Source organism: Cytobacillus firmus NBRC 15306, assembly GCF_001591465.1.
GTDB lineage: Bacteria > Bacillota > Bacilli > Bacillales > Cytobacillaceae > Cytobacillus > Cytobacillus firmus.
Genome location: NZ_BCUY01000011.1, coordinates 1 through 57671, shown reverse-complemented (window position 1 = coordinate 57671; position 57671 = coordinate 1). Strand labels below are relative to the sequence as shown.

Sequence of the window (57671 nt, the reverse complement as noted above, 5' to 3'; positions counted from 1 at the left end):
CCTGGAAAAAGACGGCTATGAAGTCGTAACCGAAGCGGATATAAAAAAATAATAGAAAGGGACCTCATCCGTTATAAATAGATAGCGAAATGAGGTCCTTCTTCAGTCAGAAGCATCTAAAAAAGGGGAGGATCGGATGAAGCCTTATCTTGAATTGGCGGTTGGATTTGCACGTACCGGTGTGACAGGGTATGGAGGAGGTCCCTCGACGATACCACTGATCGAATTTGAAGCAGTCAAGAAATATAAGTGGATGACGGAGGAGGAATTCGGAGAGACTCTGGCGCTAGCCAATACATTGCCCGGACCGATTGCAACAAAGATGGCTGCCTATATCGGCTATAAAGTCAAAGGCGGTTTGGGTGCCGCTGTAGCCATCCTTACTCATATACTTCCTTCCATTATTGCTATGTTAGCTTTGCTGGGCGTTTTATACTCTTTCCGCCAGTCCCCAATTGTCAGTGGAATGGTGCAGGGAGTGACACCAGTCATCGGTTTTATGCTGGCAGAGATGGCCTATCGTTTTTACCAGAAAGGCAGCCAGGGGTTAGGATTGCCAAAAAACCTCATATTGGCCGCAGTGTCATTAATTTTTGTTCAATTTTTGGAATGGCATCCCGGTATTTTAATTGCAATTGTCTTAAGTACTGCTTTTTATATTGCCCACCGGAAAGAACAGGCGAATAAAAAGGCAGCAGAAGAGTACATGCCAGTAAGGGAGAAAAGTTCATGATCTATTGGGATATCTTTTGGGCATTTTTTATAGCGAATTTATTGGGTTACGGAGGGGGACCCGCAACAATTCCCCTCATACAGATTGAAGTAGTCAATAACAATGGCTGGATGACACTCTCTGAATTTGGGGATGTTCTTGCCATAGCCAATGCGCTGCCGGGTCCCATAGCAACGAAAATGGCCGGATTTATCGGTTATGAACTAGGCGGAGTATTGGGTGCTGCGGTGGCTTTAGCCGCAACCATCCTGCCATCCGCTTTGGCAGTGATTGTGCTGTTTAAGTTTGTGAATTTATTTAAAGATTCTCCTAAAGTGAAATTAATGACCAAATCCGTACAGCCGGTCATTGCTGTCCTTCTTGCTGTCATGGCCTATCAGTTCTTTATGTCAGCCTTCGAGAAAAGCGGAATGCTGCACCTTATACTTCTTGCAGCCGTCAGCTATTTAACATTAATCAAATTCAAGGTTCATCCTTCTCTTGTTATATTCGGAGCTTTATTTTATGGAGGGATCTTTTTATCTTAAACAGGCGGTGAAACAATGGAAAAAATATGGGGGGAAAATAACTTAATATCTATACGCGAACATGCGTATTTGTATCTAAAAAAACTTATTTTAGAAGGAGAATACCAGGCAGGGGACAGACTGGTAGAAAGAGAACTTGCAGCCAAACTAAACATCAGCCGCACACCGATTCGAGAGGCGTTGTTCAGGCTGGAATCCCAGGGCTTCGTGAAAACAGTTCCCAGAAAAGGGGTTGTTATCTCCAATATCTCAGAGGATGAAGTACTGGAGGTCTTTACCATCCTTTCTTCTCTTGAGGTGCTGGCTGTAAAATTGGCGGCGCAAAGAATGGATTCAGACACACAAAAAGAACTGGATCTCAAAATCAGGGAACTGGTGGAACTGAGTGGACGGGATGAGGAACACTTCAATTCTGAACATATTCAAATGAACAGGCTGATTAATAAGGCATCCAAGAGCCCAAAGCTATATGAAATCCTATCAGGCTTGATTGACTTCATTCACATGGCCGCCAATATGGGATATGAAACACCCGGAAGAAGAAAGGACTCATTAAAGGAACATATTGGAATAATGAAAGCACTTCGCGATAAAGATGCCGAAATAGCGGAATACCTGATGAGGATTCATATTGAAAATTCAAAGAAGGCCTATATGGCCTATGTGAACCGAATTAAAAAGAGAGGGACTGTTAAAAACTAATAAATTAATTAAAGGTTTAGTATTGTCTGAATATTATAATTGTGGTATATTGTATACCAAGAACCAATAAACGAAATCACAGGGAGGAATTCAAACATGCCAAACATCCATTTTGTCAACAGCAGCAAAACTCTGGAAGTGCCTGAGGATTCTAATATATTAAGAATGTCGCTCCGATATGATGGTGATCTGCCAAATCGCTGCGGCGGCGGAATTTGCGGCACTTGTGTTTTTAAAACGGAAGAAGGGTCCGAATACCTGGACAACGTGAAAATCCAGGAAAGAAGAAAGCTGGGAGAAGAGTGGCTGGAAAAAGGCTACCGTTTAGGATGCCAGACTTTTGTAACAAACGGGGATGTCACCATTTCCTGGGATGATAAAGTGACAGATCAGGTAAAAAAGAGAAAGCCGGATAAATTGAAGCAAGCCGTTTCTACAGGAAAATGAGATTCTCTAGACTGCATTCTGTAATAGAGGAACTCAATTTCAGCCCGTTGCAGGTTACAAAATAAATTCCCAATAATATAGAAGAAGGTGAAATTATGTGGGTTTGCAGCACTCATTTAAAAGAAGCCATGCAAATATTAAAAACACCTCATATTCGAAAAGCTCCATATGAAATCAAATGCTCACTTTGTGAAAATCATGCTTTCGCTAAAGTCTATTATACTCACCGCTCATTTAAATTCACTAAACAACTTTATTCTTCATTAAAACAAAGTGTTTCCCAGGAGGCTTAGTAATGGAAGGGGTAAAAAAGGGAATTGAAGAAAGACTGGAAGAGCTGAATATCCAGCTCCCTGTATTGACTGATATCCGAATGCCTTTTGAACCGGGCGTTATCTCAGGAAAGATTGTCTATTTGTCCGGGCAAACACCCAGGGTAAATGGTCTTCAAAAGTATACTGGAATTGTCGGGGCAGGCATTTCAATCGAAGAAGCAAAGGATGCGGCACGAATTTGTACGCTGAATTTGCTGGCAGCCCTTAAAGGAATCATTGGAGATTTAAATAAAGTAAAAAGAATCATCAAAATGGATGGATATGTTGCCTCAACAAGTGACTTTAAATATCATCCTATCGTCATTAATGCAGCATCAGAACTGCTGCATGATATTTTCGGCAAGGAAAACGGACATGCCAGGAAAGCGGTGGGACTGGCTTCATTGCCAGGCGGTGCTCCTGTAGAAATTGAAATGATAGTTGAAATAGAATAAATTCCAGATAAGGGCTGCTCAAGTATTGAGCAGTTTTTTGTTTGATAAAGTAAAAAGGATTCTTTGCGTTTTTACCGAATTAATGTAGAAAAGACTAATGGGAGGAGTAATTGTAAATCAAAAATCCTTTTAAAGGAGGCTTTCATGAATAGATTTTCTGTCAATCTTTCAACCGTTTTTACAGAAGTTCCTTTTTTGGACCGCTTCAAAAAAGCCCGTGAAGCTGGTTTTGATCTTGTGGAATGCCAATTTCCATATGCTAATACAATAGAAGAAATAAGAAATGAGCTTAGGCGCAATGATTTATCCATGATTTTAATAAACCTGCCTCCCGGTAAATGGGAAGAAGGGGACAGGGGACTCGCTGCAGATCCCAATCGCATAGAAGAATTCAGAAATTCAGTTGAAATCGGGATCCGTTATGCGAAAGGCCTTGAGGTAAAGCAGATTCATTGCATGGCGGGGGTATACCACAGTAAGAATCAGAATGTTTTTAATGAAAATCTCTTTTTTGCGGGCAATGCTATGTCTGAACAAGGAATTAACTTATTAATTGAACCAATCAATCCATTCGACATACCTGGCTATTTCTTAAAAGATATCCAGCAGGCAGAAGAGATTATCAATAGTGTCGGTTTGCCGAATTTGAAGCTGCAATTCGACTTTTACCATATTGAAAGAATACATGGCCAAGCTCTTTCTTTTTTCCAAAAGTATGCTGAGCTGGTTTCGCATGTGCAGCTTGCCGACTGCCCAGGCAGACATGAGCCGGGGACGGGGGAAATGGACTATAAAGAGATCCTTCTCTATTTGCAGAAATACTATAAAGGCAATATTGGCCTTGAATATAATCCGCAAGGCAGAAGCGCTGAGAGCTTTGCCTGGCTGAAAGAGGTGACCTCATGAAGATCGGGTTTATAGGAACAGGCGTGATGGGCTCCAGAATGGCCCAGCGGCTATTAAGCCACGGTTTTCAAGTGGCAGTTCATAACCGGACATTCCCAAAAGTGCAGCCGCTCATTGAAAATGGAGCGAAATATGCGGAAACAATCAGTGAACTTTCCAGTCAATGTGATATTGTATGCACATGTCTTTCGATGCCTCAGGATGTGATGAACGTATATATCGGCAAAAATGGGATCATTGAGAATGCCCAGCCCGGAAAAATATGCATTGACTTTACTTCAGTAGGAGCTGATACGAGTAAAACTATTTTTGAACTGGCGGGTGGAAGGGAGATCAGCTATCTTGACTGCCCTGTCAGCGGCGGTCCCGAAGGAGCAGAAAGTGGGACTTTAACGCTTATGGCTGGCGGTGAGAAAATGGCTTTTCAGAAAGTTAAACCGGTACTCGATGTGCTCGGTGATACCATTGAATATCTGGGGCCTTCAGGGTCAGGCAGCATTGCTAAGCTGATTAATCAGTATCTTGTTGCAGTTCACTCCCTGGCTGCATCAGAGGCAATGGTCACCGGAGCATCTTACGGACTGGACTCTGAACAGCTCTTGAAAGTACTGAAGGCAAGCTATGGCGACAGCAGAATCCTTCGCAGGCATATGGAACAATACGTATTCGGACGTCTTTTTACACCAGGAGGGGCGGTGAAATATGTCCACAAGGATGTCCGGCTGGCCAATCAGCTTTTGCATGAAGCAGGCCTTAGTCAGTATACAGGGCAGATGGCTGAAAAAGCATTTCAAACAGCAGCAGAAAAGGGGCTCTGCGACCAGGATATGTCAGCGGTCATAAAGCCGCTGGAGGAAGAGACTGGCATAATTGTGAAGAGGAAGCAATAACAAATAAAATACAATAATAAAACTTACCTATAAACCATCTTCAAGCTTCTCTAAAGGACCTATTCCTATTAAAATATCAGTATTTTCTGCTATAATAAAAACCTGAAATAATAATAGAGAAACCGGGAGAGCAGCAATGAAGCGAAAAAAATGCAAAAAGCGTACAAAACGCAGTTCAAATATAGCCTTACTGTTATTTTTTATGGTTTTGATTTTCGTTTTATTCGACCAATTCAAGCAGCTTAATATAAAGGAAACTGCAGTTTCTTTACTGCCCAATATTGTATCTAGAGACGTCCAGAATTACACGCCTTTACTTGAAAAGGAATTGAAAGAGGTCAATCTAGAAGAATACACACTCGTTCTGGCCGCGATCATGCAGCAGGAAAGCAAAGGAAAGGGAGGGGACCCGATGCAGGCTTCTGAATCAGCAGGATTGCCCCCAAATTCCATCCGGGATCCGGAACAGAGCATTAAGCAGGGTGTTAAACACTTTCAGAAAGCATTAAATTATGGCACTCAAAAAAATGTAGACTTCCCTGCCGTTATCCAGGCTTATAATATGGGAATCGGATATATTGACTTTGTCGCTGAACAGGGCGGAAAACACAGTGAAGAAATCGCAAAGCAATTCTCGCTAAAGCAGGCTGAAAAGAATCCGGAAATTTATGATTGCGGGGGCGATAAGAATAATTTCCGCTATCCATATTGTTATGGTGATTTCACATATACCACGAAGGTAACAAAGAATATCGAGATTCTCACAGCAAGCGGCACGGGAAAAAACGGTGAATATAAATCAGTTTGGTAAAACCAAACATAATAATATTATTGTAAACTAAAGCCGCACCTTATAGTGCGGCTTGTTTTTTTAGAATATGCGTTTTTCCATATACATCCACAAACTCTAGAAAGTGACCTTTCAAATCGAATGCAAAAACCTCATACACAAAATCTGATTTGAAAATAGCTTTGCCATCTGCAAGGGTAAAAGGTTTTATTTGATATTTATATAGTGCCCCATATTTCTTTGGCATGGTCACAAACAATTTATTGTTTTCCCAATGGACTGATGAATATAGTTCATTGGATGTGTATTCACCAATCAGAATTCTCCAGGGAATGTGCCCTGCTGCTGGCGCAAAACTTTCCGGCATGCGAACCTCCTTATTTAAAATGATTTGGGATATATCCTCACAGATTTTGTCCGCTGGAGTGATGTTAATATTACTCAACACGATAATGGTCAGACCCTCTTTAAAGTTCATCAACAGTTCATTTGTAAAGCCATTAATGTCTCCGGAGTGTCTGGCTGTCTCCTGATCGCCGCTAATAAACCAGCCATAGCCATATCCCCCATAGCTGGCTGTGAACATTTTTGAGGTCATGCTTTTGTTTAGCAGTACACCATTCCGCAAAACTTCTGTCCACTTGTATAAATCCTCAGCAGTGCTGTACATCCCATATGCTCCTTGAGGGATGCTCATATCGATATACTCTGCGTTAATTACCTCTTCCCAGACCGAATGACCGCTGGCCAAGTCCTTTAAAATCTTGCGGCCATCATCGATTCCTGTATTTTTTAGTTGAAGTGGTTTAAAAATATTCTCCAGGAGGAATTGTTCATATGGTAAACCTGAAACGTTTTCAATTAAAGCAGTCAGGAGCAGATATCCTGCATTGCTGTATTGCATGTCTGTACCGGGCTTAAATTGCAGCGGTCTGATTTTAATCCAATCGACAGATTGTTTCAGGCTGGTAGGAAGGCGCATATATTTCTCCCAGTATTCAGAAGAGAAGGTGAAATCAGCCACACCCGAAGAATGGCTTAATAAATGGTGGATGGTCACACCGGCTTCAGAAGGGAAATTGTTAATATAGGCATTAATTTTATCCGAAAGATTCAGTCGCCCTTGCTGGTGGAGCAGCAGGACAGCCGCGGCGGTAAATGACTTTGTTAAAGAACCGATTCGGAATTTGGTATCTGACGTGTTATCAATGGCATATTGATAGCTTGATAGTCCATATCCTTTATTCAGAATGACTTCTCCTTTATTTGCTGCAAGTACAGATCCATTAAAATAATTGCCCTCTGCAAGGATGTTCATATACTCATTAATTTGCTGTTTCTTGTCCATGAAAATATCCGCCTTTATGTATAATTGATTAGCTTTCTTCATATATATTGGCTGTTGTCTGATTTTTCTCCTTCCCTGGAGAATTATAGATTTATAAGTTTTTATATAAAAAGTGAAACCAAATCGTATCTCATTCGTCTATATAGACGTGCAGCATTTATAAATTGTGCAAAAGTCAGCTAAGATCGTCATTAAAGAGCAGTTTATCTGGACATGCTTGACATTTCTTATAATGCGAGTATAGTTATATTCTTGTGCAGTGCTTTTTTGCCTGTTCATAGATTATTAATATATATCAGGTAAACTAATAATTAGGCTGATTGCCACCTTTAAATTTTTAAATTACTAGTAAAATATGTTACAATAATGTGCTAGAAGGCAGGTGTATGATTTTGAATACTTTACTTCATAAAAGTCAGGATATATTGAATAAATATATAGGCTTTTTCTTTTTAGCAGTATTTCTGCTCTGGATGAAAACGTATATTACTCAAATTACACAATTTAACCTGGGCATTGAAAGTGCCTTGCAGCAGTTTCTTTTATTCATTAACCCGCTTGGGTCTTCATTGCTTTTTTTAGGTGTTGCATTCTTTTTTAAGGGCAGAAGAAAATATATCGCCTTGATGGTTATGTATTTCCTGCTATCGTTCCTGCTATTTGCGAATGCAGTGTATTATCGTTTCTTTAATGACTTTATTACATTGCCGACCTTGACGCAGACACAGAATTTTGGTGACGTCAGCGGAAGCATCAGCTCATTATTACAGCCGACTGATATCTTTTTCTTCCTTGATTTCATCGTGCTTGCCGGCTTGCTTATTTTTAAAGCCGTAAAAATCGAAATAAAGGATATGACGCGCCGCAGATCAGCAGCTTTAATTTATGCTTCTCTGGCCATTTCCTTTGCTAACCTGGGATTGGCTGAAACAGACCGCCCGGAGCTTTTGACAAGAGGTTTTGACCGCAACTATATTGTTAAGTATTTAGGCATGTACAATTATACGATTTATGATGCAGTACAAAGCACGAAGGCATCCGCGCAAAGAGTTATGGCGGATAGCAGTGATACAACAGAAGTCATCAATTTTACGAAATCGAATTATGCTGAACCGAATCCGAAGTACTTCGGAAAAGCGGAAGGCATGAATGTGATCTACCTTCATCTGGAATCCATTCAGACATTCTTAATGAACTATGAACTGCACGGTGAAGAGGTAACACCATTCCTGAACTCACTGATTGAAGAAGAAAATACAACGTATTTTGATAACTTCTTCCATCAGACTGCACAAGGGAAAACAGCAGATGCTGAGTTTATCCTTGAAAACTCCCTATATGGATTGCCGCAGGGCTCTGCTTTTACCACTAAGGGCATGAATACGTACAATGCTGCGCCTGCAATTCTGAAAGATAAAGGATATACATCTGCAGTCTTCCACGGTAACTCAGGCAGCTTCTGGAACCGTAATGAAATTTATAAATCATTTGGATATGACAACTTTTTTGATGCAGATTACTATGATTTAAAACCTGAAAACATGGCTGATTACGGTCTAATGGATAAACCGTTCTTCGAACAATCCATGCCGTACCTGAAGTCGCTAAAACAGCCGTTCTATTCTAAGTTTATTACCGTATCTCATCACTATCCGTATCATATGGATCAGGAACTGGCGACAATTGAGCCTCATACAACTGGGGATAAATCAGTGGATAATTACTTCCAGACAGCCCGTTATGCTGATGAAGCGCTTAAACAGTTCTTTGAACAGCTTAAAGCTTCCGGCCTGTATGAGAACTCAGTAATTGTCATGTATGGTGACCATTATGGTATTTCCAAGAATCATAATAAAGCAATGGAACAAGTGCTTGGCAAGGAAATTTCAGCGTTCGATAATGCCGGTCTGCAGCGTGTGCCTCTGTTCATCCGCGTACCTGGCATGGGAGGCGGAGTAAATCATGAATTTGGCGGACAGATTGACCTGATGCCGACATTGATGCACTTGCTTGGCATTGATACTAAACAGTATCTGCAATTCGGTACTGACTTATTATCAGAAAATCATGATGACCTTGTGCCGTTCCGTAATGGAGATTTCATGAGTCCTTCCATTTCATCTGTTGACGGCAAGTTCTATGACTCAACAACTGGTGAACTGCTGGAGGAAAGCCGTTTTGAGGAAGCGAAAAAACTTCAGGAAAGTGCCGAGCAGAAATTGGCGCTATCAGATAAAGTTGTAAACGGAGATCTGCTCCGCTTCTACACCCCGGAAAACTTCGAACCGGTTGACCGTTCGAAATACGATTACAAAGCCGAAAGCAATGGAGTAAACAAGAAAAACGAAGTACCTGAAGAAACGGCTGAAGCAGATAAGCCATCAAATGAATAACTAGTAAAGGCTGCCTGGAATTTCCAGGCAGCCTTTTTAATTACAATTGGTAAAGTCCTTATAATGCCTTTTGTTCGCGGATGCTTTTTTTGGTATGTGCAGGCTTGTTATGCTGATGGTCCAGTTCGGAAAGATAGTATTCTGAGCTGAACGAGTTTTTCGGCTCCTCAAGCCAGAACAAACAGATGGAAAAGCTTACTAGAGCACCACCTGCAAGAATAAAAAAGAATGTTTGCGGTGAAACAAAGGTATATAGGGTTAAATATATCGTTGCGCCGACATTGCCATAAGCGCCTGCCATTCCGGCTATCTGGCCAGTTATCCGTTTCTTTATCATCGGTATGACCGCAAAGGTTGCTCCCTCTGCTCCCTGTATGAACATGGATGTCAAAATGGTCATGAGAACAGCAGCAGGGAGGGGCCAGCTGGAATCGATAAAGCCCATTCCAAGAAGGCCAGCAGAGATTCCTAGCATATATACAAGCATCACCCGTTTGCGATTTCCCATCCGATCTGAAAGGATCCCGCCAAGAGGCCGGGCTATGAGGTTAATAAAAGCAAATGAAGCTGCGATTAATCCTGCTGTCGATGGAGTCAGGGAAAAGGTCAGCTGAAAAAACATGGGCAGCATGGATACAATGGCAAGCTCTGCTCCAAAGTTTGCAAAGTATGTACTGTTCAATGCTGCCACATTTTTAAAATTATATTGATCTTCATCTGGTACTCCTGCTTTAAGGATTGGGATGTTCACTTCAAATATCTTATAAAGCTGTATGATGAAAGCTATGCCAATCAGGCTCCAAACAATATATAAAGTGCTTTCCGCAATAAATCCCAGATTTTCGATCCTCCATGCACTGATTGCCAGAGCACCTCCAAGCGGAATCGACCACAAGATCAGTCTGAACATATCCCCCCAAGTGCTGACTTCCATTGCCCCCGATTTTTTCGGTTTAATAAGGGACTTTCCCTCAGGAGTATCCTTAACTGCCCCATAATAGAAGATTCCATAAGCGAAACATATGACACCTGTCAGGGCTAAGGCATATCTCCAGCCATTTTCTCCGCCGAAAAGCGTGAGTCCGATAAAGGGCAGTACCATCGCTGCTGCTGCTGAGCCGAAATTTCCCCATCCTCCATATATACCTTCTGCATACCCTACATCTTTTGGCGGGAACCACTCTGAAACCATGCGTATGCCAATAACGAAGCTCGCTCCTATGCTGCCGAGAACTAAGCGGGAAATCATGAGCTGAAGCCAGTTATCTGCAAACGCAAAAACCAATGCAGGAACGGACATGACAATTAATAAAGAGGAATAGATAATTCGAGGTCCGAACCGATCCAAAAGATTGCCAATAATAATTCTGGCAGGAATGGTTAAGGCTACATTCAAAATTCCTAGCGCAGCCATATGCTCGGCAGTAAGCCAATTAATTTCACTCAGCATCGTCGTGGCTAAAGGTGCCATGTTGTACCAGGTAAAAAATGAAATAAAAAAGGCCATCCATGTTAAATGCAAAATCTTCATTCGCTCATCTTTAAATTTAAAAATGTCCGCTAACTTCAATTAAAATCCTCCTTCAATTACCTGAATATTTTAATATCATTGCATATAATTTAATTGAATGTAATTATCGTGTGAGGTTTTCTTACATATAACAAAAGTTCTATTATTAATCAAACCTTTTGATATCACCGAGATTAAACGCTTTCATACCAATGTAAATCAAGGTCAAAAGAAGGACTGGTGCCAATTGGAGAAGATAGGCCAAAAGATAGTAAAAATAAAAATCTTCAAAAAGTTATGTTAATTACCGTTTTCGTGTGATATTATCTAACATAACAAAAATGAAATGAGGAAAGGCGGGGAATAGCTTGGGGAGGGAGTATGATGGCTAAAGAAAAGCTAGTTGTCATTGGAAACGGGATGGCAGGCGTACGCTGTGTGGAGGAAATCATTCAGCATGATCCGGACAGATTTTCGATTTCGATATTCGGAAGTGAAAAGTATCTTAATTATAATCGCATCTTATTGTCTTCTGTCCTGCAGGGGAATTCTTCAATCGAACAGCTGACCATACGTCAATCAGACTGGTACGCCAGAAACCATATCAATGTCTTCACAAATGAAACCGTATTGGATATTGACACCGCCAGAAAAACAATTACCACTAACAAAAAAAGAATAGTTCCATATGACAAACTGATTATTGCGACCGGGTCAACACCTTTTGTCCCCTCACTGCCAGGCGTCAGCAAAGAAGGAATCCTGACGTTCCGTACGATAGAAGATTGCAGGCGGATTATGAATGAGTCAGAAAAGGGCAAAAAAGCTGCAGTTATTGGGGGAGGTTTGCTTGGGCTTGAAGCTGCTCAGGGCATGATCCAATGGGGTATGGACATTCACGTAGTTCATAGCGCTGAAAGAATTATGAATAAACAGCTGGATGATAAAGCGGCAAAACTCCTGCAAAACTCACTCGAAGCTCAAGGGATGAACTTTTTGCTGAATAGGAAAACGGAACGCTTTGAAGGAAGAGAACGAGTCGAAAAGCTTATTTTTACTGATGGATTGGAACTTATGGCAGATCTGGTCATTATTGCTGCAGGTGTGACTCCAAATAGTAAGCTGGCCAAATCCTCTGGATTAAAAACAAACCGGGGAATTCTTGTCAATGATTATATGCAGACAAGTAATTCTGCTATTTATGCCGTAGGGGAATGCGCTGAACATAGAGGAAGGATCTATGGGCTGGTAAAACCGCTGTATGAGCAGGGCAAAATACTCGCTGCACATATTTGTGGAAAGGATGTACCGCCATATCAGGGTTCAATTCTATCTTCAAAGCTGAAAATATCCGGAACAAATGTATTTTCTGCAGGCAATCTTTTTGAAAAAGGCTTTACTCAAGCCATGACACTTTACGATGAAGATGAAAAAACATATAAAAAAATAGTGTATAAACATAACAAAATTGCCGGATTTTTATTAGTAGGGGACCTAAATGGCCATGTGAGGTTAATGGACATGATGGAAAAAAAGCAGAAGTTTTCAGACGAGGAAAAGCTGCTTTTGCTGAATTCCGCCAAAGAAGAATACCCTATCAGCTCAATGGCTAAGAGCGGTATCATATGCAGCTGCAATAGTGTGACAAAAAAAGCAATTATTGAAGCTGTTTCAGCAAATGGGCTAGAAACTGCTGAAGAAGTGAAAAAATGCACCAAGGCTTCGGGTACATGCGGTGGCTGCAAACCTTTGGTAGAAGAGCTGCTTTCCTATATAAAGAGTGATGATTTCCATGAGGATATTGAACCCGGCACATTCTGTTCCTGTACAAATCTAAGTGAAGAAGAGGTAATAGAAGAAATTCAGCTTCGAGGGCTAGTAAGCATTAACGAAGTCTTTGCTGTTTTGGGATGGCGGAATCAAAATGGCTGCCGCTTTTGTGTGTCTGCTCTTCAATATATACTTCGAATGGCTGTTCCTGGTTATGAAGGAGATGGGCAATCGGTCTTCTATGAAGATACACACAATGCTGTTAAGGAAGAAGACGGCACCTTTACCATAATTCCTCAAATAAACGGAAGTGAAGTGTCTGGCGGCCTGTTAAGGAAGATAGGTGAGGCAGCCGAGCAATACAGCATACCTGAAATTGCTTTGAGCCATGATGGACGGATCCTATTAAAAGGGATTATACAAGAAAATCTGCCGGCCATTTGGGAGACCCTGAATACGAAATTAATCCCTATTCCCATTGATAATGCCGTTCGTGTTTTGCTGCTGGCTGGTTTCAAAGGCTGCGGCTGCACAAAAGACAGTTCAAGGAATATGGCTGTACAGCTTCAGGAAAAAACGGAATACTTGCTGTCGCCAAACAGGCTCAAGATTGGAATTGCGGCTTGCGTACATGGAAAAAATAGCATGGCCGGTCATGATATCGAGGTAAAGGTGCACGGGCAGGAATGGGAAATCCATATCGCCGGGACTGAAGGAAACCAATTAGGGGGTGAGCTTTTGGCCATTGCTTCAACTGTAGAGGAAACGGAAGAACTTTTATGCTCATTGGTTCAGTATTTCAGAGAATCTGCCAGATACCAGGAGACTTTGAAGGAATGGACAGATCGAATGGGGATTATTCACCTGCGAGAAGTGGTGTTCGACTTGGAGCTGAGAAGCATCTTGCTTCGCCGTCTTGAAAAAGATTCATCTGACAGACAGAGAAGATTGCACGTCGCAAAGCGGGAACCTGTCTTTATCAATGAAAGTATATAGAAAAGGCGGAAAGGAATGGACTATGACAGAACTGTTATTAAAATATTTCAGAACAAAGCAGCGTGAAGTTCAATCAGAAAGAATTTATGATACGCAATGTCCTTTCTGCAGTATGCAATGCAAAAAGCAGGTGATTGAACAGTCCGTCGTAACAAGGAAGAAATATCGGGTTCTTGGAAAAGAGAATCCTGCATCACACGGACGATTATGCATTAAAGGGATGAATGCCCACCAGCATGCCATGCATCCGGACCGCCTGCAATATCCGCTGCTTAAAGTGAATGGGAAGTTCGAACAAATTCCCTGGGATAAGGCAATGAGAATTATGAAGGAAAAATTTCAATCCATTCAGGCAATGCATGGATTCAATGCCTTATCCGCGTATGGAGGGGGTTCCTTAACGAATGAGACAGCGTACCTTTTGGGCAAATTTGCACGAGTGGCATTAAAAACGAAATATATTGATTATAATGGGCGGTTTTGCATGTCTTCAGCGGCAGCGGCTGCCAATCATGCTTTTGGCATAGACCGGGGAATGACGAATGGACTTAATGATATTCCGCTGGCTAAATGCATCATACTGGCCGGCTCCAATATAGCCGAATGCCAGCCAACACTTCTTCCTTATTTTGAAAAAGCGAAGGAAAACGGATCCTTTATTATCGTAATAGATCCACGGGAAACCGCGACAGCGAAAATGGCTGATTTGCATTTAAAACCGAGGCCTGGCACTGATTCAGCTTTGTCAAACGGGATATTACAGGTTTTGCTTGCAGAACAAGAGATTGATCTTTCTTTTATTAAGGAAAGAACGAACGGCTTTGCAGAGCTTAAGGCTTTTGTGGAAACGATTAAGCTGGAAGACATTGAGGAATTGACCGGAGTGCCATCCAGCCAAATTAGAAAAGCGGCTATCGTGTTTGGCAAAGCTGCAACCGGGATGGTTTTTACAGCAAGGGGCGTTGAACAGCATACGAATGGATACCAAACTGTAAGAAATCTTATAAATATTCTATTAGTTACAGGGAAGATTGGCAAGGCCGGCAGCGGATATGGGGCAATTACCGGTCAGGGAAATGGCCAGGGGGGACGGGAGCATGGCCTGAAAGCAGACCAGCTTCCAGGATACCGTTCCATTGAAAATCCGGAACACCGCCGCTATCTCGCACGTGTCTGGAATATAGACGAATCGGATTTGCCCGGCAAAGGCGTTTCTGCTTATGAAATGATGGAGAAAATCAGCCAGGGTGAAATAAGAGGAATGCTATTGATGGGCTCAAATCCAATTGTTTCTAATCCTAATGCAGAGTTTGTTAAAAACACATTGGAAAAACTCGATTTCCTTGTTGCGGCTGATCTATTTATCTCTGAAACAGCCGAATTGGCAGATCTGATTTTGCCGGTGAGTTCTTATTTGGAGAATGAGGGCACGATGACAAATCTGGAGGGGCGTGTCATGCATCGTCCCTGTGCCATGCCTAGCCCAGGATCAGTAAAACATGATTGGCAAATACTTTGTAAGATTTCCAGATTATTAGGGAAGGAAGAGTATTTTTCTTTTTCAGGTCCTGAAGAAATCTTCAATGAACTGAGAGAAGCCAGCAGAGGCGGTATTGCAGATTATTACGGAATTGATTATAAGCGCCTTAAAAATGGGGATGGGGTTCTGTGGCCTTGTCCAGATGCTGCCCATCCGGGAACAGAGAGGCTTTTTGATGACAGCTTTGCCCACGAAGACAAGAGAGCAGTCATGATTCCTGTACCCAGCAGGGCAGAAGCAGAAAAAGAGACACCCAATAGGAAATATCCCCTTTACCTTACAACAGGCAGAGTCGTTTCACATTATTTGACCGGAGTTCAGACAAGAAAGAGCGCTTCACTGGCAGCCAGAAATGTTGAATCTTTTGCCGAAATACACCCGGAAACTGCTAATCGATATGGCATTGAGAACAAGTCGCTTATCAAGATTGAATCAAAAAGAGGCAGTATTGTGGTTAGGAGCCATTTGACGGAGGCTATTAGGAAGGATACAGTTTTCGTCCCTTTTCACTGGGCTGAAAATCAAAATGTCAATCTCCTGGTATCGGATCAGCTCGATCCAGTTTGCCGTATGCCTGGTTTTAAAATAACAGCAGTGAACATAAGCCGTTTAGAATGACCATCAGCAGGACAGTGAATAATCCATAAAAAAATCAAATGACCGGGAGGCTTTTTAATGGAAAAAAAGAAATTGGTTCTTGTTGGAAATGGAATGGCAGGCGTCAGGACAATAGAAGAAATTTTAAAAGCTGCTCCTGAGAAATTTGAGATTACTATATTCGGCAGCGAGCCTCATCCCAATTATAATCGTATTCTGCTATCAAAAGTTTTACAGGGGGATACAGATGTAAAAGATATAACACTGAATGATTGGGAGTGGTATAAAACAAATAACATTACTTTATATTCAGGAGAAACTGTGGTGAAGGCAGACCCTGACAGGAAAGTTGTCATCTCTGATAAGGGAAGAGCAGAGCCTTATGATGAACTTATTCTTGCAACAGGCTCTGTGCCATTCATTCTTCCTATACCCGGATCAGATAAGGAAGGGGTTACGGCTTTCAGGGATTTGGAGGATACCGATATAATGCTGCAGGCATCCAAAAAATATAAAAAGGCGGCGGTCATTGGCGGCGGGGTGCTTGGTTTGGAGGCTGCGAGAGGCTTGTTGAATTTAGGTATGGAAGTGTCAGTGATTCACATATCACCTTATTTGATGGAAAGGCAGCTGGACGAAACAGCTGGAAAGCTTTTGCAAAAAGAGCTAGAAAATCAAGGGATGAATTTCTTGCTTGAAAAGCAGACAGAGGCCCTCATTGGGAATGAACGCGTAGAAGGATTGATGTTCACTGACGGTACAATGCTTGAAGCAGATCTGGTAGTAATGGCAGCTGGCATTCGTCCAAATATAAAGCTTGCGCAAGAGAGCGGTTTACAGGTGAACCGGGGCATCGTGGTCAATGATTATCTTGAAACGAGCATTCCCCATATATATTCAGTCGGTGAATGCGCCGAGCATAAAGGAATTCCATATGGCCTGGTCGCCCCGCTCTATGAACAGGGAAAAGTGCTGGCCAAACATATCTGTGGAAAGGAAACAGATCCCTATAAAGGTTCCGTTCTCTCTACCCAGCTAAAAGTATCGGGGGTAGAAGTATTCTCCGCGGGAGATTTTTTGGAGGATCAAGAGAAAAAAGCATTAAAAATATTCGATGACCATGAAGGAGTTTATAAAAAAATCGTCTTTCTTGGAAATAAAATCGTTGGTGCCGTTCTGTTTGGCGAGAGCCAGGATGGAAATCGTCTGTTCTCAATGATTAAAAAGCAGGCCGACATTTCTGATACGGCAAAGGTTTCCCTATTGCAGCCGATCGGGAGTGAAGAAGGAGGAAGCCATGCTGCTGAAATGAATCATGAAGAAATTATTTGCGGATGCAACGGTGTTACCAAAGGAATGATCGTTGAAGCCATACAATCGGAAGGCTGCACAACAGTAGATCAAATAAAAGCATGCACAAGTGCTTCCCGTTCATGCGGCGGCTGTAAACCACTTGTAGCTGACCTGCTTCAGCATACTATTGGCGCGGATTTCGACGCGAGTGCTCAAGAGGAGGCAATTTGCAGCTGTACTTCATTTTCGAGGGATGAAGTGGTAGAAGAAATTCGATCGAAGGGACTAACCCATGTAAAAGAAGTAATGAGTGTCCTAGGCTGGGATTCAGAAGAAGGCTGTTCTAAATGTCGACCTGCCATCAATTATTATTTGGGAATGGTCAACCCAACCTGCTATGAAGATGAACGGGAATCTCGCTTTGTTAATGAAAGGATGCATGCCAATATCCAAAAAGATGGGACCTATTCGGTTGTTCCAAGAATGTACGGAGGAGTGACAAATTCGAATGATTTGCGCAAGATTGCCGATGTCGTTGATAAATTTGCAATCCCGCTGGTAAAAGTAACAGGGGGCCAAAGGATTGATTTATTCGGTGTAAAAAAAGAGGATTTGCCTAAAGTTTGGTCCGATTTGGATATGCCATCAGGGTATGCATATGGAAAATCGCTCCGCACTGTCAAAACATGTGTCGGGGAGCAATTCTGCCGCTTCGGAACACAGGATTCCATGGGCGTTGGGATAGCACTGGAAAAGAAATTTGAAGGACTTCAGACGCCGCATAAAGTGAAAATGGCAGTATCCGCCTGCCCGAGAAGCTGTGCTGAATCAGGATTCAAAGACATAGGCTTCATTGGCATTGATGGCGGATGGGAAATCTACGTTGGCGGCAATGGAGGCACCCGTGTAAGAGGGGGAGATTTACTTTATAAGGTAAAAACAGATGACGAATTAATGGAAGTCACAGGCGCTTACCTTCAATACTACAGAGAAACGGCTAATTATTTGGAACGTACCTCCGCGTGGGTGGAACGGGTGGGTTTGGCTCACGTCCAGTCTGTTCTGGATGATAATGAGAAGAGAAAAGAGTTAAATGCGCGAATGGATGAGGCCCTATCAGTTCACAAAGACCCATGGAAAGAGATAATTAATAATAATAAAACAAAAATGGAATTGTTTGAGAATCTCGTAAGAACATAAAAGGGGGAGTTTTGTTTGGTTAATAAAAGCATCATCAAATTCCTGGTTGGCTCCGTTCAAGATTTGCCCGAAAAATTGGGGAAAACAGTGAAGGCTGGCGGAAAAGAAATCGCTGTGTTCCGGTTATCAAATGGCAAAATCCGTGCAGTGGAAAACCGATGTCCACATAAAGGCGGAGTACTGACTGAGGGCTTAGTCAGCGGAGACTCCGTTTTTTGCCCCATGCATGATTGGAAAATCTGTCTGGAAGATGGCAAAGTTCACGCGCCAGATACCGGCTGTGTCCAGACTTTTAAAACAATACTTGAGAATGAGACAGTCTATCTTATAATAGAAGAATAATAAGATCAGGCTGGAGGTTTAAGAATGAAAAAGCTGGAAGGAAAGAAAATTGCTCTATTGGGGTCTAGAAAAATCGAAGAAATAACTAAAATTGTTGAAAACCTGGGAGGTGCCGCCATCAGCAGGCCGGCGCAGGGAACTTCCCTGCGTATAGATAAAAAATTGAAAGAACATATTGGGCTTATTACATCAGGCGAGTTTGATTGGATTATCTTTACAACTGGGATCGGAGTAGAGACCTTGTATAATACCGCTCAGGAAATGGGAATGGGAGAAGAATTTATTAAGGTTCTTCGAAATTGCCAAATTGCAGCAAGAGGGTATAAAACAGTTAATATGTTAAAAAAACTGGGTGTCACACCAGAGGTACGGGATGATGATGGAAGCACAGCAGGGCTTGTCAGAAGTCTCGGAGACTATTCACTGGAACACAAGAAGGTGGCTCTGCAGCTTCACGGTGATCCTGCACCAAAGCTGATTCAATGGCTTGATGAACAGAAAGCTCAATATGAAGAAATTCTTCCCTATATTCATAATCCGCCGGAAACGGAAGTAATGGAAAAACTTCTTTCAGAGCTGCTGGAAGGGGAATTGGATGCGGCAGTTTTTACCAGCACCCCGCAAGTGAGACATTTATTGGATTTTGCGCGTGAACAGGGTGCTGAAAACCAATTGAAAGAAGTTTTCTCGCAAAAAGTAATTGCGCTGGCAGTCGGAAAAGTTACAGCACAAGCGTTATTTGATGAAGGAATTGACAGGGTTATTTTTCCGGAACACGAAAGGATGGGGAGCGCAATTGTAGAACTGTCCAGCTATTATATTAAAAACTCCGGGGAATAAAAGGAAGCAAAGGGGTGGGATTTTGAAGCAAGGGAAAGTATATTTTGTTGGTGGAGGCACTGGGGATGAAGGCTTAATTACGGTTAAAGGGTTAGCAGCCATTCAGAAAGCTGATGTAATCTTATATGACCGCCTGATAAATCCAAAACTGCTGGAATCTGCGCCTTCTCATTGTGAGCTGATTTATTGCGGGAAGTTTCCGAAACAGCATTTGCTGAAACAGGAAATCATCAATGAGATTTTAATAGACAAAGCCATAAAGGGATATAATGTAATCCGGTTAAAAGGAGGTGACCCGGGGGTTTTTGGCCGGGTCGGGGAGGAAGCGGAAGCACTGGCGGAACAAGAAATCCCTTATGAAATTGTACCAGGGATTTCTTCAGGAGTTGCCGTGCCTTTATATGCAGGAATCCCTGTGACACATCGAGAATATGGGATTTCCTTTGCGCTGGTATCCGCCCATGATAAATCCAATGAAGGGAAGCCTGATATTGATTGGAGCGGATTAGTCTCAAGCGTGGACACGGTTGCCTTTTACATGGGAGTATCCAATATTTCTTATATTGCAGATAACCTTATCCTTCACGGAAAGCCGAAAGAAACTCCAGTGATCCTTATCCAATGGGGGACATTTGGCAGACAGAAAACACTGCAGGGTACACTAGGGGAAATTGCAGAAAAAGTAAAGGAAACAGGAATACAAAATCCGGCAATTACTTTAGTTGGCGGTATTGTTCCTTTAAGAGATAAATTAAAATGGTTTGAAAACAAGCCTCTTTACGGAAGGCAGATTCTTTTAGCACGTACAGGCACTGCAAGAAGCACTTTGGCAGCACAGCTGAAAGAACAGGGGGCAGATGTGATCGAGTTTCCGAAATGGACGAAAAAAGATGTTCCTTCAAATGATAAAATACTCAATCAACTTTTCACGTATAAACGCATTTTATTCACATCCCCGGAATGCACGAATGAGTTCATTGATTTATTGATTAATAGAAATATGGATATAAGAAATGTTCGGGCCGATTTATACTGTTTGTCCAAAAAATCATTGAAAGTCTTGAAGGAACGGGGATTAACAGGCCTGCTTGCAGCTGAAATGAACTTATGTGGACCGCTTCTGATAGTGGGGAATCGGAGTTTGAATGTGAAAAAAATCCCTTATATCGAGCCGGATGGAAATCATGATATTCTCCAAACCAGTGAAACAATCCTTGATGAATCTTTTATTCCTGTTGTTGGACATATGATAAGGGAGACAACTTTAGACACCATCATATTTCCCAGCAGTTCCTCTGTCGATGCCTTTATGAAGAGTGTGGGCTATTATGGCATAGAGCCAGATGACCTGATCAAAAAGCAAACAATCGTTTGTATGGGAAAGAGTTCAGGGCAGCAAATAAACACATACGGTTATACACCTGATTCTATCCTGTCAGAACCAAATGCGTTTGAATTAGTGAACGCTTTAATTCAGGAGAAAGTGCTGGAAAGCATAAAATGATAATAAAGCTTTCCCCTGATCCGGACACCTATTTAGGTGCCGGCTTTTATTTTATTGGAAAGTCTATATTTTTCAAAAAATTATTGAAAAGGCTTACACATCATGATAATATTACAGCGTAAACGTTTTCGTTACAAGGATAATTCAGTAACTTAAAGCAGGTGGGATATGTCCTATACCATCAAAGATGTTGCCAAAAAGGCAAATGTCTCTATTGCAACAGTCTCCAGGATTTTAAATGGCCAGGGAGGTTATTCGGAAAAAACAAAATCTAAAGTTCTTAAAGTGATTGAAGAACTGGGCTATCAGCCAAATGCAGTGGCAAGGGGATTAATTAATAAGAGAACCCATACGATTGGGGTGCTTTTCCCAAAGCTATCGAGCTCATTGGTTACCGATCTGCTGGATGGCATTGAAAAGGCTGCAAATGATAACGGTTCCAGTGTGATTGTCTGTCATACTGAATCAAATGGCGAAAAAACGATGAAGTATCTTCAGCTGCTTATTGAAAAAAGGGTAGACGGAATCATTTTCGCAAGTGAAATTTTAAAGGATGAATATTATCAATTTGTAGCCAAAACCAGCATGCCGATGATTCTGCTTTCGACAGAGTCCTATGCGTACCCGGTGCCTTTTGTAAAAGTTAACGATTTTCATGCAGCATATGCAGCTGCTAAGCATTTAATCGACAAGGGTCATACCAGAATTGGGATGATAAGCGGGAACAAGGATGATATCATCGCTGGGATTCCCAGGATTGAAGGATTTAAGAAAGCTTTGACCGATCATAACATACCGCTGGGGTCTGAAAATATTGTATTCAGCAGGGGATTTACATTTCCTGATGGTGTTGATGGCTTGAAAAATCTTATCAAACTGTTTCCGGATGTAACGGCAATATTTGCAGCAAGTGATGAAATGGCTATAGGTGCCTTATCAGCAGCTTATCAGATGGGAATAAGGGTCCCAGATGAAGTGTCTGTTATAGGATATGATAACTTGAATCTTGCTGAAATGTCCATTCCGCCGCTGACAACAGTAGGACAGCCTCTCGCAAAAATGGGTGAAACGGCTGCAGAAATGCTTTTTTCCATTTTAGAAACAGGCGAAACTCCGGAAAGCCGGATTATGCCTCATAAAATCATTGAAAGAATGAGTGTGAAAGAGAGAAAATAATAACTCTCTTTTTCTCAGGTAAATTACGTAAACGTTTACGTAATTTGACCATAAAATCAAATAGGGGGATATACCATGATAAAAAAAATGACTGCAGGTGTGATGGCATTAACTTTAGGAGCATCTTTACTGGCTGGATGTTCATCTGATGGCAGTGGCGATGGTAAAGTAACGCTTGAGCTGTTCTCTAATAAATCAGAAAGCATCGAAACATACAAAGGATTGATTAAAGAATTTGAAGCGGAAAATCCTGATATTAAGATTAAATTGGATGCACCGCCGGAAGCAGAGACAGTTTTGAAAACACGACTGACCAAAAACGATCTTCCTGATATTATGTCTATCGCTGGTAATGCTACTTACGGCGAGCTTGGCCGTGCTGGCGTTCTTGAGGATTTTGCAGGGACTGATTTAGCCAAAACAGTTCAGCCATCCTATATCGACATGATCAATCGTCTTGTCGGACCTGAAACTGAAGGCACTTTCGGACTTCCGTATGCTACAAATGCGAATGCCGTAATCTACAACAAAGCGAAGTTTGAAGAACATGGCCTTGAAGTCCCGACTACCTGGGATGAATTCATCGCCAGTCTTGAAAAGGTGAAAGCTGCAGGCGACATACCGATTTACTTTACGTTAAAAGATGCCTGGACTGGCATGATTGCGTGGAACTCTCTTGGTGCTAATGTTGCTGGAGAAGATTTTGCCGAAAAGAAAAATGCCGGTGAAACATCCTTCACGAAAAAGTATGATGAAGTTGCAGACAAGATGGCTGCATTAGTCCAGTATGGACACAAGGACAATATGGGTGTCGCTTATGGAGATGGAAACAATGCATTTGCGGCCGGCAAGTCAGTTTTCTATCTGCAAGGAAACTGGGCAATCCCTGAAATACTTAAAGTAAATCCGGATATGGAACTTGGTGTATTCCCAATGCCTGTTACTAACGATCCCGCACAAAACAAACTTGTTTCAGGTGTAGATGTTCTTTTAGCAGTCAGCAAAGAAACTGAGCATAAAGTAGAAGCGATGAAGTTTGTTGAATTTATGCTGAATAAAGACACTGCTAAAAGCTACATTGACGAGCAGAAAGCTTTCTCTGCCATTGAAGGGGTTTACCAGGAAGATCCAGTCTTTGAAGGAATCAAAGCCAACTTTGAAAATGGCACGATTACAAGCTTCCCTGATCACTATTATCCTGCAGGCATGGGAGCTGAAAACCTTGTTCAGGAATTTCTGATCAAGAAAGATAAAGAAAAGTTCCTGAAGAAAATGGACAGCGAGTGGGAAAAAGTTCAAAACCGTTAAAGGCATCGGGCCAGGGAATCTAATGGATTTCCTGGCTTTCTAAAAAGGAGTTGTCATTATGAAAAAGAAAAACAGTGTGTTTCTCATCATCACGGTACCCGCTTTCCTTCTTTTCTTCATTTTCCACAGCTTTCCTGCATTGCAGGGGATTTTTTACAGCTTCACGGATTGGAAAGGGTATGGAGATTGGAACTTTGTTGGGTTAAAAAATTACTTAAATGTTTTTAAAGATGAACGGGCAGGAGATGCCTACTTATTTACTTTTAAATTTGCCATTGTTGCGACCACTTTGGTCAATATCATAAGCCTCCTTGTGGCTATCGGGCTTAACTCCAAGATTAAATTTCACAAAACGCTGCGGGCGGTCTACTTTTTGCCTTACATTCTCAGTATTTTAATTGTTGGCTTTATCTTTAATTTTATTTTTGCTCATTTCCTGCCGCAGATTGGCAATGCATTCGGATGGGAATTTCTTACATGAAATATTCTTGGAAACCCGGATCTTGCATGGATCGGGATTGTCATTGTAGCCGTTTGGCAGGCTGTGTCATTTAATACGATTTTGTATCTTGCGGGGCTGGTTACGATATCAGAGGATTTGTATGAGGCGGCAAGCATCGATGGTGCAGGTGTCTGGACAAAGTTCTGGAAAATTACGTTTCCGCTGATAGCACCATTTTTCACTATAAATATGGTGCTGTCTTTGAAGAACTTTCTGATGGTATTTGATCAGATTGTTGCCCTGACTGGCGGGGGCCCGGGAAAGTCAACCGAATCGATCTCCCTGCTTATTTACCGGGGAGGATTTGAAGGCGGAGAGTTCGCCTATCAATCAGCCAATGCGGTTATATACTTCATCGTCATCATCGTCTTTTCTGTTATTCAGCTGAAATTCTTAAATAAAAGAGAGGTGGAAAACTAATGAATCGCAAAAAAACGAGCTGGCTTGTGACCACTCTATTAATCTTAGGTTCATTGCTCATTCTTTTTCCACTGTATTTAACCATTACCATTGCATTTAAAACACCGCCTGAAATGGCAGGGAATTTACTTGCTCTTCCTAAATCATGGTCATTTGACAACTTTGCACAGGCAATCGAAATGACTAATTTCTTTAATGCGTTTAAAAATAGTGCATTCGTAACCATATTTGTTGTCATTTTTACAGTGCTAACGAACTCGCTTGTATCATATGCCATCGCCAGAAATCTTCATAAGAAGTTTTATAAGTTTCTATACTTCTATTTTTTAAGTGCAATGTTTATTCCTTTTCCAATCATCATGCTGCCTCTTGTCAAACAGACCAGTGCATGGGGAATGGATAATCTGGTTGGATTAATCATTTTGTATATTGTTTTCAACCTTTCTTTTAATGTGTTTATCTATATTGGCTACATTCGGGCCATTCCAGTTGAATTGGAAGAAGCGGCTATTATGGACGGCGCCACCACATGGGGGGTATTCTGGAAGGTCATTTTCCCGCTGCTGGCACCTATGAATGCTACAGTTGCCATCATTACGAGTCTGGGTGCATGGAATGATTTCATGCTTCCGCTTGTTCTGCTGAGCGATCGCGAAATGGCCACTCTCCCGCTGGTGCAGTACATTTTCCAGGGCCAGTTCAGCACAGATTATAATCTGGCATTTGCCTCCTATTTAATGGCACTTGCACCAATGATTATTGTGTACATCTTTGCCCAAAAATGGATTATTAGCGGCGTTATGAAGGGCTCAATCAAATAATAGAGAAAACTTTTTTGAACGGAGTTGTATAAATTGAACAAAACATGGTGGAAAGAAAGCGTTATTTATCAAATCTACCCAAGAAGCTTTAACGATTCAAATGGGGACGGGATCGGCGATATCAACGGAATCACTGAAAAAATTTCATATTTAGCCGAATTGGGGATCGATGTTATCTGGCTATCCCCCGTTTACAAATCTCCTAATGATGATAATGGCTATGATATCTCAGATTACCGCAATATTATGGTTGAGTTCGGAACCATGGAAGACTTTGACGGCATGCTGGCAAAAGCGCATGACAACGGCATTAAAATTATGATGGACCTCGTTGTTAATCATTCAAGCGATGAGCATCAGTGGTTCAAGGAATCGAGAAAATCTAAAGATAACCCGTATCGGGATTATTATATCTGGAAAAAGACGGATAATGGCGAGCCTCCTACAAATTGGGGAGCAGCATTTGGCGGCAGTGTATGGGAATATGATGAACAAACCGGAGAATATTACCTGCATCTGTTCAGCAAAAAGCAGCCTGACTTAAACTGGGAAAATCCTGTTCTCAGAAATGAAGTATATGAAATGATGCGCTTCTGGCTGGATAAAGGCATTGATGGATTCCGCATGGATGTCGTGAATTTCATTTCAAAAGATACTAGCTATCCTCAGGGGGAGATCCGGGAGGGCCACAAATATGGGGATGGCAGCAAGTATTATATGAACGGTCCGAGAATTCATGAGTTCCTGCAGGAAATGAATAAAGAAGCTCTTAGCCCTTATGATACTATTACGGTTGGCGAAATGCCTGGTGTAACAGTTGATGAAGGCAAGCTCTACACTGGCAGGAACAGAAATGAATTAAATATGGTGTTTCATTTTGAACATGTGGGCCTGGGGGACGGTCAATATGGCAAATGGGATCCACGCCCCTGGAAATTGACAGATCTGAAAAAGATTTTCAACAAGTGGCAAAAGGGTCTTGAAGAGGATGGCTGGAACAGTTTGTATTGGAGCAACCATGATCAGCCCCGTGCCATCTCCAGATGGGGAAATGATTCAGAAGAATATCGCGTAATCTCTGGTAAGATGATTGCTGTTTGCCTTCATATGATGCAGGGGACCCCTTATATTTACCAGGGCGAGGAAATCGGCATGACAAACGTTAAGTTCAATGATATCAATGATTACCGTGATATCGAAACGCTGAATGCCTACCGTGATCTTACACCGGATTCCTTAACACATGATGAAATCTTTAAAGGCATTCATGAGAGAGGCCGGGATAATGCTAGAACGCCTGTTCAGTGGGATGCCAGCCCGAATGCAGGCTTCACTGAAGGAACCCCGTGGATAAGCGTAAATCCTAATTACAAGAGAATTAACGCCGAAGCAGTTTTAAAAGATGAAGACTCGATCTTCCATTTTTATAAGAAGCTGATTCAGCTTAGGAAGCAAAATGAAGTAATTGTTTATGGAACATTTGATTTAATAATGGAAGAGGATGAGCAGATCTTTGCTTTTACGCGAACTCTAGGTAATGACCAGCTGCTTGTTATCTGCAATTTCAGTGATGGAACACCTGGCTTTAAGCTGCCGGAGCATATCCATTATTCTTCTAAGGAACTTTTAATATCCAACTTGACTGCAGATGAAAATGAAGAAATTGATAAACTGACACTCAAGCCATATGAGGCAAGAGTATATCGTTTGAAGAAATAATGATAGGGCCTGTTTAGGGCCCTTTTTTATAAGAGATGATAAAGATGAGGTGGCCCTGTGAATAAAAAATGGTGGAAAGAAGCAGTTGTATATCAAATTTACTGGAGAAGCTTTAATGATTCAAATGGTGACGGCTATGGAGATTTAAGAGGAATAATCGAAAAGCTTGATTATATCAAGAATCTTGGCATAGACGTGATTTGGCTGAATCCCTTTTATCAATCACCAGACCGGGACAATGGCTATGATATTTCAAATTATTATGTAATTATGGAAAAAGCCGGTGATATGGAAGCCTTCGATGAGCTAATCCATGAAATTCATCAGCGCGGGATGAAGGTCATTATGGATTTGGTTGTGAACCATACTTCTGACCGGCATCCATGGTTTTTGGAATCACGCTCCTCCAAAAATAATCCGAAAAGAGATTGGTATATTTGGAAGGATCCAAAGGATGGAAGGGAGCCAAATAATTGGCGATCCTATTTTGCTCCAGCCTGCTGGGAATTGGATAAAGCAACAGGACAATTTTATTATCATTCCTTTGCAGTCGAGCAGCCGGATCTTAACTGGGAAAATCCTGAATTGCGCCAGGAAATTTACAAAATGATGCGCTTCTGGCTGGATAAAGGCATTGAGGGGTTTCGAATGGATGTGATTAATCTATTGGCAAAAAGAGAAGATTTATCAGATGCTGAGGACCCTTATGATATAAGCTATCTGGCCAATAATCCGGGTATCCATGATTATCTTCAGGAAATGCATCGGGAAGTCCTTCAGCATTATGATGTGATGACAGTCGGCGAGATCCCGTTTGTTTCACCGGAAGAGGGACTGCTCTATGTGGATGAAAGCCGGAATGAATTGAATACACTTTTTCATTTTCAGGTGGCAGATGAAATGCCGGTATGGGATATGCTCAGATTCAAGGAAATCCAAACAAGCTGGTATAATGGCCTTAAGCAAAAAGGGTGGAATTCGCAATTCCTTAATAACCATGATCACACAAGACAGGTTACCCGCTATGGGAATGATGGCCAGTATCGTGACCAATCTGCAAAGCTTTTAGCAGCAATGATTCATACATTACCTGGAACTCCTTATATCTATCAGGGCGAAGAAATCGGTATGACAGGTGTGAGATTTGATTCCATCGAAGACTACAATGACATTGCTATGAAAAACAAATATCATGAAGAAGTTTCAAAAGGCCGTGATCCAAAGGAAGTCTTTGAAAGCCTTTTGCTTCTGAGCCGCGATAACTCCAGGACACCGATGCAGTGGAATGACAGCATTAACGCTGGCTTTACTGCTGGAGACCCATGGATCAAAGTAAATCCGAATTTTAGGGAGATCAACGTTGAAGCAGCTCTGAATGATCCGGACTCTATCTTTTATTTTTATAAAAAGCTGATTGAATTAAGAAAACAAAACGAGGTAATGGTTTACGGGGATTATAAGGATCTATTGCCAGATGATGAACATTTATATGTGTATACACGCTCCTATAATGATGTAACCTGGCTGATTGTTTTAAACCATGGTGACGAGCAGCAGACATTCACCTTTGATGGCTTTGCAAATCGGGAACTAATTCTTTCTAATTATCAGAATGACTTTGATACAAATGAAGAAATATTGCTTCCGCATGAAGCAAGAATTTATGAGATTCTCCGAAACTAAAGCACTGAGTGAAGAAGGAAAGAGAATCATATCAAGTTACTCCATGTGGAAATGAAGCCGGCATCCGAAAATGCCGGCTTCATCTGTTAATTCATCTCTTCGTCGCTGGTTCTCCGGTCTGTTTTATCCGGAGGAATCTTGGATAGCTGGTCCATAGGCTCCATCATAGATTCAAGGAGACTTCCTTTTACTAGGTTTTCTTCTTTAATATTATTCGGCTGAGCATTCTCGCGGTTGTCCATCATTTCACCTCATTTTATATTTTCACATAGAGTTTACTTTCAGCTTTGTGATTATTCCAAAAACCGAAAAGTCATAGGTTAAATTCCCTCTCAATGGAAATAATGGAATTTAAAAGATCTTTTGGAGAAAACCATGACCAATATATTATTAATTGCAGCACTGGCTATGATTTCCTTATTATATATTTTTTTATTATTTATGCTGGTTATCGGCTGGCGCTGGATCATGAAGCGGGCAGTGAAGCAGGCAGGAAAAATTATTATGACTGACAGCTATCAGGAAAACCTCATAGAACTGATTCCCGGTTTTAAGCATATGGGCATTCAAAATGCGCTTGAAAATAACCTGCGGGCCGAAACAGGTGATGTTCTGCACCGCCCCTTTGGCTCATCGAAAAAATGGCCGCATTTTGAAGAAATTACGTTTATCCCTGCACAGACATCACCTTTCCCCATTGACGGTGAGGAAGATGTTGATGTGAAAGTGACCATTGGTCCAAAAGCGAAAAAGCCGATGAAAATCAAAATCCCCCTGATGATTAGTGGAATGGCCTTTGGAATCGCTTTGAGTGAGCAAGTAAAAATTGCATTAGCCACAGCTGCCAAGAATACAGGAACAGCCATTAATTCAGGTGAAGGCGGGATTCTCCCAGAAGAGCTTGAAAGTGCGGGGAAGTATATTCTTCAGTTCTCCAAGACGGAGTGGGGTAAGGAAGAAAAAACTATTAAAAGGGCAGACATGATTGAACTTAAGCTGGGTCAGGGAGCTACACTTGGAATGGGCGGCAACATCTCCCCTGAAAATTTAACCGGTCGTGCAAGGGAAGTCATGGGATTAAAGGAAAATGAAACTGCCCATATAATGGAACATTTTTTTGAAAAACAGACATTGAAGGATTTAAAAGAGCTGGTGGATGAGCTGCGTAAAATGTCCGGAGGTGTCCCGATCGGCGCAAAAATAGGGGCAGGCGGAAAGATCGAAGATGATATTGATCACTTAATCGAAATCGGGGTGGATTTTATCGCGGTTGATGGGGGACAAGGGGCTTCTGTCGGTGCACCTCCCTTACTGGCAGACGATTTTGGAATACCAACCCTGCATGCTATCACCCGTGCCTCAAATCATCTTGAAAAAAGAAAAAAGAAGGGGGATATCAGCTTAATTGTTTCTGGCGGCCTTTTTACACCAGGACACTTTTTAAAAGTCCTGGCGCTTGGAGCGGATGCGGTTTATCTGGGATCTGTAATGCTGTTTACTGTTTCTCATAAACAAACATTGAATGCTCTTCCTTTTGAACCGCCAACACAGGCTGTCTGGAACCAGGGGAAATTCAAAGATGTATTTAAAACGGAGGATGGGGCTAAGTCGGCGGAAAAGTTCTTGACCGCGAGCACCGAGGAAATCAAAATGGCGTTAAGAGCCATGGGGAAAAAGTCATTAAAAGAATTATCGAAGAAAGATCTCGTTTCCTATGATGAACTCACGGCGAAAAGGATCGGAATCCCTTTTTCCTTTGAACCATGGGAGGATAAATCTAAGAAAGCATAATAACAGCCTGGCACTTGTGAGCCAGGCTCTTTTTTTATTCATCAATATCTTTCTTAACTTTTGATTTTTTCTGCGGCTGAAACCGATGCGGATTTTGTGTTCTTAAATATACTGGCCTTAAAGGCTGAAATGGGAATCTTAGAAACGAATCTTTCAAGTCCCGATATCTGGGCGGATAAAACGGCTCCATAAAAGGTCTCCCGAGAGATGTAAGCCTGATCATATGAGTTAACAAAATACAGGAACAGAACAGCACACCTACAAAACCCCATAAATTCGCGAATATTAAAAACGGAAATCTTAGAAATCGGATGGTATTATTCATCTTATATACAGGTGTAGTAAAAGCGGCAAGAGCTGCAAGTGCGATAAAGATTAACAGGACATTACTTGTCAGCCCTGCCTGCACAGATGCTGTCCCAATGACAATCCCTCCTACGATACCGATTGTCTGACCAACTTTCGTAGGCAATCTGGCTCCAGCCTCTCTTAAAAGCTCTATTACCAGTTCAAGCATTAACGCTTCATAGAAAGGAGGCAGAGGAATATGCTGTCTTGAAGTCACCAGTGTTCCTAATAAATCCGTGGGGATGAGCTCCATATGGTAAGTAAGAGTTGCAACATAAATGGACGTGATCTGTATGGAAAAAATAACAGAAAAGGCCCGCAATATTCTGGCAAAAGAAGCGATAGTCCAATTTAAAAAATAATCTTCAAAGGAGCTGAAGAATTCAGAAAACGTTGTAGGGGTAATCAGCACATGCGGTGACCCATCTATGGCAATCACGACTTTTCCTTCAGCAAGGACAGCGGCTGCCCTGTCCGGTCTTTCTGTATCCAGCAGCTGAGGGAAGGGAGAATTCTTATTATCTGAAATGAGCTGTCCAATATAAGAACTGTCAGTGATTTCATCAAAATCGATATTTTCGATTCTTTCTTTTACCATGCTTACATAATCTGTATTCGTAATTCCGTCAATATAGAGAACGGCCACCGCTGTTCTGGATATGCTTCCAATTATATATTCCTCAATGATCAGTTCAGAGATGGGCAGTCGTTTGCGGATTAAATTCAAATTATTCTCCAGAGACTCGACAAAGGCTTCCTTTGCTCCGATAACCGTTTGCTCGACTTCCGGATGTGTTATCTCCCTGACATATGAACATTTAGCAGCCATAAAAGCCGCTTTTTGCTTTTCGGCTTCTGATGTAACCATCACATAGCCATTCAAAAGCATATGTTCTGCCTTTGAAAGATCTTCACAAAATTGTATGCTTGCAGATGGCAAAAGTTTTTTCAAATCATCAATTTTGTTGAACTCACCCTGAAGAAGCTGAGGGAGCAAACTTTTTGTGATCATTTTTTGGTCAATCAGTGTTTTGAAATAAGTAAAAGAAAAACAGAGGCTAGTTTGTCTGTTGCTATAATGTACTTTTTGAAAATCATGAGATCGTGAAAGCGACTTTTCCAGATCGTCAAGTTCGATCTCTGACAGAGGTCTCTTCTTTTTTAACTCTTTTTTCATTCAGCAATCACCAGTTTTTTCGGCATTAAGTGTAGTGTTTCCGTTTTTGGAAAGATTATGAATGATTAGAAGGGAATAGCCAAAAAAAGCCTCCCTCAGATTGGGGCAGGCCGTGAATTATACCGGTTCTTCTTCCAGAGATTTAAAGCAGGATAAAACCAGCTTTTCCAGATTCTCAAATTCTTTGGCATCCATAAATGCTATGCATCTGTTCAAAGATTGGATTGCGCTTTCAATGAGAAATTTTCTTGGTTTTTTCGAATGAATCATTTCTTCCTGGATAAAGTCCAGAAGATCCATACAATCGTTCTGATCTTCCTGCTTGATGGATTTCTTCAAAGTCAATATGGATTTGCAGAGAATATGCAGATTCCTATGATCTGTCTGCTGGAATCTGTTTTCAATAAGTTCAGGCTTCAGCAGGTAATCACCGGCAGAACTGACCTCTTCAACAACCCTCCTTATCCTTTCTACACTATAACGGACGACAGGATTAATGCTTGAAGAGAATTCAAAGAATTTTGTATAGTATTTTACGTTATGATGGAGGATGCCAAGGAACATAACGGCACAGTCCAGTAAATAGGGTTTCTTGTCCTCACCAAAGATTTCAATAAATCGTGTGAAAATCCAATTCACCATTCTAAGCTGGCCTTCCTTAATAAACTGCTTGAGCTCAGTGTCATTTGACACAAGTACTTCTTCAAAAAGGGCAACCAGCTTATTGGTCCGATTCATATTCATTTGTAATTCGATCTGCTGAGTGAATACTTCTATGCTGCTTGGGTCCTGGCCAATAAGAAGTTTATCGCGCTCTGATTCCATTTTTTCATGCAATGTTTTAAAAATGGAGATAAGAAGCTCGTTTTTTGAAGAAAAATAATTATAGAAGGTACCCTTAGAAATCCCGCTGTAATCTAAAATATCCTGAATGGATGTAGCCTGAAAACCTTTCTCCAGGAATAATTGATGTGCTTTTTTTATAACATGCATTTTCCTGTTATTCATCTATAATCACCTGTCATTTTATTTGAACTATGTGTATAACTTAATAGTACCTCATTGAATTAATTTACACAAACCCTCTATTTTAGAAGTGTTTTTTTGTTGCAAAAGTTGAACTCATAGTATATTATATGATTTGTGTGTAACGCAAGTATAAAAGAATGAACTGTTAGTACAGGAGGAAATGTAATGGAACAAGCAATAAATAATAAAACAGATAAACCGCCCTATGGGATTCTGGCTGTTTTAATGATTGGGGCATTTATTGCCTTTTTGAATAATACATTGTTAAATATTGCCTTGCCATCTATTATGGCAGATTTAGAAATTGAAGCGGCAACAGTGCAGTGGCTGACTACCGGCTTTATGCTGGTTAATGGTATCTTGATCCCGGCTACTGCCTTTTTAATCGAAAAATATACAGTCCGAAGGCTGTTTATTGTGGCAATGGGACTATTTACAATCGGTACGCTTGTAGCGGGTGTTGCTCATGCATTCCCGGTATTGCTTGCAGGCAGAATGCTGCAGGCATCAGGATCGGCTATCATGATGCCTCTATTGATGAATGTTATGCTGATTAGCTTCCCGGTGGAAAAACGCGGAGCAGCTATGGGTGTATTTGGATTGATCTTAATGTTCGCTCCTGCAATTGGGCCGACTCTTTCAGGATGGATTATTGAACATTATGATTGGAGAATGCTATTCCATTTCCTTTCACCGATTGCGGGTGTCATTTTAGTTCTAGGGGCCGTCATGCTGAAAGACAAAAAGGAAAAAGTGAATATCCGTCTGGATATGTTTTCTCTTGTTCTATCAAGTGTAGGGTTTGGCGGAATACTTTACGGGTTCAGTTCTGCAGGGAACAGAGGCTGGGACAGCCCTCATGTGTATTTAACAATTGCAGTCGGAGTCATAAGTTTGGTTTGGTTTATTTTAAAACAAACCAAATCAGAACGTCCGATGCTTAATTTTGGTGTATATAAGTACCCGATGTTTGCATTATCGTCAGCTATCAGCATGACGGTAAATATGGCGCTATTCTCAGGAATGATTCTGATTCCGATTTATGTTCAGACATTAAGGGGGATTTCACCTTTGGATGCAGGATTGATGATGCTTCCAGGTGCCCTTGTTATGGCTGTGATGTCGCCATTAACCGGAAAGCTGTTCGATAAAATCGGAGGCCGGATTTTGGCGATCATTGGGTTAGCCATTACAGTAGGAACTACGTATGTATTCAGCAGGCTGACTCTGGAAACAACCTATACTCAGCTGATTATACTCAACTCAATCAGGATGTTCGGGATGTCCATGGTCATGATGCCAGTTTCAACAAATGGACTTAACCAGCTGCCTAGAAGATTATATCCTCATGGAACGGCAATGAACAACACCCTTAACCAGGTGGCAGGTGCCATTGGCACAGCCTTATTGGTAACAGTTATGTCAACAAGAACGGAAACGCATGCTGAGGAAATCGCGAAAGAAGCGATGAAAGGCGGGGCTATGGCTAATGGCAGCCAGATGACTGAAGCTGCTGTGGCGGAAATGCAGCAGCAGGTATTAATGAAAGCCATGCTTGAGGGAATAAACGACGCTTTCTTCGTAGCAACTTTCATCGCTGCAGCTGCACTGCTTCTGGCTTTCTTCATTAAACGCGCAACACCAATGGAAGACGCGGTTGAAGAGCCAAAGCAGGAGAATATGGTGCCTAAATTGGCAAAAAGTTAATTGCTGGAGGGGATCTTAGGATTCCCTCTTTTTTTTGAAGATATAAATAAAAAGCCTGGAATGCTTTTTGAGCATTGCAGGCTTTCTTATTATCTATTTTTTCCAACTAATTTAATTGATTGATGTCCGCTGTGAGGGTGAGGAGAAAACAAAATATAATCCAGATACAGAGCTTCCAGCTTTCGGTCACTTAAATTAAACAAACTGTGATTATGCTGGAATTTAGATAGAGATAATAATTTGCTGATTAATGTTTCTCTGTTTAGTGGCATATAATGAACCCTCCCTTTTGTTAGTCTTATTTTAATTCATATTTATCCGATTAGTCAAGTAGGACTTGAAATTTGTCTGTCAATTATGAGCAATTAACACTTGGACTGCTCTCAATCCCAAAACCAAATTGATAAAAAGAATCACTAAAACACAATTGTAAATTAGCTCATCATGTTGCCAAAAAACGTCTTCAGCTAACACCGTGTAGCAGAAATGATGGTCTGCTTCATCACCATCAACAAATGATTCTTAAACCTTAGTAGGAAGATATTTCCAAATCTCATCTGCATTAGGTTTCATCTCCAGCCTTGGTCTTTACATTCTGAAAGTAAAAGGGATTTATGTTCCGGCACTTGATACAGGTGCTATTGCTATGATCATCTCAACTTTATCATTGGTTGGAATCTCCCTCATCACAAAACCGGCATCTAGCCCAATTTTTGAAGATAAGCCCAGTCAGGCTGCTAAAACCGATCCTGCTGCAGCTAACTTTTCATAGCCTAAGAAAACGTCTGCAATCCGCAGGCGTTTTTAAATAGGTAAAAAGGTACAACTTAACTTGTAGAATGGCAGGAATACCTTACTTCGCTGGGGAATACAATTAGAAAATGGAAACAGCTTCCTAAATAGAGAAAAGAAGCTAATATTAAAAAAGCTGGGGGAAAAATGACTAAGCGAAAATGGGGAATAGCACTTTTGTTTATTGTCTGTTTCATAGGATTAGCCGGGTGTTCAGGAAAAACTGCCGGCGATAATGAGCCGAAGAAAAAGGCCGCGGAAGAGAAGTCTAAAGAAGATAAGACAAAAGAGGAGGCAAAGGCAGAGGAGCAGGCTAAAGAGGAAGAAAAGAAGGAAGAAATAAAGCCGGTTGTGGTTAATGTCATCGATCCTGATGCAAAAACAGTGCTAAAGACCTTCAGCCCTGCTGAAATGGGATTTGGTGAGGATGATGAAAAATATAAAGCAGATCTTTCCCAATGGGCCAAGGAAATAGCGCGAGGAACGGATACAATAAAAGGCTATGACCAAAGGATGACCCTTGACAAAATTGGTCCCGATGGCAATATCATTAAAGGGCAGCCTGAGATTATTCTTGAAGAAAGCGAATTAGTGGATAAGATTTTCGCTGCTTCTGTAAGCGGCGGGGATGTTGAGCTGCCGCTCTATGTTTCAGAAAGCGGTTATGATCCTGCTGATGTACCTCATTTAGGAGAAGTAATCGTCGCATCCTATAGTACCAATTTTAACAGCGGCGTGGCAGGCAGGACAAAAAACATTGAACTCTCAGCAGAAGCCATCAATAATATCATTCTTGGTGAGGGAGATCACTTTTCTTTTAATACAACAGTGGGGCCCAGTGATGAAGCACATGGGTATCAGCCTGCAGAGGAAGCCATTAATGGCAAGCTCGTAATGGGGATTGGGGGCGGTATTTGCCAAACATCCTCCACTCTATACAACGCTGTTGATAAAGTCGGGGTCAGTTATGTAGAAAAACACCACCATTCTGTAACGGTGGGTTATGTCCCAAAGGGCCGGGACGCAACCGTTTCATATGGAGGCAAAGACTTCAGGTTTGAAAACACAACCGGCATCCCGCTTCTTGTAAAAGCAAACTTCGGAAATGGTGTCTTAACAATTGAAATCAGAACAGCAAAAAAGTATGAGGGAATGCTTAAGAAAGCAGTTTAACTGCATCAGGCACCTAAGACTTATTTCCGGTTTAGGTGCCTGAGCTGTTTTTAATGCACTGAATAAGTTATGGAAAAATAAGCAAATAGCGGAGGGGTTTGTCCACACCATTCCAGTCACTTTTAATACAATAATATAGAAGATCTCCTCCCTAAGGATCTTTGGTCTGCATAGTCGCCGCTAATCTGCCAGCCGGATTAGCGGCATTTTTTTGTATTATTATGAAAATAATAGCGAAAGAAGGAGAATTTTCTGTAAATATCTGAAGATCTAGGTAAAAAGTACCTGACTTACCAGTTGTGTTCATGATAAATTATAAGTAGAATATCCTATCATATCTGGAAATGAGGAAAAGGCATGAAATTATCTGTGGCAAAAAAACTGTTCCTCGGGTTTTTGTCTGTCCTTTTATTATTTGGTCTTGTCGCCGGTTTATCGAATTATGAACTCGGTAATGTTAACAGAAATTATCAAAGTTTAATAGAAGATAATGTCTCTGAAGTGATGCTTGTAAAAACTCTGAAGGCAGAACTTATGAATGAAGCAGGGGGGATACGAGGCTATCTCCTGACAGGTGATTCTACATATCTAAGTGACTATGAAAGTTCCCGCAAGAGGATGGAACATCATATCAATAAACTGAATGAATTAGCCGGCAATAAGAAGGAGAAGGAATTGGCCAAAGAGCTGGAAGTGCTCCATAATCGCTACCAGAGTATTATTGACAAAGAAATTAAGTTTAAGCTTGAGGAAAATAGTGCTTATATGTCATTAGTTGAAACCTCCGATAAACAGGTCAGCCAGGATTTTAACAAAAAAGCGGATGAACTTGTAAAATTTTATGAATCCCAATTAGATGCCGGGATAAATGAAACTGTCTCGGACGTTAAATTCTCTCAGACGATTACTTTAATTATTACGATTACAGCCGTTTTTGCCGCCATGCTGATCGCTTATTTTATTAGCAGAATGATATCCAGGCCGATTAATCTGGCTGCAGCAGCAATAGACAGAGTGGCAGGAGGAAATTTAATTCAGACCTCTATTAAAGTAAAAAACCGGGATGAAATAGGAGCGTTTATTTTATCATTAAATAAGATGGTCCAGGATTTGAGGTCTGTAGTCAGCCAGGTAAGAAGCACATCAGAACAAGTCGCATCAAGCAGTGAGCAGCTGGCTGCAAGTGCAGAAGAAAGTTCTTTGGCTTCAGAACAGGTAGCAGCTATTTCGCAGAAAAATGCCCTTGGGACTGAACAGCAGCTTCACCGTTTCAGAGAGGTATCTTCTTCAATGGAGGAGATTTCTTCCGGAATGCAGCAGATTTCTTTAAGCAGCGAGCAGATGCTTGAAGCAGCGGAAAAGGCAGACTTTTTAACTAAACAAGGCACTAATTCAGTCGATAATGTTGTAAGGCAAATGAATGAAATAAATACTACAGTAGGCAGTGCTGCTCAGCATATTTATACGCTCGAATCACGATCAAAAGAAATCAGCAATATCGTGGAATTGATCACGAATATCGCAGAACAGACAAATTTGCTTGCACTCAATGCAGCCATTGAAGCTGCAAGGGCAGGTGAGCATGGGAGAGGCTTTTCGGTTGTCGCTGACGAGGTCCGTAAACTGGCAGAAGGTTCCAAGCAATCTGCCATTCAAATTCAGCAAATGATAGGGCTTGTTCAGGAAGAAACAAAGCAGGCCGTTCTGGCAATGGAAAAAGGAAATGAACAGGTAAGGGGTGGCCTCGAAGATACAATGGAAGCAAGTGCAGCTTTTGCTGAGATCGCCCATTCAATGGGTGATGTAACATACAAAGTTGAAGAAGTCTCATCCTCTGTGGAAGAACTAACTGCCTTAACCGCCCAGATTATTGAGGTCATGTCCAATGTGCAGGATATTTCAGAAAAAAACGCAGCGGCTTCACAGGAAACTTCAGCCGCAACAGAAGAGCAGCTCGCCACCATGGAAGAAGTATCATCATCAGCAGGGGCTCTTGCAAAACTTTCTGAAGAATTGCAGGAAGTTGTTTCTAGATTTAAATTATAAAAGGGACTTAGCTGAGTCCCTTTTGAATTGTACTATAAAACTTTAATGGTTAATGGATACAGATATGGAATAAGCGGCTCCTCAATTTCTTTCCATTCCTTAATTTTAATCATTGGCAGCTCTGTCCCATTATAGGCTGCCTTATTTATGACTCCGCTAACTATGACCCACATATTATCATAGAGTTCCGGAGCTTCCTCCATTTCTGAAAGAAAGCCAATCATACTTGCATCTGCCACACAATGCGTAATCAAAAACCTCGAAATGACAAGCTGATTGGAAGCAAGTCCTTCTTCTTTATAAATAAATCCCTGAAATTCAATCTCCCTGCCAATGAATTTATCAATATCCTTACTGATTTCCTCATAATACAAGCTAAAAACTTTATCATCCATCTTAATAGCAGAAGCCGAATAAAGGTCCTTTTTTAATTGCTCAAACTCTTCATTGGATATTTCCTCTGCTTCTTCATTTACAGATAGGTCATGCTCCAGCTCCCCGGCTTCTGCAAGCTCTTCTTCAAAAGATTGATCTTCAAGGTCAGAGTCTGATTCATCAGAGATTTCCGATGAATTCACCTCTTGTTTTTGATTGCCAAGTATGGCCAGCCCGCCTTTTTTTTCAGCAATGGAAGCATCCAGCGTCTTTGCAGGCAAGAAGAATCCTGTTAATAACGGAAATAATATAATGGAATATGACAGCAGCTTTTTCACTGTAAACTGTGTATCTCCATGATCATCATGATGAGAACAGGTATGAGAATCATGATGGCAGCAGTCCTGACCTTGATGGTGTTCGTGAACAGCTTCTTCTCTTTTGGAAGTCCAGATCCTGGTAATCTGAATAAAAAATAAAAATAAAAACAGTATGGAAAGAGATTGACTTAAACGGACAAATTTCGGATTAATATACTTGGTTATGTCGCCTGTATAATGAAGCTGAAAAATCAGCCCGCAAAAAGCCAGCAGAATCAGCGCCCTCTAAAAGCGTCGACCTCTGAGCATAGTGACAAAACATAAGCAAAACCCATCATGATCAGCAAGGATACTACCGGATTATCAGCATTTTGCAGAAGTGTTTTTGCCGGCATATAGACTTGTACAATTGAAGCTAAAAAAGCACCAATAATCAAATATTTGGCCATGTCAAAAAATTCATCGATGGAATGGGTCAGCATCGACCAAATCCGATCCAGGAAAGAACGATTGTTCGAGCTGCTGTGGGGTAAATGAAGATTTTCCTTTAATAGCCCGGATTTAAAGAAGATGCTCACACTAAAGGCAACTATAATGGCAACTAGGAATCCAAGTCCATTTCGTAAGCCCGCCATTTCAAAATCGTTTCCAAAAGCCATGTATGTAGAAGCAATGACGATGGGATTAATCAAGGGCCCAGTCAGCATAAAACCAATTGCTGCATATACTGGAACCCCCTTAGACATAAGCCGGCGGATGATGGGGACAATTCCGCATTCACACGCTGGAAAAAGTGCGCCAGCCACACAGCTCATCACAACAGCAGCCGCTCTATTTTTCGGAATCCACCTTTTTATATGGTCTTCTGTAACGGCATTTACCCGATCTCTGTCAGCTGAAATTGCTCATTTAGGAATAACCGTCAATGCGATTAATCCTGGTCCCACCGACTCTACATGGATGAATGAGGAGATAAGAAATCACCTTTCGCCTAAATTTCCAGCCGGCAGAATCGGCCAGCCTGAAGACGCAGCTAATCTGGCAGCATTTCTGGCAAGTGAAGATTCGAAGTGGATAACAGGGCAGGTGATTCATTCCGAGGGAGGATTCATTCGCGGTTAAACTAAAGGCAAGTGACATTTATTTAACAAATCTTGCTATTTATATCATTTTCGATACAAAATACTCAAAAGGGTTTATGGATCTCCTCCAAATGTGTATAAATAGAAGTTAGTAGAGGGGAGAGACCTATGTTAAATTTATTAAATGACCCTGATTTTGTGCAAAAGTGTGAAACTGCTTCCCCGCTTGAAATGGTTAAACATATAACAGGCGGCAATATTAGAGGATTGGAAAAAATCGCTTTGGGTACGCTTGCAAACAGAAAACAGCTGCCGCCTAATGTTGTGAATGTCCTGATCGTTTATTTCTTCAGCACGTTTGCCAATAAAGTATATGACCGGAATGACCTTGCCAGGCTTTATGATTACTGGGCATCGAATCAAGTATACAGTTTTGGAAAAGCACAGGAAATGACTGCCGAAGATATGGAAAAAGTCCTCGCTGGCTTAAAATAATAGATTAAAATAAAAAGTTCATCTCAATTGGATGAACTTTTTTGATAAAACCTATTTCTTTTTATTGCTGTATGCACCTTCTATAGTCTGTTTCATCATTTGATGTCCAAGCACCGCAACGCCTGCTGCAACGATTCCGTTAAGGAGCCCTTCAAAAGAAAAGCCAAATGCCAGGCTGCCTGCGGAAACAGAAATGATTACAAGAATCCATACGATGGACCAATCAGGAATTTTTGGTGTCTGTTTCAATGCATACCCAATTACCCACAAGGCTGGGACCATCATGTAATAATTCTGGTTTAAAAAATCCAGTAAGTTCAATCCATTCACCTCCTGATCCTGTTTTCTATATTTTATGAATGCATCATATAATGTGTTTGTCTGATTGTCTAAAATGGTAGATATATCTCGATGGATTTACACATTTTGGAATCCGCGGAAGACGAAATAGTTTGAAAATTCCTTTTGCAAACGGGTGGTATAGTTGACATTCCTTCCTATAAGTGCTAAATTTGAATCAGCCGTTATGCATCGTGTTATATTTTGCTAGCTGCTTTTTCAACCGTTAGGCAATGGTCTGGATGAGTAATGAACGTAAAGTTATAAGCGTGTATATGGTGAATTTACACATGGCTTTTTCTAGCCAATAGGAGGATTTTTTTCATGAAAAACGGTAAAGTAAAATGGTTCAATGCTGAAAAAGGTTTCGGTTTCATCGAAGGTGAAGACGGAAACGACGTATTCGTACATTACTCTGCTATCCAATCTGAAGGTTTCAAATCTTTAGAAGAAGGCCAAGAAGTTTCTTTCGAAGTTGTTGAAGGTGCACGCGGACCTCAAGCAGCTAACGTAACTAAACTATAATTGACAGACCCATACAAAAAAAGCCTGGCCAATCGGTCAGGCTTTTTTATTTTGCGTTAACTGCAAGAAAGTACTTGAAGTTTATCGAGTTTCCTGTATAATTTTCAAACGTAAGTTATTTCAGAATAATTTCATATAAAATTACTTATCAAGAGAGAGACGGAGGGACTGGCCCAAAGATGTCTCGGCAGCGGGCTCAATAGAGCGCTGTGCCAAATCCAGCAAGCATAGGTGCTTGGCAGATAAGAAGAGAACGATTGATTTGTTAAGATCTCTTCTTGCTTGAAGAGGTCTTTTTATTTAGCTGGAAAATCCATTCGGAGAGGAGAATTTCAAATGAAAAACAAGGGCAATCCCTGGGCTTTATTGCCGCTTTTTGCTTTCCTTCTTATTTTTATAGGAAGCGGCATAGCAACAGGAGATTTCAATAGCATTCCAATCATTGTCATTGTATCCGCTACAGCCGGAATAGCACTGTCAATGAACAGAAAAAAGCCATTCATGGAAAAAGTAGAGATATTCACGAAAGGGGCCGGACATCCTGATATTATATTAATGTCCATTATTTTTATCCTGGCAGGGGCCTTTTCTGGTACGGCTAAAGGTATGGGTGCAGTTGATTCAACCGTGAACCTTGCACTCTCTTTTATCCCGCAGAATCTGCTTATGGTCGGAATTTTTATCATTGCATGCTTTATTTCATTATCTATGGGAACATCCATGGGGACAGTTGTAGCTCTCGCTCCAATTGGTGTAGCCCTTTCTGCAGAGACCGATATTTCCGTCGCATTGGCCATGGCAGCTATAATAGGCGGTGCCATGTTCGGGGATAATCTTTCCGTCATTTCTGATACGACCATTGCAGCGGTCAGGACTCAAGGAACGAGAATGACCGATAAATTCCGTGTGAATTTCTTAATCGTCCTGCCTGCTGCATTGCTTACGGCTTTGATTCTTGGGATTTTAACAGCAGGTCAGGAAAGCGTGGTAACCAGCGGGGATTACAGCTTTTTGAAAGTAGTCCCTTATCTTGGCGTATTGGCTGCAGCTTTGCTTGGCATGAATGTCATTCTTGTGCTTAGCGGGGGTATCCTTCTTGCAGGGCTGATCGGAATTGCAGACGACAGCTATACCTTTGTTTCATTCCTGCAAATGATTGCTGAAGGAATGGCTGGTATGCAGACCCTTGCGATCATTGCCATCCTCATTGGCGGATTGGTTGAGATCATCCGGGGTAATGGCGGAATCGATTACTTGCTTCACATGGCTACAAGCAAAATAAAATCTCGCAGGGGAGCTGAATTTGGTATTGCGTCACTTGTCACCCTGACAAATTTATCTACAGCCAATAACACAATTGCCATCATTATTGCAGGGCCGCTTGCCAAAAAAATTGCAGATCAATATGAGATTGACCCACGTAAATCAGCAAGTATTCTTGATATATTTGCCTGTTTTGTACAAGGGACTATCCCATATGGGGCACAGATGCTGGCTGCTTCCGGGCTCGCTGCCATTTCGCCGGTGAGCATCATGGCATATTCCATTTATCCAATATTAATTGGCATTTGCGGTGTTATTGCCATTTTGATTAACTTCCCTAACCTAAAAAAGCAATAGATGAAAGAGCCTTTGTTGGGCTCTTTTTCTTTTCGAATAATGCTATGTTTTGGAAATAATCTCTGATATAATTAGAACGAATGTTCTGTCAAATTTTGCTGAGCCATTGCCGTTTTTTGATTTGGTATAATGGTAACATTGCAGAAAGAATCTCAGGCAAGGAAAAGAGGGTGTTAGATATGAAATTTATCCATACCGCTGATTGGCATTTGGGCAAGCTGGTCCATGGTGTATATATGACCGGAGATCAGCGTCATTTTTTGCATCAATTTATTGATGTGGTAGAGGAAGAAAAGCCGGATGCAGTCGTTATTGCAGGAGACTTATATGACCGTTCCGTACCTCCGACTGATGCTGTAGAATTGCTGAATGAAATCCTTTTTAAAATAAATGTAGAGCTCAATACACCTGTGGTTGCCATAGGAGGAAACCATGACAGCGCTGAAAGGCTGTCCTTTGGTAGCTCCTGGTACAAACAAAGCAAGTTCTACCTGTCTGGAAAACTGGTAAATGATTTTAGGCCCATACATATTAATGGTGTGAACTTTTATCTGGTTCCGTATGCTGAACCCGGAATGGTCAGGCATTTGCTTGATGACGACCGTGTGCATTCCCATGATGATGCAATGAAGGCAATTGTGAACAGAATTGAAGAGTACCTGAATCCAAATGAACCGAACGTTCTTGTCGGACATGCTTTTGTATTGGGCGGTGCTACCAGTGATTCGGAAAGGACCCTCTCTGTCGGAGGATCAGGCTGTGTCCATTCAAGCAGCTTTGATCCTTTCTCCTATACGGCACTTGGTCATTTGCATAGTCCTGATGCCATAAAGCATGACAAGATCCGCTATTCAGGCTCCCTCTTAAAATATTCTTTTTCCGAAGCTAAACAGGAAAAATCCATTTCTATTTTAGAAATGAAGGAGAATGGTGAATTTGACTTGCGTACTCGTTCATTAAAGCCTAAAAAAGACTTGAGAGAGATCGAAGGGCATCTGGATGAACTGATGGATCCAGCTTTCTATGAAAAACAGAACCTTGATGACTATCTGAAAATCACCCTTTTTGATGAAGGCGCATTGCTTGATCCAATTAATAAGCTGAGACAGGTCTATCCAAATGTTCTGCACCTGGAAAGAAGGATAGCCGTTACAGATATGAAGAAAAAAAGCTCCTTCCTCTCGATGAAGGAAGAGAGGAAGGAGCTTGATCTGTTTAAACAATTCTATGAACAAATGACCACTTCCGAATTTACAGAAGATAAACAGAGGGTAATGACCGATGTGATCGAAAAAGTGCTTAGGGAGGAGGCCATGAAATGAAGCCATTAAAATTAACGATGCAGGCGTTCGGCCCCTATGCAGACAGTGAAACCATTGATTTTACCGAACTTGGAAATCGGACCATGTTTGTCATCTCCGGAAAGACGGGTTCAGGCAAAACCACGATTTTTGACGGCATCAGCTATGCCATTTATGGAAAGGCAAGCGGGGAGGATCGGAATGGCCCCGAACTTCGAAGCCAGTTTGCCAAAAATAATACATTAACCGAGGTTTCCCTCGAATTCATTTTAAGAAATAAAAGGTATCATATTACAAGATCTCCCCAGCAGGAAAAGAAAAAAGAGCGCGGCAATGGCACAACAACAGTGAGTGCAAAAGCAGAACTGTATATGTATGGTGAAAATGGAGAGCAAAAGCTCCTGGCTTCAAATGTCAGGGATGTTGATGAAAAGATAAAAGAAATTATGATCATTGACAGCAATCAGTTCAGGCAAATTCTGATGATTCCCCAGGGAGAGTTCCGAAAGCTCCTGACTTCTGAAAGCAAGGATAAGGAAATCATTCTGCAGCGGTTATTCCATACTCAAATATATAAGCGCATCGAAGAAAAACTTAAAGAAGATGCAACTGAATTAAAAAGAACGGTAGAAGAACAGATTAAATTGAGAGATCAGTATTTTAATCATGTGCAGGCTGTATACAGCGGGGAACTGAAATCTTACCTCGAAGCAGGAAGTGTTAATGACACCCTGCTAATGCCGCTTCTTGCAGATGAAATTAAGGAGATGGCAGAAGGTCTTGCTGAGCTGACAGAAGAAGGAAGGAAAAAGAAGGAACAGAGAGATCATCTTCAGCAAAAGCTCTATGAAGCAGAAATGGTGCTTAAGCAGCTGAAGACGAAAGAAGAGCTAAAGCAAAGGAAAGAAGAGCTCGAGGGATTAAAGGAGCAGTACATTGCAAAAGAGAAGGCGATAGCTCTTGCCCAGAAAGCAGCCCTGCTCAATCAGCAGGAGCAGCACTGCCATGTTCTGAAGAAAGAATTGGATGCGGCAAACGCTGACCTTAATGTTCTTCAGAAAAATATCAGCAATCTTGAAACGCTCCTAAAAGAAAAACAAGATAAATGGGAATCTGAAAAAAACCGCGAGGAAGACAGAAAAAAGGCTGCAGAACAGGTTAATCACCTGCAAAATATGAGAGAGGATATTCTCTCTTTTGCAGAAGTGGAGAAGCTGGTTCTTTCTCTTGAAGAGAATCTGGAAAAACTGCGGATTCATAAAAGACAGCAAGATGAAGCGCATCAAAAAACGGATCTGAAAATAAAAAAACTGACAGAAGAAAAGCAGGACATTGAGAAGAGCAAGCTGGCACTGGTTGAGAATGAAAGAAAACTGGAGAAACTGACTGATGAAATAGAAAAACTTCATAGATATGAAGAATTGCATAATGAGCATCATTTATCCATGAATGACTTCAGCAATAAAAAAAGTTATTTTGAGCAGACTTCATCCAGGCTGACTGATGCCAAACTGCTTGTGGAGGAACTGGAGGGCAAATGGCTTCATGGACAGGCATCAATCTTGGCTGACAGGCTCCAAAATGGAGAGGCATGTCCGGTCTGCGGCTCAGGCCACCATCCAAATCCGGCTGTCTCTCCTCCTAATATTCCTGATGAACAAGATCTGAAGGAAGCAAAAAAACAGGCATCTCAAATTGAAGCCGAGAAAGCGAAAGCGGAGTCTGCATTTTATGAAGCCCAGTCCCGCATGAATTCCAGCGAAAGTGGATTAGCGGACATAACAGCCCAAATACAGAAACACCGTCCAGATTTTAAACAAGAAAGTTTGCCAGTGTTGAAAAATACACTTGCCGATCAAAGAAAGCATCTTGAGGATTTTCATGCTGAATTGAAGAAGAAATCTTCCAGGCTTGAAAACTGTACAGCTGAGTTAGAAAAAACTCAGCAGCATAAAGAAACCGTGGCTGCAGAAATTGACCGGCTGCAAGTCCAAATAAATGACGCAGCCATTTTGCATGCCGAAAAGAAAAGCAACTTGGCCAGAATGATGGCCGCAATTCCTGAGGACTTGCGTTCCATTGATGCCTACAAGTCAAATTTAAGAACTGCCGCTGAAAAGCTTGAAAACCTGCAGAGACAGCTGGAAACAGCGCAGGAGGAATATCAGGATACAAAATCGTCCTTTTTGGCAGAAAAGGCAAAGCTGGAGACACTTCAAAAGCTGGCTGTTGAGAAAGAGGAAAAGCTTGCAGCTGAAAGGCAGAATTTTGTGCAGCGCATGAAGGAACAGGGCTTTGAAGTTTACGGAGAATACAGGGATGCAAAAAAATCAGAAGATCAAATCAGGCAGCTTGAAGGTGAAGTTAGAGAATATCGGGAAGAAGTCCGTTCTGTTCATGATCGATACGCTGAGCTGCTGCATCTCTTGGAAGGGATTGAAAAACCTGACCTGGAAAGCTTGCAGCTATTATTGCAAGAAACAGATGACCAATTAAAACAGCTGCAGGATCAATATACAAATCTGTTTATGATGAAAAAGCAAAATAAAGAGACTATGCAAAAAATCGAAGAAATAAATGAAAATATGAAGGCCCTTGAGGAAAGGTATAAAGTAATCGGGCACTTATATGAAATTTCAAAAGGACAGAATACTTACCGGATTACTTTTGAACGGTTTGTACTGGCGGCATTTTTAGATGATATACTGAGGGAAGCCAACGGACGTTTATCGAAGATGACCAGCGGGAGATATATGCTGCTTCGAAAAACAGACCGCTCAAAGGGCAACGCACAAAGCGGCCTGGAATTGCTTGTCTTTGATCAATACACTGGGCAGGAAAGGCATGTTAAAACTTTATCCGGCGGGGAAAGCTTTAAAGCCGCGCTTGCACTTGCTCTTGGTCTGGCAGACGTGGTGCAGCAATACGCAGGAGGCGTATCTCTTGAGACGATGTTCATTGATGAAGGATTTGGGACACTAGATCCCGAATCATTGGATCAGGCAATAGAAGCATTGATCGAAATTCAAAGCAGTGGAAGGCTAGTAGGTATTATCTCTCATGTTCCTGAGCTGAAGGAAAGGATAGATGCGCGTCTCGAAGTAACTGCAAGCCAGACAGGAAGCAGAACACAGTTTCAATTTTTAAATTAGGATTCAGAGGAAAAAGGATAGACCTCCTATCCTTTTTCCCATACTATTAAAGTTGGTGATGACTCTTGAGTAAGAAAGTCGTTTTATCATGGAGCGGCGGCAAAGACAGCTGTCTGGCTCTAGATGTGCTAATAAAACAGGGGTACGAGGTTGCATGCCTTCTGACAACGGTTCCAAAGGAAATTGGCAGAACGTTCGGGCATGGTGAAAAAAAGGAATTAATCCAGCTTCAGGCTAAAAGCTTGTCCATACCTGCAGGGTTTATTTATTGTACTTTTGAAGATTACTCGGAACGTTTCGTGAGTGATTTAAGAAAAATAAAAGATACATATGGGATTACAGGAATTGCATATGGGGATCTATACTTGGATGGTCACCGCGAATGGGGAGAAAAAACAGCTGCCGAAGCAGGATTGGATGCGGTATATCCTCTATGGATGGAGGAGAAAGATAGTCTTAAGGCATTAAAGGCCTTTGCGGAATCAGGCTATAAAGCCAAAGTCATACGTGTCCGGGAAGATGTATTGGACAGCTCCTGGCTGGGCAAGGAACTTAATCAAGACTTTGTAAGCAAAATTGAAGATGAGCCTGTCTGTCCAATGGGTGAATCAGGTGAGTATCATACATTTGTTTATGACGGTCCGCTATTTTATAAAAGCATCCAGCTGGACTCTCCTGTAGTGATTCAGCTTGAAACCACGAAGAAATTGGAATTTGGTGAGTTTAGGCTCGCTGAAAAATAAAAAAACGTCATTGACGAGAATGTGCAGGTAATGAAATGATCGAAATTAAGACATCAGCAGTAAGCGATGGCGAACATAATAGAGGAGTCTTTGCAACTCGTGATATTAAGAAGGGTGAACTGATTCATGAGGCTCCGGTCCTTCCTTATCCAAACAAAGAGCATCAGCATATTGAAAAAACGGCTCTGGCTGATTATGCATTTGAATACGGGAAAAATCACAGTGCCATTTTATTAGGCTATGGGATGCTTTTTAACCATTCCTATAAGCCAAATGCAGTATATGATATTAACTTTGACAATCATACCTTTGACTTTTTCGCTTATAGAGACATTAAAGCAGGTGAAGAGGTATTGATTAATTATAATGGGGAAGCTGATAATGATGATCCCCTTTGGTTTAATAAATAATTTAATTGGAGACTAGTCCTTTCCAGGCCTGGAGAGCAGTCTCCAGCCCGGAAGGGAGAGAATAGTTTGTCCGATGTATTTTCTCATGATTATAAAGCTTTCCCTTTTATGTCTTTTTCCGCGCCTCATATTGCCATGATTGTGTTATTTGCAGCAGCAGCCGTACTTTTATTCATTTTCAGAAAAGTGCTATACCGGTACGATCCACAATTTAGGCTGTATATGTTTATGCTGCTTTTTACATTGGAGCTGTTTTACCACCTTTGGCTTTATCATGGCGGAAAATGGGATATCTCCTTCACTCTGCCGCTTCAGCTTTGCTCCATAAGCTTAGTTCTTTCCTTGTTATTATTAGCATCGAAATCTAAGGCCGTCTTCCAAATTGTCTATTACATAGGCGTCACGGGGGCATTAATGGCCATTCTGACTCCAGAGCTTTTTTTAGGCTTTCCTCATTTTCGATATTTTCAATTTTTCATTACTCATAATCTAATCGTCTGGACTTGTCTTTATTTCGTGTTTGTTCATCAATTCAGGCCAACAGGGAAAGGTCTGATCGAATCTTTTATCTTCTTGAATCTCTGCGCAGCTGCGGCATTTTTTGCAAACAAGCTAACAGGCGGGAACTATATGTTCTTGTCACGTAAGCCGGAGAATAATTCATTATTAGATTACTTCGGACCTTATCCTAATTACATAATAACACTGGAAATAGCGGCATTATTCCTGTTTTTATTACTGCTGCTTCCGTTCAAAATGATTGGCAAAAATAAAGCCGGAAAGGCGGAATCTGCATGAAACCTGCAAAAATAGGGATTGATGCCGGAGGTTCTCTGCTGAAAATCGCGTTTGAAGAACAAGGTCAAATCCATTACAAAAGCTATCCAATTGATGAGCTGCATAGTTCTATGAATTGGCTGAAGATGACTGCTGCTGATACACCAATTGTATTGACAGGCGGGAAGGCTGGATACCTTAAAAAAGAGTTTTTTCAAAATGCCCGGATTGTTCCTGAATTTGAGTCTTCCGGTATAGGTGGATCCTATTTGCTAAAGCAAGATGGATTATCCTATGAGAATTTCCTCTTAATTAATATAGGCACAGGGACATCGATTTGCCTGAACAGCGGCGGGAAAATTTCAAGGGTTTCCGGAAGCGGCATCGGCGGGGGCACATTAATGGGACTGGGAAGTTTGCTGACTGGTGAAAAGGATTTTTCCAGGCTCGTTTCGCTGGCTGGAAGCGGGAAAGCAGAGAATGCAGATCTAATGGTCAAGGATATTTATTCACCATTCGATCCGCCACTAGATGGAAGCCTGACTGCCAGCAATTTTGGGAAAATAAATGATGATCAGGTAAGCAAGGAAGACAAAGCGGCCAGTTTAATTAACATGATAGCGGAAACGATGGTACTCCTAAGCACTCAGGCAGCAGTTCGGCACCAGATTGGCGATATTATTTATATAGGAAGCACGGTTCAGCATAATGAACCGTTAAAACACCTTTTAAAGAAGTATACCGCCATGCTCGGCAAGAATCCTGTCTTTATTCAAAATGGGGCGTATTGTGGAGCTATAGGTGCAATGCTATCTTTATAAAACCAGATGATTGAAAGATTCTTTTTTTCAGGATACATTAAGAAAAGAATGCAAAAAAAAGCAGGTGGCAGATTTGATGAAAAGATATTTTACAATTGGCATGGCAGGCCACATCGATCATGGAAAAACGACATTGACAAAGGCTTTAACAAATGTGGATACAGATAGGCTTAAAGAGGAAAAAGAAAGGCAAATATCCATAGAACTGGGATTTGCCCCTTTACATGAAGATGAGGAAATTCAAATATCTGCAGTGGATGTACCAGGTCATGAACGCTTTATCAGACAGATGATTGCTGGTGTTGCAGGTATAGACTTAGTCATCCTTGCTGTCGCAGCCGATGAAGGAGTTATGCCGCAAACAAGAGAGCACCTGGAAATTCTCGATTTCCTCGGGATCCGTAATGGCATTGTCGCCATAACAAAGATTGACCGTGTCGACGAAGAGTTCACCGATCTTGTAAAAGAAGAAATTCTTGAGGAACTGAAAGGAACTGTTTTTGAAGATGTTCCATTTATTTTAACAGATAGCCTGTCAGGCAAAGGGATTGAAGAGTTAAAGCAGTTGATTATCCATACGCTGAAAGAACAGAACACACGGGATGTAAAAGGCGCATTCCGCCTTCCAATCGATCAGGTGTTTACAGTGAAAGGGCAGGGAACCGTAGTCAGAGGCACTGTTTATGAAGGAAAAGTCGAAGAAGGACAGCTTCTGAAAATCATGCCAAATGGCATCGAGACCAGGGCACGCCAGCTGCAGGTACATCATCAGCCTGCAAAAGCGGCATTTGCAGGGCAAAGGGCAGCCATTAACCTTTCAGGTGTTTCGAAGGAGGATATAGAGCGTGGCGTGGTCCTTGTATCGTCTGAGCATTTCAGCGTTACGAAAACCATTGATGTAGCTGTAAGAATGGTGGGAGATTTAGAACATATCGTCAAACAGAGAATGCCGATTAAATGCCATATCGGTACAGCTGAGGTCATGGGCAAAATCGTCTTTTTTGACCGAAATGAATTATCCAATTCAGAAGGAGATATTCTCTGCCAGCTGCGTTTAGAAGAAGAAGTGGTAGCCAAAAGGGGAGACCGGTTCATTTTAAGACGGCCAAGTCCCCAGGAAACCATCGGAGGAGGCTGGGTTATCGATCCCAATGGAGAAAAGTACCGGTTCGGCCAAAAAACCATTGAGGATTTAAGCAGGAAAAAAGAAGGAACACCGAAAGATCGCATAAAAGCCGTGTTGTTCGAAGATAAGGTCCTTTCTCTTTCAGAGATTACAGCAAAGACTTCACTGGATCAATTGACGGTTCAAGAAATACTTAAAGAAAAAGATTTCCTGAGCATCAACAGCAAGGAATTCACTATGCTAGCAATCAAAGAGGCAATAGAGGAAGAAATAGCTGACCGCCTGAATGAGTTCCATCTGGAAAATCCCATGAAGCAAGGGGCCAATAAAGCAGAATTGCTGCAGGCAATGCAGGATAAATATCCTAAAATGCTGGTTGAATTTGTCTTAAATTCAGGGATTGAAAAAAATTCATTCCAACGAAAAGGACAGTTTTTGCAGAACAAAGGTTTTCATCCTCATGTACCGAAAAGCTGGCAAAAACGCACTGACAATCTTATTGCTGAATTAAAAAAAGATGGCTATAAAGTAAAGCCATTTGATGAATATTATGCTTCTGCAGGGATCCCTGAGAATCTCAAAGGCGACTTAAAACGATATTTAGAAGACCAGGAAATCGTCGTACCGCTGGATGCACAAAACTATTGGCACGGTGATCATTTTAGAGCAGCAGTAGAAGAACTGAAAAAGAGAACAAATGCTGAATTTGAAGTGGGCAATGCAAAGGAAGTATTAGGTCTTTCCAGAAAGTATATGATTCCTTTTCTCGAAAAACTTGATTCTTTGGGAATGACACGCAGAGCAGAAAATAAGAGAATATGGATTTAAAGAGTTTTCTTTAAATAGATCAGCTCAAGAATGCTGATCTATTTTTTTGTTTAGAAAGAAAAAAGTTTAATTAGAATAATCTGAAATATGACGAAAAACGACCCTATATCACCTGGTAGTATGGAAATTATCACCAATAAATGCAGGATAAATTTACTACACTTTAACCACTCAAGGAAATACTATGAAATTATGGTTTATTATGCCTATTTGTCCATTATTTTCAGATAGGATTTTACTAGAATTATTACTAATATTAGGTTGTCAAAGAAATTTAAGGAGTGTACAACTTGAAGAAACAACTACTTACAATGGCTGCGACAGCTGGTTTTTTGATTACACCGTTCAATGGAGAAGCAAGTGCTCATGAAAATAAATATATCGTTCAGTCTGGCGACACCTTATGGGGAATCTCCCGCTCTAACAGTCTTTCAATTGAAGAGTTAAAGACATGGAATAATATATCAGGATCAATAATTTATAAAGGACAAGCTCTGACTCTGCTGGCACCGCACAGCCATGACGCTTCAACAGGCGGGTCTTCTGGCAGTACTGTCAGCTACACAGTGAAATCAGGCGATACTTTATGGGGAATTGCAAGAACACATGGCCTTTCCGTTAGTACATTAAAGAGATTAAACGGAATCAGCAGTGACACGATATATCCAGGTCAAAAGCTAAAAGTGAAAGGTTCGGCTAACACTGCTGCACCTTCTGCTCCTGCAAGCACTGGATCCTATACCATCAAAAGAGGAGACACTCTTTCAGGTATTGCATCTCGCCATAACTTATCGGTTTCACAACTAAAGGCAATGAACAACCTTTCTTCAGACTTGATTTATGCTGGTCAGACTTTAAAAGTATCTGGTACGGCATCAAGCAAGCCGGCAGAATCACAGGTTGCAGGCCAAACGACATCAAAGGTGAATGAACTGATTTCTGAGGCTAAGAAATACATCGGTTCACCTTATGAATGGGCAGGAAGCACACCTGCCGGATTTGACTGCAGCGGCTACCTGAACTATGTATATGGTAAAGTGGGAATCTCTATTCCTCGTACTGTAGCATCCATTTGGAGCGCGACAAAACATGTTGCAGCACCAAGAGTGGGCGATTTGGTTTTCTTTGAAACATACAAGTCCGGTCCATCCCATGCGGGAATCTATCTTGGCGATTACAAGTTTATTCATGCTGGTTCTTCACGCGGTGTAGAAATCAGCGATATGAATAATTCATATTGGAAGCCTCGTTATTTAGGGGCGAAAACGACTTTTTAATCATTAAAAAGTACTCAACGCTCTAAGGCGCTGAGTACTTTTTTAATCTCTTCGGTCATTAAAAGTTTTTGACAGGGCTTCCTTTGCATCTCCCCATTTTTCCTGTGCCTGTCCTTTGAATTTATCCATATTCCCTTCAGCCTCTTTATATTCATTATTGGTCAGTTTGCCGTATTGCTTTTTAAATTCGCCTTTTAATTGATCTGCATTGCCATTTGTCTGGTCTTTGTTCATAAGTATCTCCTCCTAAATGCTGTTTGATTTTTATATACCCTTGTCCTCATTTTTGAAACCAGCCATAAATTTATAAAATTTAGAGTGCGTTAGTAAAGAAAACACGCCTTCATGCTGGGAGGCGTGTCTTCTCATTACTCATTGTTGATTTTATTTTCAATCGATACAACTTTCATTTCCAATTTTTTTAAGGTTTCCAATGCCTTTTCCAGCTCAGCGTCTTTTTTTTCGAATTCTGAAATAAAATGGTCTAGCATTTTATTATCTTCATTTCTTTCTGTTCCATTTGGGTAAATTACATTTCCTTCATTATATGCTTTAATTTCTTTCCTTAATTCCTCCATGGCAGATTCAGCAGAGCTTTTATATCTGGCTGCGATTAATAATTCCTCCTGAAGAATCCGATTTTTTTCTTGTAACCCCTGCAAATTATCGAAGATGCCAGTCTTAGTTAAAGTTTGAGAATCATCTTTTATTTTTGGTTTTTCATTTAATTCCATTAATTGTTCGTTTTCCTTATACAACTCCTCTAATTTACAGTGCATTTCCCAAAACGTTACTTCCATATCATAAATGCGATTAAATAAGCTGTTAATTAAATCCTTATCTTCTATAATGACGAAAAAATCACCTTGATTTTTCTTGCTGATGGTCCTGTAGAGAGAGTCCTGCATAATATGCATATATGACTTTTGTTTCATGTTTTCTTCGGACAATATAGCCAGTTTCTTTCTTAAAGTATCATTTTTTCTGATTAGCTCCAGATTTTGATCATGCATTTCATTAATTCTTTCTGACTGTTCTTTTTCGTATTCCGGACTGAGCATGGACTGATACTTTGCTAATTCCGCTTTAAGGTGGATGATTTTTTGCTGCAGCTGAATTTCTTTATCGGGAGTATGGTTGCGAAGCATATTCATTCTCCTTTCAGAAGATGCTTATAACTTTATTTTATGTATGCAGCCCTTAATGTTTCATTACATAAAAAAAAGACATGAGGGCCCTCATGTCTAAAGGAATAAATTATAAAGGTTATCATTGCAATGATCCAATTCGTGTGATAAAAATCCGTTCGTCAAATACTCATTGAAAATAGGATGGAAATTCGTGTATTGCTCTGAAACGCCATTTTTGGATCCAGTATCATAGAAAATCGACTTTTAGTTGTCATTTATTATTAAACTAGCAGAAATATCCCTATTCATTTAATAGTGAAGCGAAAGGAAAGATTTAAATCAGTAACCTTTCTTACTTCTACTATATGCCGTGTGTAAAGAAAGGACAATGGCATTTACCCTATAGAAAACCCATTTATAAAGAAATAGACTCTTTTACTACTTTTTAAAAATAGGTTCTTTTTTTATAAAAATAGGTACTTGTTCTATACCAAAACTGGTTTCTTTCCATAGGATATAGTGTGATAAAAATACTCATTAGAAAGAAAGGAAGGAAAACATGAAGAATAAGCGTAAAACGATTAAAGGTTCACAGCCGACGCCGACACCAACGCCGATTCCGATTGATCCAAATGATTTAGCTCCAGAATGTATCTTTGTCGAGAAGGTGTATGACTGGGTATTCTTTGCCAACAAATATGAAAACAAGAATTTCATACCTGATGAGGAATGTCGAGCTGCAGTCGCCGCTGCCTTGGCTGCAGGGCAAAGAGTAGATGTGCGCTGTTCAGCTGATGTAGACGATGTCCAATCTTCTGCAACAATCCTGGAACACGGAAATCCTGGTCGAGTATTAATCGTCTGGACAGTTCCAGTTGATGTAACGATCCTTGTAAATGGTGCATCAGTTTGCACATTCACTGTCCGCACGCAATTCACTGATGAAATTATGCTGTGCGTACCAACTGGTATTACAGAAGATAACATCCGATTAAGAGCTTACCAGGTAATCTGCCAAACTTCTGGTGCCGTACTAATGGGTCCAGATCCATTTGGACCAATGATTCCAGTGAGAGTCGTATTATGTAAGGACGTTCAAGTACACTACCCTGTAAAGCTTGAAGTTCTAGCAAAATTCTGCTTCCCGCGTCCAAATAATATTCCAGTGCCAAAACCAAGAATTCAGTGTGATCTAAACCTGCTTGAATTCCCGCCGCAATGTCCGGGGTTATTCCCAGTAGCAAACTGTGAGTGCCAGGCTACGGCTATTACAAGAGGTGCTGATACTCTAGCAGATATCGGCGGAGTAGATGTAACAGGTACTTCCAGCATACGTGCCGAAATCTGTCAGGAGTGCTCACTTGGTGATAGTACTTTCACTTACTCTTTCACTGACACTGAGTTTGATGGACCTACTCCTACACCAACACAGCCAGACTACAGCTTCACTTTCAGTCCTCTCACTTTCAACCAGCCGGTATGTGGTGAAGATTCACTAACTGTTTCTGGTACTGGTAACAGAGATTGGGATGGAGACATTGAGAGATTCGTGTTTGATCTGACAATTAATGACGATGCTACACTAGATGGGGAGAGTTTCCGTCTGATTCTTAGAGACATCAACACTAATGCTGTAGTATTTGACAGCGGCATTGTTGAAGCTGCAGTAAACTTTGAAGAGTGCGACACATTTGCTGACCTATTAGATAACCTGGATGACTGATCTTTACAGGAGGGGAGTACTTCTCCTCCTTTTTATCATTTACATTTTCCAGTACATAAATATAGCATAATTGAGGTGAGAGAGATGCCGGTTAATAATTCTATGCAATATCAAATAATGAATGTCAAAGAGGATATTAGTACCTTGAAAGGCATCCTGGAAGGGATAAGGGACGATAGGAAAGCTTTAAGATGCATGGCTAATGAAGCATTATTCTCCGGTTATTCCCCTGCATTTAGATCACTTAAAAATGAAATCATACAAATGAAACAAACAGCTATCAAAAGGGAAGGCAGGCTAAAGGAGATTGCATTTGGGAAAGAGCTTGATATAAAAAAACTAAAATCAGAGCAACTCAATCTATATCAGTATGCTCAGCATATTGAATATTTTCAGGGAATGATAGAAGAGATAGCTAAAGGCCATCCATTTAAACATAATGATAAAGCCGATCTTAATCTTGAAAATATTACCGAACATCACCTTTCAATGGAACAAGTATTTTGCTGGTTATCAGACTTTTATGAAATAAAAGCAGTTACACAAAATTCCATTGAACACATAGAAAAATTACTCAAGGAAATTGAGAATGCTGGATTAACACACAGACAAGAAGAGCTTGAACAGAATATGAATATCATAGGAAGGTGGTTGAAAAAAATGGGCTGGTTATTTTTCAGCAGGGAAAAGGAAGAACAGTATAAGGCAAAACTTACTGAGCTGCAGGAAGTTATTTCTCAATTGAGAGACGAACTTGTGCATTATAAAGGCACGTTTGAAGAGGTTCATGACCGATTATTGGAAAAGGAACATTCGGAAAATGAATTTAGAAACAGTG

50 protein-coding genes, 2 pseudogenes and 1 riboswitch (1 of these 53 running past the window's edge) are annotated in these 57671 nt (G+C 41.1%); of the genes and pseudogenes, 41 read left to right on the top strand and 11 right to left on the bottom strand.

From position 1 onward, the window contains the following. The 9 genes from BFI01S_RS05355 to BFI01S_RS05310 all read left to right on the top strand — a co-directional run. Positions 1-52: the final stretch of a GlcG/HbpS family heme-binding protein gene (locus BFI01S_RS05355; RefSeq protein WP_061791681.1), read on the top strand. Its footprint begins 428 nt before the window's first position; only the last 52 of its 480 coding nucleotides appear in the window; its start codon lies off the left edge, out of view; its stop codon occupies positions 50-52. An 84-nt stretch (positions 53-136) separates the two neighbouring features. Beyond that, positions 137-733, top strand: a complete 597-nt coding sequence (locus tag BFI01S_RS05350) for a chromate transporter (protein WP_061791680.1) — start codon at positions 137-139, stop codon at positions 731-733. Beyond that, positions 730-1260, top strand: coding sequence for a chromate transporter (locus BFI01S_RS05345; RefSeq protein WP_061791679.1), 531 nt, complete (start codon positions 730-732; stop codon positions 1258-1260). The genes BFI01S_RS05350 and BFI01S_RS05345 overlap by 4 nt, the downstream gene beginning before the upstream one ends. Before the next feature lie 15 nt (positions 1261-1275). Further along, on the top strand, positions 1276-1962 hold the full coding sequence (locus BFI01S_RS05340; RefSeq protein ID WP_061791678.1) for a GntR family transcriptional regulator: 687 nt from the start codon (positions 1276-1278) through the stop codon (positions 1960-1962). A 96-nt stretch (positions 1963-2058) separates the two neighbouring features. Continuing rightward, positions 2059-2409: a 2Fe-2S iron-sulfur cluster-binding protein gene (locus tag BFI01S_RS05335; protein WP_061791677.1), complete on the top strand. Its 351-nt coding sequence runs from the start codon at positions 2059-2061 to the stop codon at positions 2407-2409. Between the two features lie 295 nt (positions 2410-2704). Further along, a complete protein-coding gene (locus BFI01S_RS05325) occupies positions 2705-3178 on the top strand; it encodes a RidA family protein (protein WP_035330531.1) in 474 nt (157 codons plus the stop codon). Positions 3179-3322: 144 nt separating this feature from the next. After that, positions 3323-4084, top strand: coding sequence for a hydroxypyruvate isomerase family protein (locus tag BFI01S_RS05320; protein WP_061791676.1), 762 nt, complete (start codon positions 3323-3325; stop codon positions 4082-4084). Beyond that, on the top strand, positions 4081-4974 hold the full coding sequence (locus BFI01S_RS05315) for an NAD(P)-dependent oxidoreductase (protein WP_061791675.1): 894 nt from the start codon (positions 4081-4083) through the stop codon (positions 4972-4974). The genes BFI01S_RS05320 and BFI01S_RS05315 overlap by 4 nt, the downstream gene beginning before the upstream one ends. Before the next feature lie 136 nt (positions 4975-5110). Further along, on the top strand, positions 5111-5785 hold the full coding sequence (locus BFI01S_RS05310) for a lysozyme family protein (RefSeq protein ID WP_061791674.1): 675 nt from the start codon (positions 5111-5113) through the stop codon (positions 5783-5785). Positions 5786-5825: 40 nt separating this feature from the next. On the opposite strand, the gene BFI01S_RS05305 is transcribed toward BFI01S_RS05310, so the two are convergent. Next, the gene (locus BFI01S_RS05305; RefSeq protein ID WP_177624242.1) at positions 5826-7112 is read right to left on the bottom strand and encodes a serine hydrolase domain-containing protein; all 1287 of its coding nucleotides are present in this window, start codon (positions 7110-7112) and stop codon (positions 5826-5828) included. Between the two features lie 386 nt (positions 7113-7498). On the opposite strand from BFI01S_RS05305, the gene ltaS reads away from it, so the two are divergent. Further along, positions 7499-9505 (top strand): lipoteichoic acid synthase, encoded by a 2007-nt coding sequence (gene ltaS, locus BFI01S_RS05300; protein WP_061791672.1) that lies wholly within the window; start codon positions 7499-7501, stop codon positions 9503-9505. A 58-nt stretch (positions 9506-9563) separates the two neighbouring features. Here the strand turns inward: ltaS and BFI01S_RS05295 are convergent, their stop codons facing one another. Next, the gene (locus tag BFI01S_RS05295; RefSeq protein ID WP_061791671.1) at positions 9564-11075 is read right to left on the bottom strand and encodes a NarK family nitrate/nitrite MFS transporter; all 1512 of its coding nucleotides are present in this window, start codon (positions 11073-11075) and stop codon (positions 9564-9566) included. A 321-nt stretch (positions 11076-11396) separates the two neighbouring features. Here BFI01S_RS05295 and nirB (BFI01S_RS05290) point away from each other — a divergent pair, with 321 nt between their 5' ends. The 12 genes and pseudogenes from nirB (BFI01S_RS05290) (at position 11397) to BFI01S_RS05235 (ending at position 28726) form a co-directional block, all read left to right on the top strand. Next, a complete protein-coding gene (nirB, locus tag BFI01S_RS05290) occupies positions 11397-13781 on the top strand; it encodes a nitrite reductase large subunit NirB (protein ID WP_235831106.1) in 2385 nt (794 codons plus the stop codon). 22 nt (positions 13782-13803) lie between these two features. After that, a complete protein-coding gene (gene nasC, locus BFI01S_RS05285) occupies positions 13804-15939 on the top strand; it encodes an assimilatory nitrate reductase catalytic subunit NasC (RefSeq protein ID WP_061791699.1) in 2136 nt (711 codons plus the stop codon). A 57-nt stretch (positions 15940-15996) separates the two neighbouring features. Further along, on the top strand, positions 15997-18411 hold the full coding sequence (gene nirB / locus BFI01S_RS05280) for a nitrite reductase large subunit NirB (protein ID WP_061791669.1): 2415 nt from the start codon (positions 15997-15999) through the stop codon (positions 18409-18411). A gap of 15 nt (positions 18412-18426) precedes the next feature. Beyond that, entirely contained in the window at positions 18427-18753 is a 327-nt protein-coding gene (gene nirD / locus BFI01S_RS05275) for a nitrite reductase small subunit NirD (RefSeq protein WP_061791668.1), read from the top strand. A 24-nt stretch (positions 18754-18777) separates the two neighbouring features. After that, the gene (locus tag BFI01S_RS05270) at positions 18778-19593 is read left to right on the top strand and encodes a uroporphyrinogen-III synthase (protein ID WP_061791667.1); all 816 of its coding nucleotides are present in this window, start codon (positions 18778-18780) and stop codon (positions 19591-19593) included. A gap of 22 nt (positions 19594-19615) precedes the next feature. Then, entirely contained in the window at positions 19616-21097 is a 1482-nt protein-coding gene (gene cobA / locus BFI01S_RS05265; RefSeq protein WP_061791666.1) for a uroporphyrinogen-III C-methyltransferase, read from the top strand. A gap of 168 nt (positions 21098-21265) precedes the next feature. After that, complete coding sequence (locus BFI01S_RS05260) at positions 21266-22273, top strand: LacI family DNA-binding transcriptional regulator (RefSeq protein WP_061791665.1); 1008 nt, start codon at positions 21266-21268, stop codon at positions 22271-22273. A 75-nt stretch (positions 22274-22348) separates the two neighbouring features. Further along, complete coding sequence (locus tag BFI01S_RS05255; protein ID WP_061791664.1) at positions 22349-23581, top strand: ABC transporter substrate-binding protein; 1233 nt, start codon at positions 22349-22351, stop codon at positions 23579-23581. A 58-nt stretch (positions 23582-23639) separates the two neighbouring features. Further along, positions 23640-24503 (top strand): annotated as a pseudogene (locus BFI01S_RS05250) (carbohydrate ABC transporter permease). Continuing rightward, positions 24503-25324, top strand: a complete 822-nt coding sequence (locus BFI01S_RS05245) for a carbohydrate ABC transporter permease (RefSeq protein WP_035330520.1) — start codon at positions 24503-24505, stop codon at positions 25322-25324. The pseudogene BFI01S_RS05250 and the gene BFI01S_RS05245 overlap by 1 nt, the downstream one beginning before the upstream one ends. Before the next feature lie 33 nt (positions 25325-25357). After that, positions 25358-27043, top strand: coding sequence for a glycoside hydrolase family 13 protein (locus tag BFI01S_RS05240; protein ID WP_061791663.1), 1686 nt, complete (start codon positions 25358-25360; stop codon positions 27041-27043). 57 nt (positions 27044-27100) lie between these two features. Continuing rightward, positions 27101-28726 carry a glycoside hydrolase family 13 protein gene (locus BFI01S_RS05235; RefSeq protein ID WP_061791662.1) on the top strand — a complete coding sequence of 542 codons (1626 nt, stop codon included), beginning with the start codon at positions 27101-27103 and terminating at the stop codon, positions 28724-28726. 86 nt (positions 28727-28812) lie between these two features. Here the strand turns inward: BFI01S_RS05235 and BFI01S_RS22885 are convergent, their stop codons facing one another. Then, positions 28813-28971, bottom strand: a complete 159-nt coding sequence (locus tag BFI01S_RS22885; RefSeq protein ID WP_156478331.1) for a hypothetical protein — start codon at positions 28969-28971, stop codon at positions 28813-28815. Positions 28972-29101: 130 nt separating this feature from the next. Between BFI01S_RS22885 and BFI01S_RS05230 the strand changes: the two genes are divergently transcribed. Then, positions 29102-30517 (top strand): FMN-binding glutamate synthase family protein, encoded by a 1416-nt coding sequence (locus BFI01S_RS05230; protein WP_061791661.1) that lies wholly within the window; start codon positions 29102-29104, stop codon positions 30515-30517. Positions 30518-30551: 34 nt separating this feature from the next. Here BFI01S_RS05230 and BFI01S_RS05225 read toward each other — a convergent pair whose 3' ends face one another. Next, positions 30552-32042: a spore germination protein gene (locus tag BFI01S_RS05225; RefSeq protein ID WP_061791660.1), complete on the bottom strand. Its 1491-nt coding sequence runs from the start codon at positions 32040-32042 to the stop codon at positions 30552-30554. 117 nt (positions 32043-32159) lie between these two features. Further along, positions 32160-33050 carry a TetR/AcrR family transcriptional regulator gene (locus BFI01S_RS05220; RefSeq protein ID WP_061791659.1) on the bottom strand — a complete coding sequence of 297 codons (891 nt, stop codon included), beginning with the start codon at positions 33048-33050 and terminating at the stop codon, positions 32160-32162. Positions 33051-33236: 186 nt separating this feature from the next. Here BFI01S_RS05220 and BFI01S_RS05215 point away from each other — a divergent pair, with 186 nt between their 5' ends. Next, a complete protein-coding gene (locus BFI01S_RS05215) occupies positions 33237-34778 on the top strand; it encodes a DHA2 family efflux MFS transporter permease subunit (protein WP_061791658.1) in 1542 nt (513 codons plus the stop codon). 89 nt (positions 34779-34867) lie between these two features. Here the strand turns inward: BFI01S_RS05215 and BFI01S_RS22300 are convergent, their stop codons facing one another. Continuing rightward, entirely contained in the window at positions 34868-35050 is a 183-nt protein-coding gene (locus BFI01S_RS22300; protein WP_082804474.1) for a hypothetical protein, read from the bottom strand. Positions 35051-35424: 374 nt separating this feature from the next. On the opposite strand from BFI01S_RS22300, the gene BFI01S_RS24300 reads away from it, so the two are divergent. The 3 genes from BFI01S_RS24300 (at position 35425) to BFI01S_RS05205 (ending at position 38789) form a co-directional block, all read left to right on the top strand. Beyond that, on the top strand, positions 35425-35550 hold the full coding sequence (locus BFI01S_RS24300) for a hypothetical protein (protein ID WP_268875312.1): 126 nt from the start codon (positions 35425-35427) through the stop codon (positions 35548-35550). A 167-nt stretch (positions 35551-35717) separates the two neighbouring features. Then, a complete protein-coding gene (locus BFI01S_RS05210; RefSeq protein WP_061791657.1) occupies positions 35718-36743 on the top strand; it encodes a VanW family protein in 1026 nt (341 codons plus the stop codon). Between the two features lie 357 nt (positions 36744-37100). After that, positions 37101-38789 (top strand): methyl-accepting chemotaxis protein, encoded by a 1689-nt coding sequence (locus tag BFI01S_RS05205; protein ID WP_061791656.1) that lies wholly within the window; start codon positions 37101-37103, stop codon positions 38787-38789. 32 nt (positions 38790-38821) lie between these two features. Here the strand turns inward: BFI01S_RS05205 and BFI01S_RS05200 are convergent, their stop codons facing one another. Together BFI01S_RS05200 and BFI01S_RS05195 are read right to left on the bottom strand one after the other, a co-directional pair. After that, the gene (locus BFI01S_RS05200) at positions 38822-39709 is read right to left on the bottom strand and encodes a TIGR03943 family putative permease subunit (RefSeq protein ID WP_235831109.1); all 888 of its coding nucleotides are present in this window, start codon (positions 39707-39709) and stop codon (positions 38822-38824) included. A gap of 50 nt (positions 39710-39759) precedes the next feature. Further along, positions 39760-40299 carry a permease gene (locus BFI01S_RS05195; protein ID WP_235831108.1) on the bottom strand — a complete coding sequence of 180 codons (540 nt, stop codon included), beginning with the start codon at positions 40297-40299 and terminating at the stop codon, positions 39760-39762. Between the two features lie 49 nt (positions 40300-40348). On the opposite strand from BFI01S_RS05195, the pseudogene BFI01S_RS05190 reads away from it, so the two are divergent. Then, positions 40349-40606: pseudogene (locus BFI01S_RS05190) on the top strand (SDR family oxidoreductase); the annotation flags it as partial. Positions 40607-40734: 128 nt separating this feature from the next. Further along, a complete protein-coding gene (locus BFI01S_RS05185; protein WP_061791653.1) occupies positions 40735-41061 on the top strand; it encodes a hypothetical protein in 327 nt (108 codons plus the stop codon). A gap of 51 nt (positions 41062-41112) precedes the next feature. Here the strand turns inward: BFI01S_RS05185 and BFI01S_RS05180 are convergent, their stop codons facing one another. Then, positions 41113-41391 carry a phage holin family protein gene (locus tag BFI01S_RS05180; RefSeq protein WP_373682871.1) on the bottom strand — a complete coding sequence of 93 codons (279 nt, stop codon included), beginning with the start codon at positions 41389-41391 and terminating at the stop codon, positions 41113-41115. A gap of 333 nt (positions 41392-41724) precedes the next feature. Here BFI01S_RS05180 and BFI01S_RS05175 point away from each other — a divergent pair, with 333 nt between their 5' ends. The 10 genes from BFI01S_RS05175 to BFI01S_RS05130 all read left to right on the top strand — a co-directional run bounded on the left by BFI01S_RS05175 (position 41725) and on the right by BFI01S_RS05130 (position 53980). Next, positions 41725-41925 carry a cold-shock protein gene (locus BFI01S_RS05175; protein WP_009334826.1) on the top strand — a complete coding sequence of 67 codons (201 nt, stop codon included), beginning with the start codon at positions 41725-41727 and terminating at the stop codon, positions 41923-41925. Between the two features lie 142 nt (positions 41926-42067). After that, a riboswitch (SAM riboswitch) is annotated at positions 42068-42174 on the top strand. 87 nt (positions 42175-42261) lie between these two features. Beyond that, complete coding sequence (locus tag BFI01S_RS05170; RefSeq protein WP_061791651.1) at positions 42262-43545, top strand: Na+/H+ antiporter NhaC family protein; 1284 nt, start codon at positions 42262-42264, stop codon at positions 43543-43545. Between the two features lie 179 nt (positions 43546-43724). Continuing rightward, entirely contained in the window at positions 43725-44867 is a 1143-nt protein-coding gene (locus tag BFI01S_RS05165) for an exonuclease SbcCD subunit D (protein WP_061791650.1), read from the top strand. After that, a complete protein-coding gene (locus BFI01S_RS05160; protein ID WP_061791649.1) occupies positions 44864-47998 on the top strand; it encodes an SbcC/MukB-like Walker B domain-containing protein in 3135 nt (1044 codons plus the stop codon). The genes BFI01S_RS05165 and BFI01S_RS05160 overlap by 4 nt, the downstream gene beginning before the upstream one ends. A gap of 65 nt (positions 47999-48063) precedes the next feature. Further along, positions 48064-48741, top strand: a complete 678-nt coding sequence (locus BFI01S_RS05155; protein ID WP_061791648.1) for a Dph6-related ATP pyrophosphatase — start codon at positions 48064-48066, stop codon at positions 48739-48741. A gap of 35 nt (positions 48742-48776) precedes the next feature. Then, positions 48777-49151 (top strand): SET domain-containing protein, encoded by a 375-nt coding sequence (locus tag BFI01S_RS05150; protein ID WP_061791647.1) that lies wholly within the window; start codon positions 48777-48779, stop codon positions 49149-49151. 66 nt (positions 49152-49217) lie between these two features. Continuing rightward, on the top strand, positions 49218-49949 hold the full coding sequence (locus BFI01S_RS05145) for a YwaF family protein (protein WP_061791646.1): 732 nt from the start codon (positions 49218-49220) through the stop codon (positions 49947-49949). After that, positions 49946-50749, top strand: coding sequence for a type II pantothenate kinase (gene coaW / locus BFI01S_RS05140; RefSeq protein ID WP_061791645.1), 804 nt, complete (start codon positions 49946-49948; stop codon positions 50747-50749). Before BFI01S_RS05145 ends, coaW begins: the two co-directional genes overlap by 4 nt. A gap of 76 nt (positions 50750-50825) precedes the next feature. Continuing rightward, on the top strand, positions 50826-52703 hold the full coding sequence (gene selB, locus BFI01S_RS05135) for a selenocysteine-specific translation elongation factor (protein ID WP_169799727.1): 1878 nt from the start codon (positions 50826-50828) through the stop codon (positions 52701-52703). Positions 52704-52993: 290 nt separating this feature from the next. Continuing rightward, the gene (locus tag BFI01S_RS05130) at positions 52994-53980 is read left to right on the top strand and encodes a C40 family peptidase (protein WP_061791644.1); all 987 of its coding nucleotides are present in this window, start codon (positions 52994-52996) and stop codon (positions 53978-53980) included. A gap of 42 nt (positions 53981-54022) precedes the next feature. On the opposite strand, the gene BFI01S_RS05125 is transcribed toward BFI01S_RS05130, so the two are convergent. Then, positions 54023-54214, bottom strand: a complete 192-nt coding sequence (locus tag BFI01S_RS05125; protein WP_061791643.1) for a CsbD family protein — start codon at positions 54212-54214, stop codon at positions 54023-54025. 134 nt (positions 54215-54348) lie between these two features. Further along, positions 54349-55128: a hypothetical protein gene (locus tag BFI01S_RS05120; protein ID WP_061791642.1), complete on the bottom strand. Its 780-nt coding sequence runs from the start codon at positions 55126-55128 to the stop codon at positions 54349-54351. A gap of 541 nt (positions 55129-55669) precedes the next feature. On the opposite strand from BFI01S_RS05120, the gene BFI01S_RS05115 reads away from it, so the two are divergent. After that, positions 55670-56833: a BMQ_0737 family morphogenetic spore coat protein gene (locus BFI01S_RS05115; RefSeq protein WP_061791641.1), complete on the top strand. Its 1164-nt coding sequence runs from the start codon at positions 55670-55672 to the stop codon at positions 56831-56833. Positions 56834-56977: 144 nt separating this feature from the next. Beyond that, positions 56978-57671 (top strand): hypothetical protein (locus BFI01S_RS05110; protein WP_156478330.1); only part of this gene is annotated, 694 nt, incomplete at its 3' end.

Coding starts and splice junctions, on each gene's coding strand:
- BFI01S_RS05195 (WP_235831108.1), bottom strand. CDS start 40,299: ATGAGCTGTGTGGCTGGCGCACTTTTTCCAGCGTGTGAATGCGGAATT.
- coaW (WP_061791645.1), top strand. CDS start 49,946: ATGAAACCTGCAAAAATAGGGATTGATGCCGGAGGTTCTCTGCTGAAA.
- BFI01S_RS05345 (WP_061791679.1), top strand. CDS start 730: ATGATCTATTGGGATATCTTTTGGGCATTTTTTATAGCGAATTTATTG.
- BFI01S_RS05270 (WP_061791667.1), top strand. CDS start 18,778: ATGAAAAAGCTGGAAGGAAAGAAAATTGCTCTATTGGGGTCTAGAAAA.
- BFI01S_RS22885 (WP_156478331.1), bottom strand. CDS start 28,971: ATGATGGACAACCGCGAGAATGCTCAGCCGAATAATATTAAAGAAGAA.
- BFI01S_RS05115 (WP_061791641.1), top strand. CDS start 55,670: ATGAAGAATAAGCGTAAAACGATTAAAGGTTCACAGCCGACGCCGACA.
- ltaS (WP_061791672.1), top strand. CDS start 7,499: ATGATTTTGAATACTTTACTTCATAAAAGTCAGGATATATTGAATAAA.
- BFI01S_RS05305 (WP_177624242.1), bottom strand. CDS start 7,112: ATGGACAAGAAACAGCAAATTAATGAGTATATGAACATCCTTGCAGAG.
- BFI01S_RS05350 (WP_061791680.1), top strand. CDS start 137: ATGAAGCCTTATCTTGAATTGGCGGTTGGATTTGCACGTACCGGTGTG.
- BFI01S_RS05255 (WP_061791664.1), top strand. CDS start 22,349: ATGATAAAAAAAATGACTGCAGGTGTGATGGCATTAACTTTAGGAGCA.
- BFI01S_RS05325 (WP_035330531.1), top strand. CDS start 2,705: ATGGAAGGGGTAAAAAAGGGAATTGAAGAAAGACTGGAAGAGCTGAAT.
- BFI01S_RS05245 (WP_035330520.1), top strand. CDS start 24,503: ATGAATCGCAAAAAAACGAGCTGGCTTGTGACCACTCTATTAATCTTA.
- BFI01S_RS05165 (WP_061791650.1), top strand. CDS start 43,725: ATGAAATTTATCCATACCGCTGATTGGCATTTGGGCAAGCTGGTCCAT.
- BFI01S_RS05160 (WP_061791649.1), top strand. CDS start 44,864: ATGAAGCCATTAAAATTAACGATGCAGGCGTTCGGCCCCTATGCAGAC.
- nirB (WP_061791669.1), top strand. CDS start 15,997: ATGGAAAAAAAGAAATTGGTTCTTGTTGGAAATGGAATGGCAGGCGTC.
- nasC (WP_061791699.1), top strand. CDS start 13,804: ATGACAGAACTGTTATTAAAATATTTCAGAACAAAGCAGCGTGAAGTT.
- BFI01S_RS05260 (WP_061791665.1), top strand. CDS start 21,266: ATGTCCTATACCATCAAAGATGTTGCCAAAAAGGCAAATGTCTCTATT.
- BFI01S_RS05225 (WP_061791660.1), bottom strand. CDS start 32,042: ATGAAAAAAGAGTTAAAAAAGAAGAGACCTCTGTCAGAGATCGAACTT.
- BFI01S_RS05340 (WP_061791678.1), top strand. CDS start 1,276: ATGGAAAAAATATGGGGGGAAAATAACTTAATATCTATACGCGAACAT.
- BFI01S_RS05230 (WP_061791661.1), top strand. CDS start 29,102: ATGACCAATATATTATTAATTGCAGCACTGGCTATGATTTCCTTATTA.
- BFI01S_RS05150 (WP_061791647.1), top strand. CDS start 48,777: ATGATCGAAATTAAGACATCAGCAGTAAGCGATGGCGAACATAATAGA.
- BFI01S_RS05335 (WP_061791677.1), top strand. CDS start 2,059: ATGCCAAACATCCATTTTGTCAACAGCAGCAAAACTCTGGAAGTGCCT.
- BFI01S_RS05315 (WP_061791675.1), top strand. CDS start 4,081: ATGAAGATCGGGTTTATAGGAACAGGCGTGATGGGCTCCAGAATGGCC.
- BFI01S_RS05210 (WP_061791657.1), top strand. CDS start 35,718: ATGACTAAGCGAAAATGGGGAATAGCACTTTTGTTTATTGTCTGTTTC.
- BFI01S_RS22300 (WP_082804474.1), bottom strand. CDS start 35,050: ATGCCACTAAACAGAGAAACATTAATCAGCAAATTATTATCTCTATCT.
- BFI01S_RS05320 (WP_061791676.1), top strand. CDS start 3,323: ATGAATAGATTTTCTGTCAATCTTTCAACCGTTTTTACAGAAGTTCCT.
- BFI01S_RS05215 (WP_061791658.1), top strand. CDS start 33,237: ATGGAACAAGCAATAAATAATAAAACAGATAAACCGCCCTATGGGATT.
- BFI01S_RS05170 (WP_061791651.1), top strand. CDS start 42,262: ATGAAAAACAAGGGCAATCCCTGGGCTTTATTGCCGCTTTTTGCTTTC.
- nirB (WP_235831106.1), top strand. CDS start 11,397: ATGATGGCTAAAGAAAAGCTAGTTGTCATTGGAAACGGGATGGCAGGC.
- BFI01S_RS05310 (WP_061791674.1), top strand. CDS start 5,111: ATGAAGCGAAAAAAATGCAAAAAGCGTACAAAACGCAGTTCAAATATA.
- BFI01S_RS24300 (WP_268875312.1), top strand. CDS start 35,425: ATGATCATCTCAACTTTATCATTGGTTGGAATCTCCCTCATCACAAAA.
- BFI01S_RS05175 (WP_009334826.1), top strand. CDS start 41,725: ATGAAAAACGGTAAAGTAAAATGGTTCAATGCTGAAAAAGGTTTCGGT.
- selB (WP_169799727.1), top strand. CDS start 50,826: ATGAAAAGATATTTTACAATTGGCATGGCAGGCCACATCGATCATGGA.
- BFI01S_RS05185 (WP_061791653.1), top strand. CDS start 40,735: ATGTTAAATTTATTAAATGACCCTGATTTTGTGCAAAAGTGTGAAACT.
- BFI01S_RS05120 (WP_061791642.1), bottom strand. CDS start 55,128: ATGCTTCGCAACCATACTCCCGATAAAGAAATTCAGCTGCAGCAAAAA.
- BFI01S_RS05205 (WP_061791656.1), top strand. CDS start 37,101: ATGAAATTATCTGTGGCAAAAAAACTGTTCCTCGGGTTTTTGTCTGTC.
- BFI01S_RS05220 (WP_061791659.1), bottom strand. CDS start 33,050: ATGAATAACAGGAAAATGCATGTTATAAAAAAAGCACATCAATTATTC.
- BFI01S_RS05125 (WP_061791643.1), bottom strand. CDS start 54,214: ATGAACAAAGACCAGACAAATGGCAATGCAGATCAATTAAAAGGCGAA.